Below are 56,840 nucleotides of genomic sequence, written 5' to 3'. Positions count from 1 at the left end.
GCACCGCGCTGACACCAGCCAGCGCATCACGTGCCTTGGCCACACTGTCATCACGCGAGCCCGTGACCACCACGCGTGCGCCCTCCTCAATGAACAGGCGCGCTGCGGCCAGACCAATACCACTCGTGCCACCCGTCACCAGTGCCACCTTGCCTGCAAGTTTCGAAGACATGTTCAACTCCATTCTTGACCGACCGGTCAATATTAAGGTAAAAAAATTGACCGCAAGCCATTTGCGATCAAACCAGCCATGCTCTGGCCGTACTCATCACGCTGCGAACCACCGCCGGGTCGGATCGCAGACGGGCCAGGACGGCCAAACCTTGAGCCAAGGCCAGCAGTGACTGCGCCGCAACCTTGGGCTGCAAGCCAGGGGGCACTTCTCCCGCCTGACGTGCACGCTTGAGCGCACGAACCAGCGCGGCCTCCATCAGTTCAAACTTGCGCTGCAAAACGCCAGCCATGACCTCGTCGCGCCGCCCCATCTCGGCCACACTGTTGCCGATCAGACAACCCGAGAAGTCAGGCGCCAATGACACGGCCTCCCAACTGTCGATCACCTTGTGCACATTGCACAAGCCCGATCCTGGCGCATCCAGCACCGCCACAAAACCAGGTTCGATCACAGTTTTGAAATAGTGATCAACCGCAGCCAGAAACAGGCCTCTCTTGTCGCCGAATGCGGCGTAAAGGCTTTGGCGCCCGAGGCCGGTCGCTGCTTCCAGTTGGGTCAACCCGGTCGCGTCGTAACCGTGACGCCAGAAGACCATCATGGCCTTGCTCAGCACCTCTTCGGGATCAAAACTGCGTGGACGACCGCTCATGGCGTCATCCTATCAAATTATTGACTGAACAGTCAATAATCAACATCCGTGCGTGAGCGAGGACTGAAACGCACGGACATGGCGCCCAGATCACCGAACCGCAGAGACAGGTCATACGCCACTGGCAACGGAAAGGTGCCGGCATACGAACCCGTGATCACAGCCTGCCCAGCCTTCAGCCCGACCCCCTGCTCCCGCAGGTACTCGACCAACCAATAAAGGGGCAGCCTGGGCAGCGGATCAGGGTGCTGGCCGGCACGAGCTTGCTCAGGGCCTTCATCAATGCGCACGCCGATGGGCATCACACGCGTGAGAGCGGCCGCGTCGCCGTCCACCTCCGGGCCGATGAAAAGCCCTTGATTGACCAGGCCATCAGCCAGCTTGTCAGCAAAACTCAGCACGGCCGGATCGTTGTAGCGGCTGTCGATCAACTCCAGGGCCAGGTGCGTGGACGCGATGGCCGCATCCACCTCATCGGGTGAATAGGGTTGTGCTCGCACGGGCAAATCACGCCCAAGGAGGAAGGCCAATTCTGGCTCCACACGCACAGCGCCCTCGCTCGCCCAGACAGGGCATGGCGCCGAGCCCGCCTGACGGTGGATGGTGCTGGCATAGATCGGGGCGACCACCAGCTTGTCGGGCCCAGGCGTGCCGCACTTCCAGCCACCCACGGCATCGCCCATCAAGGGCATGACAGCGCGCTGGATGGCCATGGCTTCTTGCAATGAAGCCGGCCTGAGGCTGTCAGGCAGACAAGGGCCTTGAAGCCCTTGGAGCCGGCGCTGTGCCAGGATGGCCGCAGCCGCTTGCGCGTTGGCAGAAGTGTTGTTCATGAGCAGGACCGTTCAAGGACGATCCGCCATTGTCCACCCATGTGCCCACCTGTGTGGCGATGGGCCGACTCAGTGCAGACCCAGGCGGGAGGTGCTCCACCAGCTGCCGACATCCATGTCGCTCGACACTTGATCTGGCGTAGCGCGTGCCTCGCTGGCCGACGGCACATGCTCAACCAGTACGCGAGGCTTGTCGATCAACCTGGCAATATTGATGCGTGCACCGCTGCGCACGTCGGTGGCTTTGACAATCTTGCTGAGCTTGAACACGCGCTCGGAGCCACTGTTGGAACACCAGGCGGTCATGCGCCGACTGGTGGGGTTGATCTTGAGCACGCGCACCATGGTGAACTGCATGACCCCGTTGTCATCCACATGAACCAGATCCCAGTGGGTGGAGATGGGGTTGACGCCCGGATGTGGTTCAACTGGCCAGAAGATCGCCCAGGCAATGCCGACGAAACCGACTGCCATGGCGACCCACGCGATGGTTTGAGTATCGATGTCCATGCCGCGCTCCCTTTATCAACATGTGGCACTCCACACAATGTAGACAAAGCCCATGCGCCAACAAACCCGCCGAAAGGGGGGACCCCCTCCAAATTTAGGGGGAGGCTATCCCTAGAGTGGGTGTGTTCCCCGCCACGTCTGCGTTATTTCCCTGAAAGGGTTTGCCGCACTTCGCTCAATGTGGCCCGAGCTGCGGGCAACCACCGAGGCTCCGCAATCTGCGCACGCTTCACGGCGCGCTCGGCAGCCGCCAGCGCGGCCTCGCGCTCACCCAGCTTCAGGTGCGCCATAGCCAGGTTGTTCCACGCAGCTGCGCCGTCATGTTCGCGCGCCGCGCTGGCCAGGACTTCAGCGGCACCACGCGCGTCGCCAGATGCCATCAGGGCATTGCCCAAGCCGAGGCTCATGACCAGGTTGTGCGGCCATCGCTGCAAGGCTGTGCGATAGGCTGACACGGCTTGCTGAGGCGTGGCCAGACGCTCGAAGGTCACGCGCCCATCGGTGACGTCCACTTCGCTGGATGCCGCAGGCAGTTGGTCAGGCTGCAACACCACAAAACCCCATTGGCCAGACCGTGCCCAGGTGTATTCGAAGGTGTACAGCGGCAGGCGTTGCAGCTCGGTGGTACCCGAGCGCATCAGCACATCGCCTGATGGCAGGTCGTAGCCGATCACCACCGCGTAATGCCATACCGGGTAGATGGCCAGCCCGAGGTTCAGCAGTACCACAACGGGATGCCCGGCAGCCACCTCGTGCAACAAGGCCGGCAAGCCTGGTTCAATACGCGTGCTGATCAGACCATGACGGCGTGGCGCAGCCAACATGTCGATCTGAAGACTGCCCTTTCGGCCTGGCAGGAACACGCTGCGCGTGAGTTCATCCGGCGTGATGCGCACACCAGCGGACTGCATCACGGTGGCCAGCGCGGCGGGCCCGCATTGCAATTCGGACTGAGGGAAAAAAGGTGTGCCCGACAACACCGCTTGCGATGGAATGTCGACAGGCGGCTGCGCCAGCAGGGCTCGCGTCTGCTCAGCCTGCATGGAGGCGCAGCCGTGCAGCCCGAGCAGGCTGCACGTCAGGGCCAGCGCACCCAGCAGGCGCGATGGACCGCGCATCAATCAGCGGATCGAGCGCGTGAAGGGGAAGACCTTCGTGAAGCCCAGGATGTCGGTGATCAGCAGCAGCACGAAGATGAACACAATGGTGCCCAGGATGTCGGAGGCGCCGGCGGGGGCCTTGTCGAGCTGGTCAGCCAGTTTGGTCACTTCGGCATCAGACAAGGAAGCCACGCGTGCGCGGGCAGCGTCCATGTCCACGCCCTTTTCCATCAGGGCCTGTGCCACGTCGGCACGGTTGAGCGTGTCCATCACATGGGCACGGCGTGCAGCGATCTGGGCATCGGCTGAGGCCACGGCCACGGCATCGGTGGCGATGGTGGCCGCCTGCGCAACTTGCAGCCCAGCGGTGTGGCTCAGGGCGATGGCCACGGTCATGGCAATGGCTTTGCGAGAGAGTTTCATGTAAATGTCCTACAGCGTGTGATGAAACAGGGTAACAGGATACAAGGCGTGTGTTAACGCCCTGTAACCGTCCTTCCATCAGCCTCGATCAGTTCGTGGTCCAGTTCGGCTTGCGCTTTTCCAGGAAAGCATTGACGCCTTCACGCTGGTTGGGGCTGTCAAACAAGTCCACAAACTTCTCACGCTCGATGGACAGTGCCGCGTGACGTGGCACACCCTGGCGCGCGGCATGGATGAGCTGCTTGCTGTAGGCCACGCCTTCGGGGCTGAGCGTGGTCACGCGCTGCGCCATCTCCGTGGCCTTGGCCAGGGCGGCACCGGTGTCCACCACCTCTTCCACCAGGCCGATACGCAGTGCGGTGCCTGCATCCACGCGTTCGTTGGTCAGGATCATGCGCTTGGCCCAGCCTTCGCCCACCAGCCAGGGCAAGGTCTGCGTGCCGCAACCAGCCGGCAACAGGCCCACTGACGGCTCGGGCAAGGCCATCTGGGCGTGCCTTTCAGCGATGCGCACATCGCACGACAAGGCGCATTCCAGCCCCCCCCCCATGGCATAACCATTGATGGCCGCGATCACGACGGCGCGGGCTTCCTGCAGCGTGGCAAAGGCCTCGCCAAAACGTTGGGCCACATCACGTGCCACGGCCTTGTCGCCGTCAGCCATGACGTTGAGATCGGCGCCGGCGCTGAAGAACTTCGGGCCCTGGCCCGTCACGATGATGGCACGCACGCGTTGATCGGCATTGAGCTTTTCCACCGTGCCCTTGAGCTGGCGCAGGCCGTCAAGCGACCAGGCATTGGCGGGGGGGCGGTTGAGCGTGATGGTGGCGATGGCGCCGCTGGCGTCGATATCGAGTTCGATCATGGTGATGTGTTCAGAGAGGGTCGACAGAAAAGGAGTTTCAGGCGGGGATCTCGATGGCCATGGCCGTGGCCTCGCCGCCGCCAATACACAGTGAGGCGACGCCTCGGCGGCCACCCGTGCGGCGCAATGCATGGATCAAGGTGACGATGATGCGGGCACCGGTGGCACCAATCGGATGGCCCAGCGCGCATGCGCCTCCGGCCACGTTGACCTTGGCGTGCGGCAAGCCAAGTTCGCGCATCGCATGCAGGGCCACGATGGCAAAGGCCTCGTTCACTTCGAACAGGTCCACATCGGCTGCCTGCCAGCCAGCCTTGTCCAGCACGCGCTGGATGGCCGGTACAGGCGCCGTGGCGAACTGACCGGGCTCGGCTGCATAGGTGCTGTGGGCCACGATGCGGGCCAGCACCTGCTGGCCGCGATCTTGCGCCACGCTGGATCGTGTCAGCACCAATGCAGCAGCGCCATCAGAAATCGACGCCGAACTCGCTGGGGTCACCGTGCCATCGGGGCGGAAGGCGGGCTTGAGGCGGGTGATCTTGTCGGGCTGACACTTCGAGGGCGTTTCATCCTGGCTGATCACCAGCGGCTCGCCGCGCCCTTTGAGCGTGACCGGCGTGATCTCGGCCGCGAACAAGCCCGCCTCGACGGCCGCGCGCGCGCGCAACACCGAATCGGTGGCATAGGCATCCTGCTGCGCCCTGGTGTAACCCTGTTGCGCGGCCACCTGATCGGCGTAATGGCCCATCAGTTCGCCGCCATAGGCATCCTGCAGGCCATCGAAGAACATGTGGTCGATGGTGCGGCCGTGGCCCAAGCGCTGGCCGGCGCGTTCGGCGGGCAGCAGATAAGGTGCGTTGCTCATGGATTCCATGCCGCCAGCCACAAAGAAATCAGCCACGCCGGCACGCAACTGGTCATGCGCCAGCATCACGGTCTTCATGCCGGAGCCGCACATCTTGCTCAGGGTGGTGGCGCCGACCGAGTTGGGCAAGCCCGCCGCCAGCGAGGCCTGCCGTGCAGGCGCCTGGCCCAGGCCGGCCATCAGGCAGCAGCCCATCAGCACTTCGCCGATCTCGGCGCTGCCAGACAGGCCCGCTTGCGCCAGCGCGCCGGCAATGGCGACACCACCCAAGGTGGTGGCATTTGTGGACTGGAACTGCCCCTGAAAGGCGCCAATCGGGGTGCGCGTGGCACCAACGATGACGATGGGGTCTGCTTGTTGTGCGCTCACCGGGTCTCCTTCAGTGTGATCCTGATCAGACCAAGAGGATGCCACGAAGGATGCCGCCAACGACAGATCTGTCTCATGCAACCCCTTCCCTGTCCGAAAACAGATCTACACCGAAGCGGTTATGCCAAAAGAAAACCGCTTGCGCCACGAAGACTGACGGGCGCTTGACATTCAACGGGTATCCCCCAACAGGTGATATCCGAATCACTTACATCTGTCGTGAAACATAGACTGATTTGACACATCAACCAGCCCTCGGGCCAGCGGCGCCGTCAGAGCACCGTGGAAGACATCTGGAGAAGACATGAGCAAACGTTGGAGCGCCCTGTGGGGTGCGGGGCTTTCCTTGTGCGCCGTCAGCGCCTCGGCCGCCATCACCTGTCAACCCGTCGCACCGGGTGAGGCCTACACCGGCTACCTCACCAGCCCCGGCAAGATCAACCCCGACAACGGCACCTGCTTCGTCAACAAGCTGTCGCTGACCACGCACGACGGCGTCAAGCTCACCGCCAACGTCTTCCTGCCCAAAATCAGCAGCCCGGATCAGAAGTTCCCGACCATCATCATGGTCAACAGCTGGGTCTGCCCGGACTGGGAATACATCGGCCAGGCCTACAAGCTGGCCAAGGACGGCTACATCGTCATCGAATACGCTTCGCGCGGCTGGTGGAAGTCCGAAGGCATCACCAGCGTGGCCTCGCCGGATGACATCAAGGATGTCAGCGACATCGTGGACTGGCTGGGCGCCAACGTGCCGGTGGACCAGGCCAACATCGCGATCAGCGGCATCTCCTACGGCGCCGGCATCTCACTGCTGGGCCTGGCCCGTGAGCCCCGCATCAAGACCGCTGCCGCCTTGTCGGGATGGGCCAGCCTGGAAGAGCAACTCTATGCCCAGGAGACCACCAACAAGTCCAACCTGAACCTGCTGGTGGGTGTGGCCCCGATTGCCGGCAAGCTGGATCCGGAAGTCAAGGTGCTGCAGGCCGACCTGCTCAACCCGGACACCACCCAACAACGTGCCGACGAGATCCGCGCCTGGGCCCGCCCACGCTCGCCTTTGTTCGAGATCGACAAGATCAATGCGCGCCGTGCCCCTGTCTTCCTGAGCAAGAACTACTCGGACGAGATGTTCACGCCCAACTCGACGCTGGACATGTTCAGCCAGTTGCAAGGCCCCAAGAAAATCCTGCTCAACAAGGGCTGGCATGCCACGGCCGAAGCGCTGGGTGCCCTGCTGGGTACGGACAACTACATCTATGACCAGGCACACCGCTGGTTCGACTACTGGCTCAAGGGCAAGGACACTGGCATCATGGCCGAGCCGCAAGTCGACATGGCCGTGGGCAATGGCTCGACACGTGAACGCCTGGCCACCTGGCCGGATGCCACGGTCAAGAACATGACCTACTACATCGCCCCTCGTGGTGACGTGCGCTTCCAGCTGGACTGCTTCTGCACCAAGGGCATCAACGGTGCCCTGCAGACCTCGCCCAGCGGCCTGATCATCAATGACAGGCTCAGCAGCGCTGGCGACACCGTGGCCACCACGGGCATTCCGCTGGTCAGCGAGCTGCTCAGCGGCGCGGGCATCTTCCCCATCGCGGCACCAGCCCTGGTCAACCGTGCCCATGGCGTGGTCTACAACGGCCCGAAGCTGACGAGCACGCTGAAGCTGCGCGGCATCCCCAAGGTGCAGTTGCAGATGCGCCCGGCCCAGGCTCAGGCGCAGGTGATCACCTACCTGTATGACGTCGACGAGTTCGGCATCGGCAAGCTGATCACCCACAGCGCCCGCTCGGTTCACTGGGCCACACCCGGCAAGACCATCAGCTTCCCGATGGACTTCCACATGATGTCGTACGACGTGCCCAAGGGCCACCGCCTGAGCCTGGTGGTCGACACCAAGGACCCGCACTACGCCCCGGCCAACAAGACCGACTTCAAGTTCGATCTGGTCTTCAACGGCAGCACACAGGCCACTTTGACGATCCCGTACATCAACTGAGGATCACGGGGTGCCCGGCCCCCACCCCATGCCGGGCCACTACAATTCCTGAACGGAAGCCCCGATGGCCCACGATTTGCATGAAGGACATGCAGATCCGGGCCATCGGCCTTTCCACTCAGCATGAACCTCCCCGAGCAATTCGACCTCCTGCCTCAGGTCAGCAAATGGTTGCTGCTGGCCACCCTGGTGGCCATCCTGGCCGGCTCGGCCTCGGCCCTGTTCCTGGTCTCGCTGGACTGGGCCACCGCGACACGTGAGGCCAACCGCTGGTTGATCTGGTTGCTGCCCCTGGCTGGCTTTGTGGTCGGCTGGGTCTACCTCAAGTTTGGCCAGAGCGTGGAAGGCGGCAACAACCTGCTGCTCGATGAAATCCATGACCCCAAGCGCACCATCCCGCTGCGCATGGCACCACTGATTCTGCTGGCCACCGTCATCTCGCATCTGTTTGGCGCCTCGGTGGGGCGCGAAGGCACGGCCGTGCAGATGGGCGGGGCGCTGGCTGACCAGCTCACCAAGTTGTTCAAGCTGTCGCCCCACGATCGTCGCCTGCTCCTGATGGCGGGTATCAGCGCGGGCTTTGCCTCCGTGTTCGGCACCCCCCTGGCGGGCGCCGTGTTCGGGCTGGAAGTGCTGATGGTGGGCCGCATGCGCTACGACGCCCTGTGGCCCTGCTTCGTGGCGGCCATCGTGGCCGATCAGGTCACCAGGCTCTGGGGCATCCAGCACGCCCACTACGCCATCGGCGCGGTACCTGGCCTGACGGTCTGGACCCTGATTGCCGTGATGCTGGCCGGCAGCATCTTCGGTCTGATCGGGATGCTGTTTGCGCAATCAGCCCATCTGCTATCAAGCCGCGTGAAGGTCTGGATCAGCCATGCACCGCTGCGCCCTGTCGTCGGTGGCGTGATCCTGGCCGCTGTGGTCTGGTTTGGCGATGGCTGGCGTTACATCGGCCTGGGCCTGGCGCCCGTGGCCGAGTCCTTCCAGCAAGCCGTGCCCGCATGGGATTTCGCGGGCAAGCTGCTCAGCACGGTCTGGTCCCTGGGTTTTGGTTTCAAGGGTGGCGAGGTGACGCCCCTCTTCTTCATTGGCTCGACCCTGGGCAATGCCCTGGCGCCCTTGCTGCATCAGCCCGTCGGCTTCATGGCGGCACTGGGCTTCGTGGCGGTGTTTGCGGGTGCAGCCAACACGCCGCTGGCCTGCACGCTCATGGCCATGGAGCTGTTTGGCGCGCCAATTGGCCTGTTTGCGGCGCTCGCCTGTGTGATCAGCTACCTGTTTTCGGGCCACACGGGCATCTACAAGGCCCAACGTGCCGGGCAGGCCAAGCACGACGCTTCGCTGCACGACAAGTAAGCCCATCACGAGCGTTCTTATCACGGCCGAGCCTTAAGGAAGCCATAAGGCTGGCCCACCATCATGGCCCCCAAGGAGTCGCCATGATGACTACACAACACTTCACCACACTGCTTCGCGGAGCCACCCGTGCCCCCAGGCTGGTTGCCATGCTGATCGTCAGCCTGGGAGGCCCTGGCACGGCCTTCGCCGACACGCCCCAAAAACTACTGGCCGCCTATGCCGCACAGGCCGGGCGCGCTGCAGACGCCCAGCGCGGCCAGCAATTCTTCACAGGCCTGCACGGACGCGAGTGGCGCTGTGCGAGCTGCCATGGCGCCACGCCGACTCAGGCCGGCCAGCACGCCGCCACGGGCAAAGCCATCCGCCCGCTGGCGCCCGCCTTCAACCCTGATCGTTTCACCGAAGCCGCCAAGGCCGAGAAATGGTTCCGCCGCAACTGCAATGACGTGGTCGGGCGCGAATGCACCGCAGCCGAGAAGGCCGATGTCCTGGCCTGGCTGATCACCCTCAAGGAGCGCCCATGAGATCCGCCCCACTGTTGCTGGCCTTTGCGTCGGCCGTCGTACTCGTCAGCGCAGCTCAGGCCGATGATGACAAAGGCCAAGCATCCCGCGTGCCGCTGCATCCCCGCTACCAGCAGGAGTGTGCAGCCTGCCATGTCGCCTATCCACCTCGGCTGCTGCCCGCCGAATCCTGGCAAAGGCTGATGACAAACCTGCCGCGCCACTTCGGCACCGACGCGTCACTCGATGCCACCACCACCCGCCAACTGAGCGATTGGCTGGCCGCCCATGCTGGTGAGCGCCGCGCACCACCTCAAGACCGCATCACCCGCTCATCGTGGTTCCTGCATGAGCACGACGAGGTGGGCGCATCCACCTGGCAGCGCGTCAGCATCAAGAGCCCATCCAACTGTGCGGCCTGCCACACCCGAGCAGACCAAGGAGATTTCAATGAACGATTCATCCGCATCCCCCGCTGAGAAGGTGCTCGTGTGGGACATGCCGGTGCGCCTGTTTCACTGGCTGATGGTGCTGTGCTTCGCCGGCGCCTATCTGACGGCGGAAACAGAGCGCTGGCGACTGGTCCACGTGACGCTGGGCTACACCATGGCCGGCCTGGTGACCTTCCGCCTGATCTGGGGCCTCGTCGGGACGCGCCATGCGCGCTTCGCCAGCTTCGTGCGCGGCCCTGCTGCCGTGCTGCGCTACCTGCGCTCACTCCCTACTGCTCAACCGCAACACCATCTGGGCCACAACCCGGCGGGCGCGCTGGCCATCATGCTGATCCTGGGGCTGACCGCAGCCGTCACCAGCACCGGGTGGGCCAATTTCAACGAGCTGGGCGGCGAGTGGCTGGAAGAAGCGCATGAAGTGCTTGCCAATCTGATGCTGATCATCATCGGGGTCCATGTGGCCGGTGTATGGTTGAGCAGTCGCCTGCACAAGGAAAATCTGGTGCGTGCCATGATCACGGGCTACAAGACTGGCCAAGCGCGGGATGGCATCCGACGCGCCTGGACCAGCCTGGCTACGTTGATGCTCGCAGCGGTGCTCGCCTTCTGGTGGCTGCAATGGCAACAGGCTCCGACGCCAGCAAAGCAAGCCGCTATGCAATCTCAAGATGCGGGCCATCATGGCGATGACGATGATGACGATTGATCCCCACCAACCAAGGACACGGGCACCCCATGCGCATCCTGCTCGCTGAAGACGATCTCCTGCTGGGCGATGGCCTGCAGGCTGGCCTGCGTCAACAGGGCTTCCAGGTGGACTGGGTGTGCGATGGGGAGGCCGCCGACCGTGAACTGCGCACTCAGGCGTACGCGGCCGCCGTGCTGGATCTGGGCCTGCCCAGGCGCGATGGCCTCGACGTGCTGGCCACCGTGCGCCGCGTGGGCATGACGCTGCCCATCCTGATCCTCACGGCGCGCGATGCCGTACCTGATCGCATCAAAGGGCTGGATCTCGGCGCCGATGACTACGTGATCAAGCCCGTGGATCTGGATGAACTATCGGCCCGACTGCGGGCGCTCATTCGACGCGCCCATGGGCAACCACTCGACAAGCTAAGTGCACAAGACATCGAACTGGACCCAGCCGGGCGAACCGTGCAGCAAGGCGGACAGACCGTCACGCTGTCGGGCCGCGAGTTCGATCTCCTGCATGCCCTGCTGCTCAACGCCGGGCGCGTGCTGTCTCGCGAACAGCTGGAACAGCATCTCTACAGCTGGGGGCAGGAAATCGACAGCAATGCCATTGAGGTCCATGTGCACCACCTGCGCCGCAAACTGGGCAACCCCTTGATCCAGACTGTGCGCGGGGTAGGCTACATCCTACCCAAGGACTGAGGCCGTTCAAGCATGCGTGCTCCCCTCTCCATTCAGAGCCGACTGCTGGCGCTGGTGACCACCAGCGTGCTGGCCATCTGGTTCGTGGCCATCGGCCTGACCTGGGTCGACGCCCGTCATGAACTCGATGAGTTGCTGGACAGCCACCTGGCCCAGGCGGCCGCCTTGCTGGTGGCGCAGCAGAGCCACACCCAGGATGATGATGACCATCATCTGGATGCCCCCAGCCTGCACCGCTACGCGCCCAAGGTCGCGTTTCAGGTGTTCCACGAAGGCCGCCTTGCATTGCGTACGAGCAATGCGCCCCAGACCCCCATGGTTGCGATGGCAGGCCGTGACGTCGCCAACGACGACGACGATGACGGCGCACATGTGGATGCCCACGAAGGCTATCGCACGGTCGAGATCAACGGCACGCGCTGGCGCGTATTCGCCACCCGCGGCGCCGAGCGTGATGTGCAGGTTTATGTCGGCGAGCAAATCGACTCTCGGGCCGACATCCTCATGGCGATTCTTCACGGGATGCTGTGGCCCATTCTGGTCGCCCTGCCCTTGTTGATGCTGGCCGTGTGGCTGGCCATTCGGCGCGGCCTGCTGCCCTTGAGGCAGATTCGCCAGACGCTGGAGGCCAGGCCGGCGCATGCGCTGGCCCCCATCGAACTCCACCACACCCCCGCCGACCTGAGCCCCTTGCTGCAAGCCCTCAACGGGCTGTTTGGCCGCATCTCGACGCTGCTGGAATCCGAGCGGCGCTTCACGGCTGATGCAGCACATGAGTTGCGCACGCCCATTGCCGCCATCCGCACACAGGCTCAGGTGGCGCTGGCCGAATCGCAGGAAGTGCCACGCCGCCATGCGCTGCAGGCCACGCTGGCGGGCTGCGATCGCGCCACCCGACTGGTTGAGCAATTGCTGACGCTGTCCAGGCTGGAATCGGGGCAGGCACTGGATCTGCAACCGCTGGACCTGGCTGCCTTGACCCGCCAGGTCATGGCCGACAGCGCAAGCCAATGGCTGGACAAACAACAGCTCGTCGAGCTGGATGCCCCCTCGTCGCCCTGCATGGTGACGGGCAATGCCACGCTGCTGAGCACCTTGATCCGCAACCTGATCGACAACGCCTCACGCTATAGCCCAGCGCACGCCCATATCCACCTGACCCTGGATAGGCAGCCAGGGCATGGGCTCACCTTGATTGTCGAGGACAGTGGACCCGGCATGAACGAGGCTGATGCGGCCAGACTGGGTGAGCGATTCTTCCGGGTGCTCGGCAACGAGATGCCAGGCAGTGGCCTGGGATGGTCCATCGTCAAACGGGTTACTGCAGTTCACCATGCCGAAGTTCGCGTGGCACGCTCTCCCCGCCTGGGCGGCTTGCGCGTCGAGGTGACCTGGATGACACCGGAACCAGGCTTCAAGGCTCGATGAGCAGAAGGCCTCGCATGGCCTGCGCACTGTCATCATGCGTGTTCATCGCCGCCAGCAAATCGGCGGACTTCACCAACCAGGAGCCGAATGCCTGGTTGACATCGAGCACCAGCACCAGATCCTCTGCCTCCAGGAAAGCCGCGATCGGCGAGTGATGACCGCCGCCTTTGCCAAACAAAGGCGTGCGCGAGAAGTTCACGATGTAGCGTCGATCTGGCTCATTGACGCGCCGCAGATGCTGCCGAAACGCGGCCAGATCCAAACCCCGCAGCACCGTCACGCGCGCCCCGCTGAAGCGAAGGCGTGCCACCTGAGCCAGCGCGTCCAGGGTGATGCCTGAAGGCAGATAGCCCGCCAGCGTGCTGATGCCGGATCCCTCCAGTACCGCAGTCTGATCCATGGGTTGACCCATCGAATGGGCCACATTCGCCAGGCTCGTTGGCCCACAAAATGACAGGTTGCGCTGGTACTCGATATGAGACCGATAGCGCGAGGCGACCGGCATGGCCCAGGCTTTGGCCAGCCAGTGGGCATCGCGCAGAACACGGGGTGCCGGGGATGCCTGCGACGCCACCACATGCGGCGCGCTGGCCACCGCGGCCACCTCGGCCTGGGCGGGGCATGCCCACAAGAGGAACAGCGCCAACAGGCCAGCCCACGGCCAGCTGCATGGGCGATGCCCCTTCTGGTCTTGCATGACCAATCAGATCAATAGTGGCTTGCGCCGGCGTCCAGCGTGCAACAACATCAGGACGGCACCGATCCCCATCAAACTGGGTACACCAGGTTCTGGCACAGCTGACGCAAATGCGCGGCCCAGCATCTGATTGGTGAAGGCAGTCGGGTGTTGCCCATCCCAGAACAGATAGGCATCGGGCTGCTGACAGGTCGTGCCGGCACTGATGTTGAAACAGGCAGCCACCGTCTCCACACCCGTCGCTTGCAGCGAAGGGATTTGCGCAGACATGAAACCCGCCGTGTCGAACAAGGTCACATTCATGCCCTCGTACCGCGTCGCCAGACTGCTCATACCCGCCAGCAAGAGGCGGTTGTATTCGTCCGTGCGCAGCGCCGCCGCCGCTTGATAGGCCGCATCAGATTGCTGACCCGCAGGCGTCAGGCTCAAGTCCGGCATCAAGGGAATGTAGAAATGCCGAGCACCAAGGTAGTACAGGCCGTCAACGTTGGCCACCATGTTGCCATAGGCTTTAGTCGAGGTCTTGGCTGACCAGATGTTGCCACCGGTCAAAAAGTCATTGGGGCCGGCCCATACGAAATACAGCGCGTCCGGATCTGAGCTTCGCCCGCGTATCTGCTGGGCGTAGCTCATGATTTGGCCGGTCACACCTGTACCATCGAGAAAGGGCCCGCCCTGGTTATTCATGCCGGTCTGCGCGCCGCCTACGGCGTAGCTGGTCACCGGCACACCCAGGTCAGCAGCCATGGCTTCTACCGCCACAGCCCCATTGGAAAAGCGGCCCTGGTAGTAGGGCTCGCCGGGATACCCACCCAGAAAGGGCAGGGACAATTTGTACAGATTGCCTGTGTCAGACAGGCTGTCTCCAAAGGCGATGATCTGCGAGTAGGCGGCCAGAACCTGCCCTGCGCCCATCATGGCCAGCAGCGCGACCAGCATCCGTTTCGACAATGAATGGCGACTAGACAATTGGCAGGCCCTTCTGAATCAGGGTGACACAAGCCTTCATGATAGCGACTGAGTTGTGGTTAACGCGCCATGCTCACCAGAATGTGACCTAGGTCCTGCCGCTGCCCCAAGTACCTGGCCCCATCCCGAGACAGGTGGCCGGCATCGCGGTAAAGCGGTATGCCGTCCATGACACTCATGCAACGGCCGTTGCGACAGGTCAACTTGTCCAGACGCACCACATTGACGCCCGCGTGTTGCGCCACCGCATCCAGCAACGCGATCACAGGTGCCTGATAACGCTCGTGATCGCTTTGAGCAAACGCACAGCGCTGGTCGGCTTGATGCATGAAGGACACCAGGCCCTGCAGATGCCGCTCGGCGCACAAGCCCAGGTCCAGTTGCGGCCCCACAGAGGCCGGGGGCGACACGATGATCACTTTGCGCCCCATCCGCCTCACCGCCTTGACCGTCTGGCTCAATGCAGCGATCAACTCATCATGTGTCGGCTTGACGATACGCCCCTGGGCGTCCACGACCGGGTCATCGAAGAAATACTGCCAACGTGCGGACAGCACCACGAACTCGATTTGTGGATGCGCACGCAGGTAGGCCAGCACAGAGCGGTTGAAGGCCATGCACCTTGCCCCCCGATCTGCGGGATCCGCGCGAACCTGACGCGCATGGCTCAACAAAGGTGCACAAGAGCTTCGCGTTGCCTGCACCAGGCCACCAAGCGCCGCGGAGGGCGCCAGACCCGGCATGAGGTGCATGGCATAACTGTCGCCCCAGACCAGCGTGCGAGGTCGGCCACCAACCCGACAGGCTGACACGTCCTCGAAGTCGCCCTCGAAGTCACACGTCGCCGACAAGCCATAGTTCGGCTGCCGGACCTTCCGCCAGTCCACGGCCCCGGCGGTCTGCAGGTGATGCCACATCCAGGCCGAGGCCAGCGCCAACCCCAACAGAATCCAGCTCAATCGGCGAACCAGCAAGGCTGGCGTGGCCACGCGCCGGAAAGGTTGTTCGACATACCGATACGACAACTGCGCCAACCCGAACGACACGGGCAACAACACCCACGACAACCAGGCCGGCGCACCTTGCAGCCAGACATTCTTGGCCAGCGCGATCAAGGGCCAGTGCACCAGGTACAAGGAGTAGGACTGGTCGCCAATCCAGTGCAGGGGCCGCATCCAGACGCGCTGCGACTGCAACATGGCCGACGGCATCAGCACCAACCCTGCCGTGCTCAACACCACCAGCAAGGCATCACCCCTGGGGTGCACATCGTCCACGCCAGCTATCAGGCCGAACGCCATCACAGGCAGCCAGACCCAGCCCATGTCCACACGCACCCGCCCCTCAAGGCGCGCCTGCCAACCAGGCAAGGCGCACAAGGACCCCACCAGCAGTTCCCAGGCACGCGTCGGCAAGAGGTAAAACGCGCCAGATGGCTCATGCCGGAGCCCCCATTGGCAGAGGGCGAAACTCGCCAGCGTCAGCACCAGCAGAGCGCTTGCGCGCCAGCGCCGGCCGATCAAGCCAATGAGCCCAAGCAACAAGGGCAGCACGAAGTAGTACTGCTCCTCCAGCGCCAATGACCAAGTGTGCAGCAAAGGTTTGAGCGTCGCCTCGCCATCAAAGTAGCCGCTTTGCTGCCACAGCACGATGTTGGCAACGAAGCCCAGCGCACCGGCCAGTTGCGTGGCGTAGTCGTGCAGCGCACTGATGGTCAAGGCCCAGGGTGCCAGCAAGGTCACGCATGCCAACATGACCCACGCTGCCGGCAGCAGCCGCCGGGCACGCCTGAAGTAAAAGGAGGCCGGGCTGAAGCGCCCTTCGTCCATCTCGTCGACAATGACCCGAGACATCAGGTAGCCGGAGATGACGAAGAAGATGTCGACGCCCAGGAAACCCTTGTTCAGGCCGGGCAGGTCGAAGTGAAAGATCAGGACGGACAGGACCGCGATGGCCCGCAGGACCTGAATGTCCATTCTCAGAGTACGCATCCAGCGAATTATCCGGGTGGCGGGCATGTCCCTATGGGGCATCGCGATCACGGCGCATAGTTCAGCGCCATCAGAGCAACGAAAACCATTCAGGCGAGAAAGACTCCATGCCCCACATTGCCCCATTTCCTTCACGCATGAGCGCGCTGGCCACCACCCTGCTGCTGTCCAGCCTGGTAAGTTGTGCCGCCACGACCGTCGCAACATCACCCCCGAATGCGGATGGCGAGATCATCCCCGCCGGTGAAGCCGCCGCCACGGCCGCACTCGCCGAGGCCATCCGCACCTCCGTGCAAGCCGGGTTCGACCAGAACGGCCATGCTTTCCGGGACGCCCACCGCAAGTCACACGGCTGTGTGCAGGCCACCTTCACCGTGCTGGACAAACTGCCGTCCCATATGGCGCAAGGCTTGTTCGCCACACCCAAGTCTTACAACGCGGTCGTGCGCTTCTCGAATGGTTCGGGCTCATCTCAGGACGACCACAAGAATGACGCGCGAGGCATGGCACTCAAGATCATGGGCGTAGGTGGCCCCAAGCTGCTGGAGGACGAGCAAAGCGCCAGCACGCAGGACTTCCTGATGACCAACCACCCGGTGTTCTTCGTCCGCAACGCCGCAGACTATGTGGCCTTTCAGAAAGCAGCAACAGGAGGCGGATTGGCCCTGACAGGCTGGCTGGCCGCCCACCTCTTCCATGAGACTCCCATCATCCTGGGCTTCACAGGGCACAAGGTGCTCAACCCCTTGAACTCGCGCTACTGGAGCACGACGCCGTCGAAGCTGGGCAGCGAGCAGATGAAGTTCTCGGCCAGGCCTTGTGCGGGCGGCACCTTCGTCGAACAGTCCGACACAGCCAACCGCATGAGCGAGAACCTGACGGCACAACTGGCCACGGGCTCGGCCTGCTTCGACTTCATGGTGCAGACACGCACCGTACCCGCCGAGATGCCGATCGAAGACCCGACGATCGAGTGGAAGGAAGCCAAGTCACCGTTTGTGCCCGTGGCCCGCATCACCATCCCGGCGCAGACGCCTGAAGACGCCCAGACCTGCGAAGTGCGCTCGTTCACGCCATGGCACAGCATCGCCGCACACCGTCCGCTGGGCGGCATCTCGCGTGTACGCAAGGATGTGTATATCGCGGTGTCCAAACTGCGCCATCAACTCAATGGGCAACCCCGCATCGAACCTTGAGGCAAGTCAAGGTTATCCTCTCGGGCTTCCACCAAACCGCAGGGTAGCCGCGCATGTCCGAGCCGATCAGCGTCAGCTTTCGCGAAGCATTTTTCTTCTGGCTCAAGCTGGGCTTCATCAGCTTTGGCGGGCCGGCCGGGCAGATCGCGATCATGCACCAGGAGCTGGTGGAGCGCCGCCGCTGGATTTCCGAGAAACGCTTTCTGCATGCGCTGAACTACTGCATGGTGCTGCCCGGTCCTGAGGCGCAGCAGCTGGCCACCTACATCGGCTGGCTGATGCACCGCACCTGGGGCGGCATCGTGGCAGGCGTCCTGTTCGTGCTGCCTTCGCTGTTCATCCTCATCGCGCTGTCGTGGATCTACATGGCCTTCGGCCACGTGCCGCTGGTGGCCGGGCTGTTCTATGGCATCAAACCGGCGGTTTCGGCCATCGTGGTTCAGGCGGCCCACCGCATTGGCAGCCGCGCCTTGAAGAACAAGGTGCTGTGGGGCATTGCGGCCGCGTCCTTCGTGGCGATCTTTGCCTTGAACCTGCCCTTCCCCTTGATCGTGCTGCTGGCCGCCATCACGGGCTGGATAGGCAGCAAGTGGTCGCCGGCCTCGTTCAAGTCCGGCGGCGGCCATGGTGCGGCAGACAAGTCCTACGGCACCGCCCTGATCGATGACCACACGCCCACACCGGCCCATGCCGTGTTCAGTTGGGCGGGCCTTACCAAGGTGCTGATGATCGGCGCCTTGCTGTGGCTTGTGCCCATGGCTTACCTCAGCACCCGCTTTGGCTGGGACCACGCCTTGACCCAGATGGGCTGGTTCTTCACCAAGGCGGCCATGCTGACCTTCGGGGGCGCCTATGCCGTGCTGCCCTATGTCTACCAAGGTGCCGTGGATCACCACGGCTGGCTGCAACCCGCGCAGATGATCGATGGCCTGGCCCTGGGTGAAACCACACCCGGCCCGCTGATCATGGTGGTGGCGTTTGTGGGCTTTGTGGGCGGCTACGCGAAAGCCCTGTTCGGGCCTGACGCGCTGTTCATGGCGGGCGCCGTGGCCGCCACGGTGGTGACCTGGTTCACCTTCCTGCCTTCCTTCGTGTTCATTCTGGCGGGCGGGCCGCTGGTCGAATCCACGCACGATGACATCCAGTTCACCGCCCCGCTGACCGCCATCACGGCCGCCGTCGTCGGCGTGATCCTGAACCTGGCGCTGTTCTTTGCGTACCACGTGCTTTGGCCGCAGGGCTTCTCGGGCCACTTCGATGTGGCGTCCGCCCTGATCGCCGTTGCGGCGGCCGTGGCCCTGTTTCGCTTCAAGCGCAATGTGATCCACGTGATCGCAGCGTGCGCGTTGATCGGGCTCGTGTTGAAGCTGGCTGGCCTGGTCTGACACCCACAGGGATCCCAGGCTGTGATGGGGGCACCGTGCCACAGCACCAAAGAAAAAGCCCGCCGATTGCATGAACCTGGCGGGCTTTTTTCTCGGGAAACCTGGTCGGGGTGAGAGGATTCGACTCCAGGGAGTCTGGACCTCAAAACACGCCACAACACCGATAGATAAAGGGCTTATCGCGATTTAACCTGCTTCGCAAACCACCCATTGTGGGAAGACTTGCGGGCCTGATTGTGGGAAGAAAACTGAAGGCCGTCAACGGGCAACATCGAGTTACTGCAGTGGCGACCACTCAACCTCTTCTCACGGGAACTACCTACGGCTTCTAAGTGATGCAAGTCAGGTTCGGGCATCGATCCAAGTTTCGAACACACTCAAGTCGTGAGACCAGAACACTTCGACGCCATCATCCAGAAGCCGATGAACGTCTTTCGCAGCTATGACCCCTTGGAGTAGCGCGGCAGTTTTAACGAAGTTTCCCCAGTGATCCTTCCATGCCTTCGCCTTCTTCAACACATCGTTGACCCGCTTAATCGAGTTGGTCGCGTCATTTGATACCTTGCACTCAGTGGCAAGAACGATGGATCCTTCCAAGCCCAAGGCTATGTCAACTTCTTGTGGCGCATTAGATGCCGTTGCGAAGCGGGTCTTATGCATGTAGTGCCGTACCGGAAGGGTCGCTCGTGTGTCTAGCAGACTGGCCTGAAGCCTGGTCCATCCCTTGGAGGCCAACAGGTCAATAACCGCACCTTCTTGCGCACTTGCCGCGCGGTTACGTTGAAGGGTTGCCAATTGCTGGCTTGCCAGCAGGGGGGCTACTGACCAAAGCAGTCGCTTAACCTCTGTCATACGCGGTTTGCGCCCCTCCGTGACCCAAGGCGTGAGCGGGCGGGAGCGCCTAATGTGGAATTGCGCAGCAACGGCGGAAGCCGCAATTGCCTTGAGTGGCCTTGACTCAGGCTTCTCTGAGCCCTTGATCCATTCCGGGCATGCGAGAGAAAATTGATCTTGACTGATTGGCGGAGCAGTCATATGCCTGAAAGCAAGCATGTGAGCCCCTTTTGTCTGAAGGGCTTGGTCAACAGATTGAAGCAAATTGGACGCCCTTAACGCGTCAGCTAACAACGCACGAGCCTCACGTATTGCCAAGTTCCAATCGTTGGCATCGCTATCTGGAGTCCTTGACGCAATATAAATCGCTTTGGCAACTTCCGCCTGTTTTGTGTGATATTCGTAGATGGCATCCACTGTCATTGACCTCATTGCATTGCTGCCACACGGCTCCGTCGTTTGATAGGCGCAACCCGACGCGAGTCACCATTTCTAATTTCCTCCTTGCGGGTGTAGTGAATTGCGGACTGGAGATGTGGACGCAATGGGATTAGTTGAGAGGTCAACGCCGGATCCTTCAGGCGTTTAGCTCCGGCCTCAACACTACGCTTCAACTCGCAGGCAATTGCATACGCCAAGCCTGCGGGGACCGCATTCCCAATAAGTCGATACTGGTCTGAGCGTTTGCCAACGAACTCCCAGTTGCAGGGGAAGGTCTGAATAGCGGCGCACTCTCGTGGAGACAGGCGACGAAGCCCAAGCTTAGGATCCTTTACCCAATCTTGCTGACCGCTGGCAGTCACAGTGCGAGCGGGCAGTGCGAGGTCTGCGACGAATGCTCCTTGCTTGTAGCCCCAATGCCCGCCAGGACGCGTCGTTTCCTTTTTCCCCGGGCTCTTTACACCTGAGCCTGGCTGTAACACAGACAATTGAGCATGCAACGATGGGTTGGCCCGAATTACCTCATCATGGGCAAGGGGCTCCAGGCCGGCTAGGCAGCCCCCCAAAGTGTTCCAGGGCTGCAATTCGCCCCCCACCAAGTCGAGCGATTTTGAGTGCGTGGCCTTCGGGAAGGAAGGCCTATCGCCAGCACGAAAACCTATCAAAATTAACCTAACGCGGCGCTGCGGAACTCCAAAGTCTGCAGCGTTGCACAATTCGACTTCCGTTTGGAAACCCGCGTCTAAAAGTACCTTGCGAATGTGTTCCAAAGCTGACCCTGGTTGTCCATCAGGACCACGCGCAGTAAGCAATCCTCGGACATTCTCAAACACGAGCCAGCGGACACCAGTCTCCGAGGCAATTCTCACGTAGTCCTTGAACAGTTGTCCACGCGGATCCTCGAATCCAAGTTGATTACCTGCACTGCTCCAGGACTGGCAGGGGGGCCCCCCCACAAGCAACGGCACTTCCCCCTTGCGCCGATCTATTTTTCGCAGGATTTCGGAACCGCTAAGCGCGGCCACATCAGCTTGCTCAATCACTGTCTGCCCGAGAACCTGTTGTCCACCGACCCATTTACCCTGGTTGACCTTCAGCGTTTCCACTGCGCATACGTCGATGTCAGAGGCGTAGAGGCACTCCCACCCGGCAGCCTCGAAACCGAGGTCCAAGCCACCGGCACCAGAGAAGAGTGAGATGAATTCAAGTTGGTTAGCCATGCTTGGGACTGTAGCAAACTGAAAACCAAGCCTCGCCACGACGGAGTTCTTTTTATCGAAGGGGCCCACGCCATGTGGAGCGAGTTAACGCATCCAGGCCCGAACTCCATAGCGAACTTTTCCGAGCACGTACCTAAGCATTCCGCCTCCTGAACGCCCCCCATGCCCCATCGGTTTTCACAGCGGGCCTGCCATGTAGCGTCACTTCCCCACCTATAAACGCTCCTCAGTGCTGACCAAGGGGCCGACTGGCATGGTTAATGCCGCTAGTGTCAGTCTGGGGTATACCTCAAGGCCACATATTCACCTGACAGGTGTGTACCCGGAAATATGTCCGATTAGGGTCATAATTCAATTTCTTGACACATTGATATCAATGGTCTAGAGTCCAGCCTGACACATTCAACCGACAGGCAGGCCATGACCAGCAAGACCCCCAGCACCTCCCCGGCCCCACAGCAGACCAAGGGCCAGCGGGTTGGATACCTCCGCGTGTCCACCTTGGACCAGTCCACGGCCCGCCAGCTTGAGGGCCTGGAGCTGGACGAAGTGTTTGAAGACAAGGTGAGCGGGGCCACGGTCGAGCGCCCACAGTTGCAAGCTGCCCTCAAGCATTGCCGCAAGGGGGACACTCTGGTGGTTCACTCGATGGACCGGCTGGCCCGCAACCTGGGGGACCTCAAGGCCATCATCGACAGCCTCACCAAGCGGGGCGCATCGGTGGAGTTCATCAAGGAGCGGCAGACTTTCAGGCCCGAGCAGGACGACCCGATGGCAACCCTCATGCTGCACCTGCTGGGCGCTGTTGCCCAGTTTGAGCGGGACATGATCCGGGAGCGCCAGCGGGAGGGCATCGAGCTGGCCAAGGCCAAGGGCGTCTACAAGGGCCGAGCCCCGAAGCTGACCACGGAGCAAGCGCAGGAGCTGCGGGCCAAGGACAAGGCGGCAAATGGCAAGGGACGCACAGCCCTGGCAGAGGCCTACGGTATCAGCCGGGAGACGCTGTATCAGTACCTCAATGCCCCCCGGGAGGCGTGACGAGGGCCGGTCCAGGGCGCCTTGAAGATGGTCCAAATCTGGAGCATGCGCAGGAGGTCAAATCGCCAGCTAACCCGTTGATTTGCCTAATGGCAGCTACAGACTATCAACAAAATAATATCGATAAACACCAGCTATAGCAGAAGGCACCCCGGCCCCCTGCGCAAACCAACAGGAGAACGCAGCAATGCAGCACCAGCAACCCGAGCGGGAGAAGGTTGTCTTCCGGACAGTCCCCATCCCGGTATCCGCCTTCGACCACATCAAGGACACCCAGCGGGCCACCCAGGCACGCACCAGGCAGGCCGTGACCTTTAACGAGGTCTTCGCCCTCATCGCCCACGAACACAAGCAACACACGCAGAACGCAGACAACGCAGCACATGCCCATGACCAAACCCAGCGCACAAGAACAGCAATCGTCTTCCGCTGAAGCCATCCAGTGGACCGAAGAGTGGCTGGACCGTGAACAGATCCTCCGACTCCAAGCCCTTCAGGTTCGCGCCAAGCTGAACCCAGGCGCCATTCGTCAGTATCGGGACATGACCCGGGCCGGAAAGACTCCCCCGCCCATCAAGGTCGCAGAGGTAGCCGACAAGCAGGGAGCCAGCCGGTTCTATCTGCTTGATGGGTGGCACCGATGGGAAGCCGATGCGCTGGTCATGGAGTGCCTCGGCCCGACAACCTTGGTCCGTGTACTTGTGGCGCCAATGTCCATGGACGATGCAATATGGGTAGCCGCTGAGGCCAACATGGGGCACGGGGTGCAACTCAAGCCAGCAGAACGCCGTAAGGTCTTCGGGGCCTACGTCAAGGCCCGCAAGTATTGGCATGTTGTTAAGGGGACCCGCAAGCGGCAAAGCTATCGAGAGATGGGCGCGGCCTTGGGCATGAATCACAACACCCTGCGCAACTGGATGGAGAAGGACTTCCCCAACATCTTCAAAGCAATGTCCAAGGACGAAGGCAACGAGGCCCCGGGCGGCCTGATGGAGGTCCCCGCTGGCCCATCCCCGCTGGACGAAGTACGGGACAACCTGCGCCGAGTGGTCACACTTGCATTGAGTTTGCCCGCCGATGAGCGGGACACCTTGGCAAGGGAACTGCATGCGCTACTTGTTGACCTCCCCAGTCCCGCCCCACTGGTGAATGTCGATGAGTTCTGACCACAGGGCAGTCACGGGCCCAATCTGGGGTGTACAAAATGGACACCTACAGTCAACAGCACAGGGCTAGAACCCAATATCCATGGGGGATCTGCGGCGTTACATAAGAGAAGGCCGTAACAAGTAAATGGCAACTGGCAGCCCCTGACGGGGTTGTCAGACGCTCAGCGGATGTGCATCCGCGTGCACCTGTCTTTTTTGCCATCAAGGCCAACCAGCCAGCACAGAGCCCCCGGTTCAGGCGGCATCCCGTTCGCGGGGCTTCGTAGTCAGAATGCCATCCACCAGTGGCGGCGGTACCCAACCGGCAGGGGGGAACACGCGGGGTAGCACAAGGCCCTCGTGCTTAACTGCCTCCGCCACGTCCACCAGGTCTGCGGGTTCTGGGTGGCTGTAGGTGGTGTCCGCATCCCCGCCCTTCTGCTTGTGCCCCGTGTACGCATTGATGTTGAAGGGGTAGACCTGCTTACGCTTGAGCATGGTCTCGATGGTGTGCCGGAAGGAGTGGAAGGTGTTCTCAGGCCCCCACCCATGGCGCGCCTTGAGCTTTGAGAACCAAGTAGCGAAGGGCCCACCCGCATTGTTAAGGTCTGAGACCGGCGCCATGGGGAACAGCCGCTCATGCCCCGCCAGCCGCAAGCTGGCTGCGTACTCTGGCAGCCCCAGCCGTATCAGCTCCGGGTGCATCGGGATGACGCGCTTGGAGGAAGTGTTCTTGACGGACTGCCACGCCTGCTCATCTATGATCGAGATGCACCAGAGGCACCCGTCCTGCCGAATGTCGGTGGTCAGGAGCTGCGCTAGCTCAGTCACCCGTGCGCCCGTGTACGCGCCAAGGATGGGAATCCAGTAGGAGGCATCCCGGCCCGCCGTCCGCACCGTGGGTAGGTCATACGCCTGGAACAGCGGGGCAGCGAACAGGGCCGCCAGCTTGTCCGCCTTGATGGGCTTGCGCACCGTTACCCGCTCCCTAGAGCCTTCAATCTTGATGGTTGCCCATGGGTTGACCGTTATGCGCTGCTGCTCCTGCATCTCGAAACGAATCAGGCGGGAGACATAGCCCAGCCGGTCGGCAGCGGTGCGGGGTGACTGGCCTTGGTCGAGGAGCCAATCCCGAAACTTCAGTCCCTGTTGACGGGTCAGCTTCAGTAACGGAGGGTTCCCGAGGACCTCCTCATACTGAGCCACGATGCGCTCGGCGGTGTCGATGGTCTTCAACGTGGGGCGCTTACCCTTGTTGCGCCAAAGCTCCAGCACATCGCGGAGCGTCAGCAAGTGGGCGGGCTTGTCTGCCGGGCCAAAGCGGGCGGCCTCGCTTGCTGAGATTGACTCGGGCATATCGGGCTCCGGAGGCGTATCGAAGACCTCGCCCCTGTCCCGCTGCTTGCGTCCCACCAGTGCCTTGGCAGTAGCCTGAGACCACGCATACAGTGCCCGGCGCTGCTCCCCTTCGTCCGAAGGCAAGTCCAGCCCATGAGCGGCCAGCCAATCCTCTGCCCTGTCCTTGAGCCCGCGCAGGTTCCGTCCGGAGACAGCCTCGGGGACGACCTCTTCCAGCGACCTACCGGGTCCAAACTCTGCGCTGTCACTGCCCGGCCAGGACCACCCTTCTATGCGGTTCTCTTCATCAAGGTGGAGTAGCCGCTGAGCAGCCAGGGCAGCTACAGCCCTGACCTCATCAAGGGTGGCAGGGCGAACCTGTTGCACCACAGTTGGGGCTGGGGCGGGCGGACTCGGGGCCAGTCCAAGGCGGTGGCGCTCGGCCAGGAAACGGGCTTGCCACTGCGCACCGAGATGGGCCGACTGGACTTCGGCTTGAGCCTTGTTCAGGTCTCCCAGGGCCTCGCTGTGCTCCTTCTTGCCGATGGCCTCACGCAGGTCATCTGGGATGCGAATACGGAAGTAGGAACGTCCGCCCTTGAGGACGAGGTAGGGGGTTCTCTTTGGCAACTTCGACACACTCAGATTGTCCCACACAGCCAATTGAGAGGCTTATTTGTGGGAGGGATTGTGGGAAGGTCAAAGGGAGAGAACCCTTTATTGATGGGCCTCCTGGGCATTTGCCTCTGGGAAACCTGGTCGGGGTGAGAGGATTCGAACCTCCGGCCTCTACGTCCCGAACGCAACCAGACATTCAATGCCTGCTTAGCCACTGGTTGATTTCCTCATTTTTTGCGACACTGGTGCGACAGCGGCAACCAAAAATCAGGAGCAACACCTTGGGCAACATCAAAAAAAGAGGCGAGTTGCAGTGGCAAGCGCGGGTGCGCCGCAATGGCTTTCCACAACAGACCAAGACCTTCATGTACCGCGAGGATGCAGAGAAGTGGATGCGAGGCCTGGAGCGCGAGATGGAAACCACCGGCTTCGTGGACCGCAAGGAAGCCGAAGCCAACACCCTCGCCAAGATTTTGCAGCGCTACAAGCAGGAAGTGACGCCCCGCAAGAAGTCGGCTGAGATCGAGGCCGTGAAGATCGACGTGATCCTGCGCGATGCAGCATTGGTGAGCCTGAAGATGACCGCCATCACCAGCAAGGCCGTGGCGGCGTGGCGTGACCGTCGCCTGGCTGTGGTGTCGGGCGCTACCGTCAATCGTGAAATTGACGTGATCTCCACGGTGCTGAACCACGCTCGCCGCGAATGGGGCATCTATGTGGACAACCCGATTCCGTACGTGAAGCGCCCAGAGAAGGCCAAGGCCAGAGATCGACGCTTTTCCCCAGACGAGGAGCGGTATCTGCTGAGCCACCTGGAAAGCGGGGAGCGCCGCACAGATGGGACATTCACCAAGGGAACGCGTAACCCCTGGCTGGCTCCCTTGTTGCGACTGGCCCTGGAAACCGCGATGCGCCGAGGTGAGCTGCTGGCGTTGCGGTGGGAGTTTGTCGATCTCTACAAGCAGACGGCACACTTGCCGGACACCAAGAACGGCGATGCCCGTACGGTGCCGTTGTCCACGCGCGCCGTTGCGATCCTGAAGTCTTTGCCTTATGAGCTTGAAGACGAGCACAGCAGCAACGATGACCCACGGGTGGGTCCGGTGTTCAGCACCACGGCCATGGCTCTGCGCAAGGGCTTCACCCGTGCCGTTGAACGGGCGCGCGAACAATACCTGGCGGACTGCAAGGCTCAAAAGAAGAGGCCCGTGCCAGGATTTTTGGAAGATGTCCACTTCCATGACAGCCGCCACGAGGCAGCGTCAAGGCTGGCCGACAAGCTCTCGAACATGCTGGAGTTGTCAGCCGTGACAGGGCACAAGGACCTGCGGATGCTGAAGAGGTACTACCACCCAAGAGCAGAAGATTTGGCAAAAAAACTAGGTTGACGTGGCCTGCACGTTTCCCAGTTTCTCAAATCCCATTCAGCTCGACTTGAACTGCCTAGGTCGCCGTCGCTTGGTAGCGCACCTCGACACGACCACACATTTCCGCCAGCGACAACTCCAAGGCCCCCGCCAGCCGATGCAGCACGCTGATGGTGGGCTGCTTGCGCCCGCTCTCGATCAGAGTGATGTAAGGCCGATCCAACTCACAGCGCCCCGCCAGGTCTTCCTGCGACAAGCCGAGTTCTAACCTGCGCACCTTGATCTCCACCCCCAAGGCTTCGATCAACGATTGGTTTCGACTCGGTCTCATGGACAGCGAGTCTTCCGAATATGTACACTATTGACACGTGTCTATAGATAACATTCGAGAGGGAAGCAAGATCATGAAAAGTCAGCGACGACTCAACACCACGGGCAGCGTGAAGTCGCGCTGCCATCACAAGGCCTCCAGCCTGCGCCTGATGACATCCATCGGTGTGCTTGCTCTGATGCAGGCCCTATCAGGGTGTGTCACCACACAAGCGCAACCCGACGGGTCAACCAAGGTGCGACTGTCAGTGGGTACCTCAACAAAGCCTGCTCAGGCTGCTGCACCAGACAACTTCGAGCGCCAAGATAGGGCAGCCTTGCCGAGTGTCCGCACGACGCCTCTGGCAGGTGTCTTTAGCAAGCATCCCTACGACGGCACGAATAAGACTCACTTTCCTCGTGTGGCCGTCACGGTGACCGACTGGGTCCGGAACGACTGTTGGTCGGCGACCGCCACGATCTGGTGGAGCATGAGCAAGTCAGAAGCGGTACCCTCCTTCTCAGTTTGCCGGGGGCAATCGCTCGGTTACGCGGTCAACAACGCAGCCAACTTGCATCTGTTCATGCAACAGACCGCCATTGAACACAGCGGCAACGTGCGCACCTCCGGGCCCAAACCGCCGATGCTGGCCATTCCCGACAGGCAACCGATCAGCGAGAGGCAACAACTTGCCTTCCAAGGTTTCATTCAGCAACTAGTGCGCGACACCGGCTGGCAACCTGGCGCGCCGACGAATCTGTGGCTGGTCGGGTATGGCGCCAGCGCAACTGTGCAGCCATGGGGCAGCAAGGCCAAGATCCAGCTTGAACAGGCGCTGTCTTGCGCCTCTATCACCCAACGCTTTGATCAAGCCGAGGCGGCACTCAGGCTATCGGGATGGAGCCCAGACCAAGGCATCACACCGGTGACCTTACCCGAACCCCTCAGGATTCATGGGCTCACCGTGCGAAAGGTCGCCGTCTCTCGCGATGGCGGTGAGCACGTTTATCGCAGCTTCATGCCGGGTGTCAGCTGGCAGGAAGTGGTGAAAGCAGCCGCTTTGAAGTTAGGCAAGGACGGCAAGACCTATGGCCGCTTGACCAAGGTCGGTGTGCTCTCTGCTGACATGGAGGGCGGCGATCCCACGCTGACCTGCACCGTCAACACCGAAGGAGCGGAGGGGTGAACATGTCGATGCAATGTCCTCGTTGCGGCAGCCCCCACATTCAGCTGATGGCCGTGGTGCATGCCGATGGAACACAGCACTTTCAAGCCGAGCACATCGCCTTCACGTCGAATGGCCAGTTTGCGCAGGGAAGCAGCCACGGCTCGCAGGCCACGTTGCTTGCTCAGCATTGCGCACCGCCCTCTCCGCCATCGCCTTTGCCTTTTGTGGTGAGCTATGGACTTGGCGGCGCGGTCACGTACCACGCATCGACGACCTGTGACGTATTTGAGCGGAGCTGCAGGCTGGACATGTCAGCGGTCGCCATGCTTGCCCACAACTGGAAAGAGGCGCTTGCTGGTTTGGGCCTGATCGCATTGGGTTGGCTGCTGATGAAGGCCTGGCACATCCAGGCCAAAGAGTACAGCGCAGCCAAAGATCAATGGCGCAAGACTTGGTTCTGCCATGGGTGTGGTCAGTCGCACCAGCGAGGCTAAACACCAGGTGACTATCGTAATTATCGTAATGACCGTAGTCAGCCCGGTGCCACGAAAAGCACAGCCTCAGCGCGGCGCAGTCAACGACGTGATCGGCACCCACTCTGACTGCGGCTTGCCAAACATCTGGCGCTGAAGCGCACTGTACTGGATCAACGCGAGAGGTGGACGCAGCTCTATGACGATGCCTTCCATGGTCTGGTCGCCTACCTTCGGCGCACTGCGCAGACGGCGAGTCTCTTCGGCCTGACGATCTGAGCGACGCTGGCTTTCTTTGATGATGGCGTCGCTGCGCTCCTTTTCCTTGGCGTTGTAGAAATCCGCGAATTGGGCGGCTTGGTCCGGCGTGTAAAAAGCAATCACCGGAGCTGGCAGTTTGTCCGGCTCATAGCGCGAGTTGCGATAACCGCCATAGGTTCGGACAAACATCACGGCCATCAACTGCGCCTGGCCATCGAAGCAGAACAGCGACGTGCTGCTGTAACGATCTCCACGCAGGACCAGATCCTGGTTCGACCAGGCCGCAGAGGCGACATGGAAAGATTGCGCCACGCCAGTTCCGGGCGACAGCGGCGTATCGGAGGCCTTACCGCCATGGGTTTGGCACCAAGAGCCAAAGCTGGCCTTGGTTTGTGCCAGCCCTGGCGTATTGGCCCGATGCGCACTGCGCTTGAGCGTCGAGGTCTGGTAATCCACGTCGCTGATCACCGAGCCAGGCACGGAAGCGATGAATGCTGCCCAGTCCATTGCAGCCTCCTTCGGCGGAGGCGTTGCGCAGCCCACCATGATCAAGCTCGCCAGCGCGGCCAGTCTTTTGAGATCCATTCCATCACCCTGTGAGTTATCCGATTTGCCGCATATTTTCTATCGATATCCGGGGCGGCCTTTGGGAGGGAGCCTTCTATTGCGTATTCCGATCAAAAGCACCAGATGTTCCATTTCAAACCCACCGGCCATTCCAATTCAAAACCACCACTCCTTCCGCTTCATAGAAGTCCACTGAATCCGATGAAAGCAAGTCCAGCTATTCGAATGAAAGTTTCATTTGGCTACGGAGTTGGTTCGTAAAAACATTGCGTCACCAACACCTTTCCGCTTGTTGGGCTGTCCATTCGATCAAGGCCATCTTGCTCTCGAAACCCACTGCAAAAGGACCGTAGCGCCGATTGAATGGTTCGTAGTTTGAAGCCCTTACTAGTCGGGCTATCCACATGGGATCGCAATGGACTCTAGAGTCTGAATTAGCTCACACCAGCACTCTTGATTGGTAAAGCTGCAGGTGGTGGATGTCGAGAAAATGCACGATGCAAAGCGTTCATGCCATTTGTTTTCGGCACATGCAGTAGATGAACTGCTGATCGCTCCCGAAGGGCGTGTGGTGTATTTGCTCTTCGTGGCTTAGCATGGTGAACGCCTCCCCAAATTCGGCGTGCAGCTCATCCGGTGCGTAGCGCATGACGGGCAGGCCACTGCACTGCGTGGGGCCATGGCTGCCGAAGGTCGCCATGATGACGTGGCCTCCTGGCTTGAGCGCCTGCAAGACCTGTTTGACGTAGGTCTGACGGTCCTCCTGCGCGGTCAGGAAGTGGAACACGGCGCGGTCATGCCAGAGGTCGATGCTGTGGGGATCGAAGGTGGCGCGGGTGATGTCCGCCTCCACCCATTTGACGCAAGCCGCTCGGGCACCCAGACGGTGCTGACTTTCTGCCAAGGCGGCGGCAGACAGGTCCAGCACGGTCACGTTGGTATAGCCGTCGCCCAGCAGGTCATCGACCAGCGTGGAGGCCCCACCGCCAATATCGACGATGGCCGCATCACGACCGAGGCCGCTTGCTCGAATCAAGCGCATGGACATGTCGGCATGCGCTTGAAACCAGCTCACGCTGTCCGGCGCCTTGGTGGTGTAAACCTTTTCCCAGTGATCCTTGTTTTGCATGGTGTGCCTCTTGATCTGTTCAGCCCAGATGGGTGTGTCGCTCTGATTTGGGTTCAGCCTCCATGGCCGCCAGACCCTGCAAGATGCCGCACGACTGCACGGCTTGCACGCTTTGGCATCGCTGGCGCAAGGTGGCCAATTGCTGCTTGAGGTGGGTGAGCTCCCGTATGCGCTCATCGACGTGGGCGATGTGCTGATCGAAAACCTCGTTCACCGCGCCGCAACCTTGCTCCGCCTTGTCTGCCAGACCCAGCAAGGTGTGGATTTCATCGTGGCTCATGTCCAGCGCACGGCAGTTGCGGATGAAGCGCAACCGCTCGACGTGCTCGGGCCCGTACACGCGGAAGTTGCCTGCCGTGCGGCCAGGCGCAGGCAGCAGGCCTTCCTTTTCGTAATAGCGGATGGTCTCGACCGTGCACTGCGCCACCTGGGCCAATTCACCGATTTTCATGAAAACTCCAGAAACCCCTTGACTCTATAGTAGCTTCAGGTTGTGTAATGGGCCAAACGGTTACTCAAATCCCCATGTCCAGCCATCACGAACACCATTCGCACGACGACCATGCCCATGGCGACGAGCCTTGCAGCGCGACATCCCCGGCAGCCATGCCACCTGTTGCGTCATGCGAGACGACTTGCTGCAGCCATGATGTGAAGCCTGTTCCTGTGGCTTTGGGCGAGCCCGTGGCCATGGGGGCAAGTACACAAACTCCCATCCGCATCATGCAGATGGACTGCCCGACGGAAGAAGCTTTGTTGCGCAAGAGGTTGGGCGGCATGGCCGGAGTGTTGGGCATGGAATTCAACCTGATGCAGCGTGTGTTGACCGTGTCACACGAGCCTCAAGCCATTGAACCCATCCTCGATGCGGTCCGATCTCTGGGCTTCACGCCAGAAATCGCCACAGGCACTTCATCCGACGCTGCCCTCGCGCCTGAACCTGCCAAGCCCTGGTGGCCGCTCGCCCTGGCCGGTGCGGCCGCCATCGCTGCTGAGGCCGTGCACTGGCTGGGTTTGCCGACATGGCTGGCCGCCGTGCTAGCGGTCACTGCCGTGCTGGCCTGCGGCATCACGACCTACAAAAAGGGCTGGGTGGCCATCCGAAACGGCAACCTCAACATCAATGCCTTGATGAGCATTGCCGTGACGGGTGCGCTGGTGCTGGGCCAGTGGCCCGAGGCGGCCATGGTGATGGTGCTGTTCACGGTGGCGGAGTTGATCGAGGCCAAGTCACTGGATCGTGCTCGCAACGCCATTCAGGGGTTGATGCAATTGACGCCTGAGCGCGCCACCGTCCTGCAAGCTGACGGCAGTTGGCAAGAGATCGCTGCCAAGTCGGTTGCCGTGGGGGCGCGTGTGCGCGTCAAACCAGGTGAGCGCATCGCGCTGGATGGCACCATCGCCAGCGGGCGCTCGACGGTCAACCAGGCACCCATCACGGGTGAGAGCCTGCCCGTGGACAAGGCCCAGGGCGATGCGGTCTTTGCCGGGACCATCAACGAGTCGGGCTCTTTCGAATACGTCGTGACGGCGGCGGCGGGCGACAGTACCTTGGCGCGCATCATTCATGCCGTGGAAGAGGCGCAAGGTGCCAAGGCGCCGACGCAGCGCTTCGTCGATCAATTCGCACGCGTCTACACGCCCGTCGTTTTTGCCATCGCACTGGCCGTGGCCATCCTGCCGCCTTTGTTGATGGGAGGCGTGTGGTTCGACTGGGTATACAAGGCCCTCGTTCTGCTGGTCATCGCTTGCCCCTGCGCACTGGTGATCTCAACCCCCGTGACCATCGTGAGTGGCCTGGCCGCAGCCGCGCGCCAAGGCATCTTGATCAAGGGCGGGGCCTACCTGGAGGAGGGCCGCAAGCTGGCTTGGTTGGCCCTGGACAAGACCGGCACGATCACGCATGGCAAGCCTGTGCAGACAGACTTCGTCGTATTGAACGGCCATAGTGAGGCAGATGTTCGAAGCTTGGCGGCCAGTCTGGCCAGCCGCTCCGACCACCCGGTGTCACGCGCCTTGGCCGCTGCGGATCAACAAGATGGCATCGCCCTGCACAACGTGGATGCGTTCGAGGCGCTACCTGGGCGTGGGTCCAAGGGACTCATCGGTGGCAAGGCCTACCTCTTGGGCAATCACCGCCTGATCCATGAGCAGGGCCGCTGCTCTGAGGCATTGGAAGCACGTTTGACCGCCTTGGAAGAACAAGGCAAGACGGTCATCTTGCTGACCGACGAAGAAAGCGTTCAGGGCCTGTTTGCCGTGGCCGACACGGTCAAGGACAGCAGCCGCCAGGCCATCGCGGAACTTCACGAACTGGGTATCAAGACGGTCATGCTCACGGGTGACAACGCCCACACGGCCCGCGCCATTGCGGCGCAAGTGGGCATCGACGAAGCCCAAGGCGACATGCTGCCCGAGGACAAACTCAGGGCGATTGAGGGCAAGATCAAGCAAGGTGGTGCAGTGGGCATGGTGGGCGATGGCATCAATGACGCGCCCGCGCTGGCCCGCGCCGACATTGGCTTTGCCATGGGCGCGGCGGGCACGGGCACTGCCATCGAGACGGCCGATGTGGCCTTGATGGATGACGATTTGCGCAAGTTGCCGCGCTTTGTGCGCCTGTCGCGTCGCACCCATGCGCTGCTGGTTCAGAACATCGTGCTGGCCCTGGGCATCAAGGCGGTGTTCCTTGTGCTGACGCTGACGGGCCTGGGCACGATGTGGATGGCCGTGTTCGCAGACGTGGGCGCCAGCTTGCTGGTCGTTGGCAATGGCTTGCGGCTGCTGCGCGTCAATTCGTCACGCTGATCGGGCTCAGATTTTGATTTGCCTGCCGATATACTGGTCGCCATGCGTCGATTGATTGCCATTTTCCTGCTGGTATTGCTGCCGTTCCAAGCCGTTTGGGCTGCCATGGAACCGTACTGCCTGCACGAAAGTGCGCCGAGCCAATCACATCATTTTGGCCACCATGTGCATCACCATCACTCTGATGCGGATGGCGTTCATCATGATGGTGGCGACAAGGAAACCGGCAAGGCGTCGGCAATGCTCGATCACGATCACCATTGCTGCTCCGGTGTTTCCCTGCCGTCTGCCGCTGTGCCGCTGCTTGGGCCATTGCCTGAGGCGGACGGTGTGGCCTCGCCACTGGCGAGTTACGCCTCGTTCGATGCAACCCGCATCGAACGCCCGAATTGGACTGTCTCGCGCTGAATCGGCGAGACGGGTTTACTGCACACATCCTCCTGATGTGATCCTGGCCACGTGAGGCTGGTGGGCCACCACCTTCCTCTCACATGCGCTGTGCGATCAAGGCGCTCAAGCTGAGCCCTTGACCTGTTCGCCGAATGTCCCCTGCTGATTTGCGGAGAATTCGATGCGACGGTTTGATGTTTCCTGGGCGTCACGCATGGCTTTTGCAGCCCTGTGTATCCCTTTCATGTTTCAAGCAGCCTGGGGGCAAAGCCTCAGCCTGGATGCGGCGCTGGCCACGGCGCTTGCACACCACCCAGATTTGCGCGCCTCTATGCTGGAGCGCGATGCCAGTGAAGGTGCCACGCAACAAGCTGGTGCTTGGCAAAACCCCGAGTTGTCCACATTGGTGGAAGACACCCGCCAAGCCACGCGCACCACCACCATCCAGTTGAATCAGCCCATCGAACTGGGCGGCAAACGCTCGGCGCGCATCAGCGCAGCACAGGCCGCCCAAGGCCAGGCTGAACTGGATGTGGCCGCGCGGCGTGCCCAGGTCAGGTCGCAGGTGATGGCGGCGTTTCATGGCGTGGCTATAGCGCAAGAACGCATGAGGCTGTCCAGTGAACTGGCGCGCTTGTCTTCTCAGGCGCGTGAGGCGGCTTCCAAGCGGGTGCTGGCGGGCAAGGTGTCTCCCGTCGAAGAGCTCAAGGCACAGGTGGCTGAGGCGCAGGCGCTGTCGGCGAGCACCGCTGCCCAAGCTGAGTGGCGTGCTGCGGTGGCCCAACTGCGTCAAGCTTTGGGCGATCCAACCGTCCAGTTCGAACGCGTTGAAGCAGACATTGGACGGCTGCCTTCCGCTGAACTGTGGGAGCCCTTGTCTGAGCGCCTGGCGGCGTCACCGGCCATCGCTCGGGCTCAACAGGAAATCTCTCGCCGACAAGCCCTGAGCGATCTGGAGCGCTCGCGCCGCACACCGGATCTGACGGTGTCGCTGGGTGCCAAGCGCGACCAGCAGTTGGGCCGTGATCAACCCATCGTGGGTGTGAGCCTGGTGCTACCACTGTTCGACCGCAACCAGGGCGCCATCTTGGAAGCCAGCCGCCGCGAAGACAAGGCCCGGGCCGAACTCGATGCCTTGCGCGCCAGTGTCCAAGCGCAGGCCGTGCAGGCGCTGTCGCAACTGAGCTCTGCGCTGGCGCAGGCCCAGACCCTGCGCGAAAAGGTCTTGCCCGCCGCGCGCCAAGCCTTTGCTGCCAGCACCAAAGGCTACGAGCTGGGCAAATTCGGCTTCCTCGACGTGCTCGATGCCCAACGCACCCTCTTCGAGGCAGAAACACAGGCGCTGAGCGCCGCCGCCCAGGCCTATCAAGCCGATGCCCGCTTGCAGGAGCTGCTGGGCGAGCCCACCCCGACGAAAGACTGAGACCATGAACAACTCCACTCAACACAAATCCAGGCTGGCCATCGCAGTCGTCGTCGTTTTGGGCGCGCTGCTGGGCTGGGCGATCCTGCAGAAGGACAAGCCCCAGGCCAGCGATGAACATGGCCATGCAGAACATGCTGAGGCCCAAGGGCACGCCGATGACGAGCACCACGGTGGCGGGGCCACCAAGCCTCATGCTGATGCCAAAGAGCACGGTGATGAAGAGCATCATGAAGAAGCTGCGCAGGCCAAACCAGCCAAAGGCCCTCACGGTGGCCGCATCTTCAGTGCTGGCAGTTTTGGTCTGGAAGTCACCATTTTTGAAGACGGCGTTCCGCCAGAGTTTCGGCTCTACCCCACATTGAATGGCAAGCCCTTGCCCCCTGCTCAGGCCTCGGTGAAGCTGACACTGGAGCGCTTGGGCCGTGCGCCTGAGGTGATCCAGTTCAAGCCAAAGGGCGACTTCCTGCGAGGCGATGCCGAGGTGGTCGAGCCACACTCCTTCAAGGTCGCGATCGAGGCCACGCAAGGCGGTCAGACCCACCGCTTTGGCTATGAGCAGGAGGAAGCCCGCGTCACCATGAGCGATGCCCAACTGCAGCAGGCCGGGGTGACGCTGGCCGTGGCGGGCCCTGCGCGCATCAACAGCCAACTGGCTTTGCTGGGCGAAGTTCGCTACAACGGTGACCGCACTGTGCAAGTGGTGCCGCGTCTGGCGGGCCTGGTCGAAGCCGTGCCGGTCAGCGCGGGTGACCGTGTTCGCAAGGGTCAGGTCCTGGCCGTGCTGTCCAGCCCTGCGCTGGCCGATCAACGCGCCGAAGGCGTGGCGGCTCAAAAGCGCTTGGCCTTGGCTCGCTCCACCTTTGAGCGCGAGCAAAAGCTCTGGCAGGACAAGATCTCCGCCGAGCAGGACTACCAACAGGCACGCGCTGCCTTGCAAGAGGCCGAGATCGCCGAGCAGAACATCCGCCAAAAGCTCGCCAACCTGGGCGCCACGGCTACAGGCAGTGGCAACCTGACACGTTTCGAGTTGCGCTCGCCCATTGACGGCATCGTCACCGACAAGCGCATCACGGTGGGGCAGTCGCTGGGTGAGACCGAGCCCGTGTTCACCATCTCTGACTTGTCGTCAGTGTGGGTGGAAGCGCCGGTGGCAACCAAGGACCTGGGCGACATCCGCTCGGGGCTGACGGTGCAGGTCAAGGCCTCAGGCTTTGACACGCAAGCAGCGGGCACGATCACCTATGTCAGTGCCCTGGTGGGCGAGCAGACCCGAAGCGCCACGGCGCGGGTGGTCTTGCCCAATCCCAAGGGCCTGTGGCGCCCGGGCTTGCCGGTGCGTGTGGAAGTCACGTCAGGCGAGGCCGAGGTGCCCGTGGCTGTGCAGGCGGATGCCATCCAAAGCGTGCGGGATTGGCAGGTGGTTTTTGGCCGCTATGGGCAGCAACTGGAGGCGCGTCCCCTGCAATTGGGACGAAGCGACGGCCGTGTCGTGGAGGTGCTCAGTGGTTTGAACGCAGGCGAGCGTTACGCCGCCAAGAACAGCTTTGTGATCAAGGCCGATTTGGGCAAGGCAGGAGCCAGTCATGAGCACTGAAGGCCTGAGCATGTTTGAGCGCATCTTGCGCTTTGCCCTGGAGCAGCGCTGGCTGGTGCTGCTGGCCACGCTGGCCATGGCCGCTGTTGGTGTGTACAGCTATCAGAAGTTGCCCATCGACGCCGTGCCGGATGTCACCAACGTCCAAGTCCAGGTCAACACCGAGGCCTCCGGCTATTCGCCGCTGGAGGCCGAGCAGCGGGTGACCTTTCCCATCGAAACAACGATGGCAGGGCTGCCAGGCCTGAGCGAGGTGCGCTCCTTGTCGCGTTACGGCCTGTCGCAAGTGACTGTTGTCTTCAAGGATGGCACCGACATCTACTTTGCTCGCCAGTTGGTCAATGAGCGCATCCAGGAGGCGCGAGGCAGGCTGCCTGCTGGTTTGAGCCCGGCCATGGGACCGATCACCACGGGCCTGGGTGAGATCTACATGTGGACGGTGGAGGCCAAGCCAGGCGCCCTCAAGGCCGATGGCCAGCCCTATACGCCCATGGACTTGCGAGAGATCCAGGACTGGATCATCAAGCCGCAGTTGCGCAACGTGCCGGGCGTGACCGAGATCAACACCATTGGTGGCTATGCCAAGGAATTCCAGGTCGCACCCGATTCGGCCAAGCTCGTCGCCCATGGCCTGAGCCTGGGTGACGTGGTCACAGCCCTGGAGCGCAACAACGCCAATGTGGGCGCAGGCTACATCGAGCGGCGGGGCGAGCAGTACCTGATCCGCGCACCCGGCCAGGTGCAGGGCATGGCCGACATCGGTAGTATCGTCGTCAAGCAGGCGCAGGGTGTCAGCGTGCGCATCCGCGATGTGGCTGAGGTGGTGCTGGGCAAGGAGCTTCGCACAGGTGCAGCTACCGAAAACGGCCAGGAAGTGGTGCTGGGTACCGTGTTCATGCTGATTGGCGAGAACAGCCGTGAGGTGTCCAAAGCTGTCGATGCGCGGCTTGCGCAAGTCAACAAGACGTTGCCCCCCGGTGTGATCGCCAAAACGGTCTACGACCGCACCGTGCTGGTGGACAAGGCGATCGCCACCGTCAAGAAGAACCTGTTCGAAGGCGCGGTGTTGGTCATCGTGATCCTGTTCGCCTTCCTCGGCAACTTCCGAGCCGCATTGATCACGGCCATGGTGATCCCGCTGGCCATGCTGTTTACCTTCACAGGCATGGTGAGCCAGCAAGTCAGTGCCAACCTGATGAGCCTGGGGGCGCTGGACTTCGGCATCATCATCGATGGGGCCGTGGTGATCGTGGAAAACTGTGTACGGCGTCTTGCCCACGCGCAGGCGCATCACGGGCGGCCTCTGACGCGCACCGAGCGCTTTCACGAGGTGTTTGCCGCCGCACAGGAATCGCGCCGCCCCTTGTTGTTCGGGCAGCTCATCATCATGGTGGTCTACCTGCCCATCTTTGCCTTGACGGGTGTCGAGGGCAAGATGTTCCACCCCATGGCCTTCACGGTGGTAGCGGCCTTGGTTGGCGCCATGATTCTTTCGATGACCTTCGTGCCAGCGGCCGTGGCTTTGCTGCTCAACGGGCCGGTCAACGAAAAGGAAAACCGCCTGATGGCCTGGGCAAAGCGGGTGTATGAACCCCTGCTGGACAAGACCTTGTTGCATCAGCCTTTGGTGCTGACCATCACGGCGGTGTCAGTGGCTCTGGCCGTGCTGATGGCCGTCCGCATGGGCAGCGAGTTCATTCCCAGCCTCGACGAACACGACATTGCCTTGCATGCCTTGCGCATCCCGGGCACCAGTTTGAGCCAGGCCATCGAGATGCAAGCGCAGCTTGAGCGCACGGTCAAGTCATTCCCGGAAGTGGACACCGTGTTTGCCAAGCTGGGCACGGCCGAGATCGCCACCGACCCAATGCCGCCAAGCGTGGCCGACACCTTCGTGATGCTCAAGCCGCGCGACCAATGGCCCGATCCCAAGCGAAGCAAGGATGACCTGATCGCCGCCTTGCAAACAGCCGTGATGAAGGTGCCAGGCAATAACTACGAGTTCACGCAGCCCATCCAGATGCGCTTCAATGAGCTGATCTCGGGCGTACGCAGCGACGTGGCCGTCAAGGTGTTTGGCGATGACATGGACACGCTCAACGAGACGGCCGAGCAGATCTCCAAAGTGCTGGAGGCCGTGCCGGGTGCCGAGGACGTCAAGGTCGAGCAGACCACCGGCCTGCCCATGCTGTCCGTGCAGATCGACCGCGAGAAGGCTGCCCGCCTGGGGCTGAACGTGGGCGAGATCCAGGACACGCTGGCCACGGCGCTCGGTGGCCGCGAGGCCGGTGCCGTGTTCGAGGGCGATAGACGTTTCGACATCCTGGTGCGGCTGCCCGAGGCCTTGCGCAGCGACCTCGATGCCTTGGGGCAATTGCCCATCCGCTTGCCCGCGAACGCGTTGAATGACCACGTCGGCTTTGCCCGCCTGGGCGATGTGGCCACGATGGACTTGACCCCTGGCCCTAACCAGATCAGCCGCGAAGAGGGCAAGCGCCTGGTGGTGGTCACGGCCAACGTGCGAGGGCGAGACATCGGCAGCTTCGTGGGTGAAGCCCGCACCAAAATCGAGGCCAAGGTCAAGGTACCCGCCGGGTACTGGACCACCTGGGGTGGCACTTTCGAACAACTTGAATCGGCCTCGCAGCGCCTGGCCATCGTGGTGCCCGTGGCCCTGCTGCTGGTGTTTGTGCTGCTCTTTGCCATGTTTGGCGATGTCAAGGATGGCCTGCTGGTGTTCACCGGCGTGCCCTTTGCACTGACGGGTGGTGTGGCCGCACTTTGGCTGCGCGACATCCCTCTGTCCATCTCGGCGGGCGTGGGCTTCATCGCCTTGTCGGGCGTGGCGGTGCTCAACGGCCTGGTGATGATTTCGTTCATCCGCAGCCTGCGAGACAAGGGCATGGCGCTTGAGCCCGCGATTCGTGAAGGTGCATTGACGCGTTTGCGCCCGGTGCTCATGACGGCCTTGGTGGCCAGCCTGGGTTTTGTGCCCATGGCCGTGGCCATCGGAACAGGCGCCGAGGTACAGCGACCGCTGGCCTCTGTCGTCATCGGCGGCATCTTGTCATCAACCGTGTTGACCCTGTTCGTGCTGCCGCTGCTCTACCGATGGGCGCATCGCTCGGACGATTTTTTCCCCGTGAACTGACTTTCTCAACCTGAAGGAGCAAATCATGCTGAAGATGAAATTGACCCTGGCTACTGTCATTGCAACCTTGGCGACAGCTTGTGCGATCAAACAAGATCCGACCGATACCTACGCTCAAGGTTGGCGGCGGGCCCAGATTCTTGAGGTGGGAAAGGACCAACTGGTGGTGCACTCAGACAAACAAGACTGTCGGAAGGCGTTGACAGCCAACGCCGGGTATACCAAGTTTGCCGTGGCCACTTACAGCTATGGCGGGAACCCTAGCCTCAAGGACAAGCGGATTGTGGCGGTCCCCAACGAAGTCGAAGTCGGCGTGGGCGAATGGGTCTTTGTCAATGTGAGCGACTGCAAGCTCGCGCTCAGAAAGGTTGGCTTGCGCAACGAGCGCCCTTGAAGTGAGCAAGGTTTCTCTAATATTGCACCCCATGTTGCTAAGCCCTTGCCATATTCAGTCGATATGAATGCTTGGTTATCAGGTGAATTTTCAATTGCATCACTGCGCTGACGAAGGGGTTGCCATGAAACAAAGACCGTCGTTTCTTTCCGGGTGCCTTCTTGCATCCTTTGCTGCTTCAACTGTTTTCAGCGCACACGCGCAAGAGTCGAAGAAGATTGAAGACAACTCCTTCCTGATAGAAGAGGCGTACAACCAGGAAGACGGCGTCATTCAATACATCCAGACGTTTCAATATTCCCATAAGAGCAAAGAATGGCTCTATACGTTTACCAACGAACTGCCCTTCCACGGTCAGCAGCATCAGCTGTCCTACACCGTACCGTTGGCGCGTGTTGGTGGCGACGATGCATTCCACTCTGGGATTGGTGATGTAGCCCTGAACTATCGTTATCAGCTGTTGGCCAATGACAAATTGGCGGTCGCCCCGAGGTTGTCGCTGATATTGCCGACTGGCGACTACAAAAAGGGACTAGGCCAGGGCGCCATGGGGTATCAGGTCAATCTGCCGATCAGTTGGGAGCTGACTGATAAGTGGATCAGTCATTGGAATGCTGGTGCGACATACACACCCAAGGCGCGCGAGGCATCCGGCCTCAAGGCTGATCTGCGCGGCTACAACTACGGGGCCAGCATCATCCATTTGCAGTCTGAAACTTTCAACTTCATGCTGGAAGGCGTCAAGACAGCCTCGCAGGGATTGTCTGCAGATGGTTCGAAAGCCTGGGATTCAGCCGCATTCATCATTCCAGGGTTTCGCGCAGCGATCAACCACGCATCAGGGTGGCAAGTTGTTTACGGCGTTGGCCTTCCCATTGGAATTGGCTCATCTAGGGGAGACAACGGGGTGTTCCTGTATCTGTCCTTTGAGAAGTGATCGGAATCATTGTTGTCGAGGCGCGCGGGGCGTGCCATGAGCATGTAGGCTGTTGGTTGCCATCCTTCTTGTTTGAACCAGCTTACCCATGATTCAAAAACTGCTCTCTCATCGACATATCGGCGTCATGGCCGCGCTGGTGGCCGCGTTGCTATTCGGGGTGAGCGCGCCGCTTGCCAAGGTTCTGCTTGGCCAGACAAGTCCCTGGCTACTGGCCGCACTGTTGTACCTGGGTTCCGGGATGGGGTTGTGGCTTGTGCGTCGCCTCCAGCGTGTGCCGCCGGTGACGCTGGCCTGGCGCGATTGGGGATGGTTGGCTGGAGCAATAGCGACAGGCGGCGTCGTAGCACCCGTGTTGTTGATGACAGGGCTTGCAGGTATGTCTGCGTCCCAATCGTCCTTGTTGCTCAATGCAGAGAGCGTGTTAACGGCCGTGCTGGCCTGGGTTGTGTTCAAGGAAAACGTGGACCGACGCATCGTCTTGGGCATGGCCGCCATCGTGGCCGGTGCCCTGGTGCTGAGTTGGCCTGCTTCAGCCGTTGAGCACGCAGCCAGGTCAACGCTGTGGCCCTCTTTGGCGGTGCTAGGTGCATGCCTGGGCTGGGCGGTGGACAACAACCTGACGCGCAAAGTGGCCTTGAACGACGCGGGTTTCATCGCCATGGCCAAAGGTTTGAGTGCTGGCGGCACCAATCTGGTATTGGCCCTGGCGTTGGGCGCTGGCTGGCCCGGTTGGGATACCACCTTGTCAGCGGGTTTGCTCGGGTTTCTCAGCTATGGCGCGAGCCTGACCCTGTTCGTCCTGGCGCTGCGCCATCTGGGTGCATCGCGCACTGGGGCCTATTTCTCCGTGGCCCCATTCTTCGGCGCGCTGGTGTCTGTGCTGTTCCTCCATGAGCCCGTCACGGTTCAGTTGCTGGTGGCTGCAGCCTTGATGGGATGGGGTGTCTGGCTGCACTTGTCGGAGGACCACGCCCATGAGCATGCTCATGAGGACATGGAACACGCGCATGAACATGTTCACGATGCGCACCATCAGCATGTGCATGAGGGCCCTGTGGTGCCCGGCGTGCCGCACAAGCATATGCATCGCCATCTGCCCATGAGGCACACCCACGCGCATTTCCCCGATGCGCACCATCGGCACGGTCACTGAGAAGTTAGGCCCGGGGTTCGAGTTGAGCGCGCTCTACCACACCAACTTGCTTGAGTAAACGCCAAGGAGTGATGTGTACTTTGCTCACGAACCAGATAGAGCCAAGCCAGCAAACTCCGACCAAAAGCGAGCCAAGCCATTGTTTCCAACTGGGTGACGCATCTGATTGGATAGTTAAAAAGCAGACCGCACAAACGAAGCTAAAAATGATCGCGTAGACCCAGCCAATAGTGGCCATGAATGGAGATGGGGCCAGAGAGGTGGTCCCGGTTGTTTGAACACTCAAACGGCGCAGATAAGTGCAGTCCGGTTGGGTTAACTGCGCTGCCAGCTTGAGAGCAGGCAGTGATTCAAAGTAAGCCATCTCTGGCGTGCTGGCCGCGTGAGTCGAGTGCGGCCGGTTGCAATTGTAGAAGTTCATGTAGATGGCCAGGTTTTGTCGAGCCTCGGTCACGCTGGCGTAGGCCTTGAGATACACCTCTTCGAACTTGACTGAGCGCCACAGGCGCTCGACGAACACGTTGTCCCTCCAGCAGCCTTTGCCGTCCATCGAGATTGCGATCTCATGGTCCTTGAGCATTGTGGTGAAGGCTTGGCTGGTGAATTGGCTGCCCTGGTCGGTGTTGAAGATATCTGGCTTGCCCCAGCGAGCAATCGCCTCTTCAACCGCTTCAATGCAAAAATCCACGTCCATCGATATGGACAAGCGCCAGCTCAACACCTTGCGGCTGCACCAGTCCAGCACCACCGTCAGGTACACCCCCCCTTGGCCATCGGGATGTAGGTAATGTCCATGGCCCAGACCTGGTTGGCACGCTCGTTCTTGAGCTCGCGCAGCAAGTAGGGGTAGACCTTGTGCTCAGGATGAAGCTCTTCGGCATGGCCCATGCATTTGACGAACAATTGTCCAGCCCTTCAATGTCACATCTTAGCTTTGAGGAACGCCTCGGCTTGGTGGTGGATCAAGAATTGACCTTCAGAGACAATCGGCGCTTGCAGCGCCTTCTCAAGGCAGCAAAGTTGCGCGAGTCAGCCGCCTGCATGGAGGACATCGAGTACCGTGCTGATCGGGGACTTGATCGCGCTGAGATGGCCTCGCTAGGTTGGTGCACCAGGGTCAAGCGCGGCATGAACCTGATCGTCACTGGAGCCACAGGCAATGGCAAGACCTGGCTGGCCTGCGCACTGGGCAATCAGGCGTGTCGCCATGGCCTCTCAGTTAGCTTCCAGCGCATATCTTTGCTGCTCGAAGAATTGGCGATCTCCCATGCGGATGGTACCTTCCGAAAGCTCCTGGATAGGTTGGCCAAAGTTGATTTGTTAATCCTAGATGACTTTGGCATCAACACTCTCAGCGCGGTTGGCCGCAGCGATTTACTGGAAGTAATTGAGCAACGAACCGGAAGTCGGGCGACCCTTGTGACCAGCCAGTTGCCCGTGGACCGTTGGCACGAATATCTTGGCAGTAGCAATCCCACCGTAGCCGATGCGATTCTGGATCGCCTGGCCACTGGGGCTGAGCGGATCGTGATCAAAGGGACAACCTCAATGAGGGCGAATCGCAAGAGCAAGAAGTAATCCGTTCCCGCGAACAACCCGCCCAAAGTGGCGGGTTTGAATCGGAATGCGTGGCTGGTTTGGTCCGGAATACGCATTCTATGTTGCGATGAACCCAATTCCGCGTACAGCTGGCCCCATGGCGGGAGGCAAGTCCTGAATGGTGATGTGATCGCGCTCATCGCGAGCGGCCCGACCGAGGGCTCTGCGCAACGCTTGGCTCAGTTGACGAGGTGGCAACCCTCTTAGCTGGTCTAGCACTGCGTCATCCAGCTTCGATGCAAAGGTTTCGCCCCAACAAGCCTCAGCGCGCATGCGGACATAGATCGCCTGCGCAATGCGCGCGACTTGGTCGGGCGTGGGCGCCTGCACATGCAACACAGCCATCCTCGACAACAGTGGCGCCGGAATGTTGTCCGCACAGTTGGCCGTGGCAATCCAATTGACATGGCTGGCGTCGATGGTGAAGTCTCGGATGGACAGGTCCATGAAACTACGCGCGCTGCGGGACTCCAGCAGGGTGTAAAGCGGCGCCATGGGGTCATATGGCTTCTGCTGATCGACCTTGTCCAGCTCATCCAGAAGCATGATCGGGTTGGCTTTGGGTTGATAGGCCAAGAGCTCAAACAACATGCCTGGCTCTGAATTGCTCCAGAAGGATTCAGACCCCGCCAAAGGAGAGCCTGACTGCGCACTGGCCATGTCGAGCACGCGGAATGGCAATGACAGCTTTTCTGCCAACCATCTGGCCGCTTCGGTCTTGCCGATACCTGCTGAGCCGACCAGCAATACGGGAGGCCAGGCCACCCTTTGATCGCCCAATGCCGACAAGGCAAAGTGGTCACGCAGCAGATCAGCCAGTTCGAAGAAGTTCGGGAAGGCTTGGATGAACTCGTCCAGCACGGCGGGCCAGTCACAAGGGAGAACTCCCAACTTTCGGCGCTCACTTCCTGCCGTGTTGATGCGTTCAACCATCGCCTGAGCACGCCTCAACTTGTCATCACCTTTCGGACGATGGCGATCAACGAAGCGCTTGAGCCCTGCTAACTCCAGCAGCGTCACCGTGGGCTCTGTCGGACAGGGTTCTGCTGCGTCTGAGGGTGATGCCGAGCTCAACAACAAACTGACAGCGGCTTGTTGCTCGTCTTCGCCGGACTCGGTCTTCGGCAGCAGCACCATGACTTCATCACCACGGTGGCCAACGGTGAGACTCGTCCGCTGCGCACCGCGTTGTCGCGCCATTTGCCTGTGGCGCCGGACATCTTCGGCGAAAAGCCCGCCCACACCTGCGTGCTCCATGCATCGCTGCCCTTGTGCTGCATGCACGTCGCTGACCATGGAGGGGGCCCCGCAGACAGGACAGCTCAATTGAGCAGCATCGCGCGCCTGCTCAGTGATGTCTTGGATGGCTCGCTCACGCTGCATGCTCGCATTGGTCAACTCGCATCGCAGAAGCATCTTGTCGCGTACCGTGGTCACACACAGCATCAACGGGTTCTGATGTCCCGTTTCACCCATCAACAACTCGCATTGAGCCAAGAAGTGCGCAAGCACCCGCAAATGCCCTGGAGGGGGCTCCACGATCTGCTGCGCCAGCCAAGGGTGGCGTTGCCTCAACTGATCAATCGCGAGCCGGTACTCTTTGCGGCGCAAGGAGCGGCAGCCTTTTGAGATCATCATCACCCCTGTTATTACTATAATTCACTATAACACCAATGATGCAGAAGGACTTGATATAGTCATTTACAGTTAAACCCAAATGGCGGACATGCCCAAGCTGACCAACGATCAAGTGCCTATCGTGGCCGCGGCCCTGATACGCCTGCGGGGGGACACGTTGAGTGCCATTGCTGCGGCAACAGACATACGCGCCGCCAACCTTTCTGTATGGCTGCGCGGCAAGGCGCAAGTGATCTCAGCCAAGCGGGTTGCAGGGTTGCTGTACCACCTGGGCATAGAAGGTGGCCAACTACGTAGCGACATCCTGCATCAGTGGCAAGACTCTGGCCTGCTGAGCGACACAAGAACTGTGCTGGATGCCCTGCTGACCAATGAGGGCACCAAATGGCTGTTTCAAGACTTGCAGCCAGCGCTGACAAAGACGCGGTTCATGCAAGTGAACGACGCCTGGCTTCGCCTTGAAATCACTGCCAGCGCAACCGTCGCTGCAGACTTGGGCCAAGCCATTCATGCCCATCGGGTGCTCACATTCCGAACACCTCTGTCCGACGTGCCAACTGACTCGTTGTCTAGCGCGCGAGATGCGTTGCTGGCCATGGCCGAGCAAATGGCCGTCGATGTCGGCGATCAGGAACTACTGGAGGGGTTGATGGCCCGACTGGCTGATCTGTCCGCTGGGGATCTGGTGTTCAACACAGTATCTGCGTCTGAGTGGGCCCGGCTAGAGGGTGCGCTTAGCCGCGCCCTTCGATTGGGCGTATCGCCCAGCGCCATCGCCAAGCTGATTGACGATGGCGCAAAGGGAGCGCATCTGTCAGATGCGACTCACTGACACTTGCCTGCGGCTTTGAGCAAAGCGTTGCACGAAGCCGCACCGCCGCCGCCAGCCGACGCAGCAGGCTTGGCTGATGCCTTGCCTTGTTGTGCCTGGCAAATGGCATCAGAGACAACGCGGCCCGTGATGCCCACAGCGCCGGTCACGTAGCAACTGTATTGCTTGCCAGCGTTGGTCTTGACCACGTAGGTGGACTTCACCCCGTCATCCACTCGGTCCGAGATGGTGAAGCTGCCCTTGGGCAAGCCGAGGGTAAAGGCAGTATTTTGCTCAATAGCCTCGTTGCTGACGGCAACAGATGCACAGCCTGTTGCGGATGCGATCAGAGAGAGGATTGCGAGGCGCGTAAAAATAGATTTTTTCATAAAGTTTTCCAAGGTCCACGAGTAAAGAGACATTTGTGGTGCCTATGCGTGAAATAGGTCTTTCAACTTGATGACGGCTGTTCAAAAAGGCCCTCTTGATCGCAAAACACAATGCCAGGACCAAAGAATATGGGTAGAAACAAAGCACCGACTACTTGCCCTACCATCGACATGAAGAGTACATAGACAAGAAATGTCGCAATAATCCACACAATAGAGTGACTGAGCTGATCAAGCCAAGGCCAGACAGCGACCGCAGCTACTACTACAGTGATCAAATAGGCGCGAGTTGCAAACCTCGGAAGGCTGGCTCGCTCCCAACTGTAAGGATCAATTTCTAGATCTACGAATACGCTCGCTGATACCCGAACCTGCCCGGGCGCATTCCGTATTAACTGGAGCAACGCTGCACGACTCACTTCCCATGAATTTTCATGCGCGGAAACCAAAATAGGTTCCCTAATTTTTGGAAGCGGAAGGCGTTGACGAACAACACAAGCCCCTACTTTAGTGTAAAGCACTAGCAGCTTGGGGGCAGATTTCAATCCTTCGTACTCAGTGTTGACTTCATGAGCGAAGTCAATAGACCGTTCTATATCCCTCCACTTAATGGATGTAGCGAGCCTGCTCGGCGGTGAAATAGTCAATCCTCCCGAGTCCACTCTGTAGAACGGGATCGACCCTTTCAGGAAATCAGGGATCCAAGCTGCAACCCGGCTCTCTATGCACTCCGGTTCATTTGGGAGGCGCGAGAAATAGATGCACCTCAAACTCGCGCCAGACAGGACTGAGCACAAGTTTTCAGGAAGCACTTTCCAACCGCCTTGAGCAGTCCACTTGTCATTTTTCCGCCGAATATTCATGCAACGCAGAACCTTCCCCCAGATCGACCCAGCATCACCTCTACCTCCCCCTCTTACTCTTCTTTCTAGAAGGAGTTGGTTCACGTTCCGGATTGTCTTGTTTGATCGACGTAGTGGTTGAAGATTTAAATATCTTAACCTTGTCGCCTCTGATGTCGCCTTGAATGGCGTAAGGATCGCCAGGCAACACCAAGCACTCAGCATCAATATCTTCAGACCAAACGGGGGTCTTGCTAGTTCGCATCGCAAATGCTCTGAAAGGCGACACAAGCAGAATAAGTGGGCTCAGCGCCAGGATGGCAACCTTCGGCGCCCCCGACAAATTAGCAAACAACCGCTCAAGACCGAACCTGTATGTTTCCCTGTGCTCCGAGATAGGAATACAAAATTTGACGCGATGATGAAGATCTTGCGGCCCATCCTCCATATAGCGACGAATAAACTCCCAATGCCCGCGCAGGCAGTCTTCTTGGCGAAAAACCGTGTTGTTGTGCGTATAGGCTGGATTCAGGTCTTGAGGCATCAACGTCTCTGTTGCGGGCAAAGTAAATGATGCTACGACCGTCTTCTTGTCAGCACCCATTACGTGGGCTATTAAGGTCCACTCATCCCAAATGGGTGTGCGAAACAGTGTGAAGAATAAGTCATCCCAGTTACCCACGAGGTGTAGTCCATTGGGGCGAAAAACGTAGAATTTTCTTGCCTTACGATTGAAACGAATTGGATAGTGCGTATAAGAAAACGATTCCAGTCGCAAAGGTATTGAGAATATCCACGCAACCAACAAAGCAAAAACAACCTCAAGAGCAACTGACCACAAAGGCGTTTTAGCGACCTCGACACTCAACCCTGTCGCCCCGAGGAAATGTTCAATAGCTCCGTATCCAATGCCACCACCAAGAATTGCAATGGCGAAAGCACAAAACCACGTAATCACCCCCCTCCAGTTGTAACCACTGTCAGTCAACTCCAGAAAAGTTGAATTGAGTTTTACAACGGACAACTGTGGGCGCGGTTCAAGGTTAAGTCGTTGCGTCTGCCTGAGTTGAAGTGACTCTTCGAGTTCCGTCAATGGTCGATCCGCAGGATGGCGAAACATGCGGTTATGTAACTTCACGGATTCAAGCCTTCAAAGCGAGACGAAGTTCTTTTTGCTCAGTCTCATAGTCTGGGTAACGTTGCTGAGGCAAGATACCCCAAATAGATCTCTCCAACCAGTTCTGAATTGCATTATCTTTGACAAATTCGATCCAGAGAGATATGCCAATCAGTAGCGCGACGAGGATTGCAACCAATGGAACGAGCGCTGCCCCGAGAATGGCAGAAACAGCAGGAAATGTTGCAGCCAAAAGTACAAGTGAAAGCGATGTGCCAACGAATGCGGTTGAGTAATAGAGCCACATCAGCCCAGTTTGGCCTTCTTGTGCCGACTCTTTCCCTTTTAGAACGTCAAGTCCCGCCACGACAAGGCCCACAGCCGCCCCGCCAAGCCGACCAACGATCTTCAGCACCGATCCACTGAAAGATGCCAGCCCTGAGCCGAGCCTCATGCCCTGAAGTGCCCTGGCCTGAACCACATGTCCGATTACATCCGCAGTCGTAACACCCAATGCAGCGATGGCTGCGTATGAACGCCGACTGGAATCTGTTTTGTCGTTTGCCATCGCTTGGGCATCATCTTCCAAAGCCTTGGTCAAGCTATAGAACTGAAACAGGCCCGCTACAACGCCAAACCGTACGTTTTGGCTAATGACCTGTCGCCAACGTCCGAGATTCAATGCTTCGACATCGTCCATGGTGCGAATACTCTTTGCAAGCCACTCCGCTCGTTGCTGTGGCTCAAGTCCAGGCGGCATGCGTTTGATCGCTTCAGCGTCTGCAAGCACCACCCACTTGCGCTTGACTGAACCATCTACTTTGGTGCCGAGTATTTTCAGTCTGCGCAGTTCCGCTGAGACCGCCCGCTGCATCTGATGTTGATTCTTGATTTGCCCACCGGATGCAAGCAATTGCTTGATGACGGCAGCACGCATGGTCTTCCTGCTACCCTCTACCGAGCAGATAACCACGGGATGTTGCGCTACCAAGCCCAGGGCCATCACTGCAGCGCGCCCTCCGGCCCAGCCGTCCGCAGCTTTGTCCAGCACGCGAGCAAGCGGGCCCAAGGCCTGAGTCACCAACTGAGCCACGGCATCGGAGGCAGCAGCAGACAACCTCTGCGTTGCGTTTGCGTAAATAGCGAAAATGTTGTCCCACGGGATCTGGCGAGGATCGATGCTGACTTTCGCCGCGTCGTCGACCTTCTTGGCGACTTCGTCCAGGTTGAACAACATGGCACGCAAAAGCAGGTTCTGTCTTTTGCTGGCGTCCTGCGTAAGCCACTCCTCATAGAGCTTGCTACATGCCGCCTTGTCCTGGGTAGCAGCAATGCACAGCCCCATGACGCCTGCGTATACAGCCCCAGATTCCGCACTCTGGCCGTCATAGTTGCATTCGAAGTAATGCGCCATGATCACGCTCTTCATCCACGATGCGTGGGCCCGCGCTAGTGGGGCTACATCTATCTCATCGTGAACTTTGAGCTCGCGCTCAAATGTCTTGCGCCATGCGTCCCGCGTCTTGCCGTCAAATTTGCATGTGTATTTGCCCCAGCCATTGTCTGAGGCACGCTGGAGTTCCCCAGCTGTGACATCCCGCGTGCGCTCAATGGATTGCCGAACGCTAGAAAACACGAGCCCGACGCCAGCGTTGGCCATTTGCTGGTTTGCGAGTGATTCGGCTGCATCCAGCTCGTCTCTTTGCGCTTGTGTCCGGATTGCCTCTTCCATGCCATCAATCATGGAGCTGACAGCCACTTCCCGCTTGCGGGTAGGGTGGCTCACGAATCTGTCTGTAGCCTGCTTCATGAGCAAAGCTATGTCAGTAGCCACCCCTGCCGGGTCGGGCATAGACAGCACCAAACCACCAGCAGGAGAGATGGCCGGGATGCGGTCCTTCAAGGCTTGACTGGTTGAAGCTTTCGACTTGAAGCCACCAGCAGTGAACGCCAGGGACTTGCCTTGCGCATCGCTCAACGCGTACTCAGCCACCACTTTCTCAACCTGGCTGATGTCGGCAGCACCCTTGTGATGCTTGCTGCCCAACCATGCCTGTACATCCAGGCAGACCATGTGTTTGGCGCGGTAGGCCGCGTCCTTGTGTCGCTCAATGACGGCAGGCGTCCACTGCACGTCGCTAAAGCCGAACCAAACCTTGGTGGCGCGTTTGACGTCCGGAATGGTCACGCAACTGGCCACCGTCCCGCATTTGTCAGGCGCGCAGGTAAAGGCCAGCTTCGCTGGCGCAGTTTCACCTGGGTCCAGCTTGTACAGGTAGCCGCCCTCGGTCACCACGTAGGCATGCAGCCACTTTCTTGCTTCGTCGTAGGTGTAGAGATAACCTGGCCGGAGATGGCGCAAGGTGTAGTCAGCGGGGGCCACAGGAATGCTGTCCGCACAGGACAGCATGGCGGCGTTGCCCTTTGGAGCGTGGCCGCCTGCAGGAGCAATGGCTGGCCGAACGGGTAGTACAGCCAAGCCCTTCTTGTCGCAGAACTCGCAGTTGTTCATGACGGTGTGTTCCCTGATCTTTGTTTGTTCATACCGTGGAGGCCAGCGCCTCTGAAACGGCAGGCCAGAAAGCATCGTCTTGCGATGAGACGGCTTCGGCGTAAGTGGCGTCACTGGTAGCGACGGCAGTCATGATGCTTCTAAAGGGCGCCGCCTGCCAAAATCCTGGCCCCCACTTCAGTTGATGGGTGGCGAAGGCCACGCGGCTGGGCATGTCCCACATCGTCATGCCGTGCGCCTCAGTGTCTGCCGCAACGATCTGCCGGGCTATCTTCGGCAAGTCCGCCAGTGCGGGGGTGCCCGTCTGGCTGAACACGCGGTTGATCACACCGATAGCCTGGATCGCTTGCCACTGCTCATGACACCACCCTACTCTTGTAGTCGGGCTGCTCGTCGTAGGGATCGTCGTCTGGTGCCACTGCCCCAACCAATACCAACCAACGGAATGAGCTGGTCGCACCAGTGCCGCCAACTGCTCTGGCCTGGCAATCCAAAGAAGGTGCGCCCAGACGCGCACGTCGTGCCATCGCAACCAGTGCCGACTACCATCCGGGGCTTTGGTGACCTGCGTGAGTGCCCAGCGGCCCAAGTCAGCACCGGCCTGGATGTTACCCAAGAGCAGTGGCGGAAATGCTAGGTTCGTGCTGTCGCCATCCAACGCCTCCAACAATTGGATGGCGTGCTCCTGCGACACATCGTTCAGATCCAGCAGGCGCGGCAGATACTCAGCATCGTCAGTCAGCGCCTCGCAGGCCAGAGCCCAGGTGTCATCTGGATTGATCGCGGGATAATTAGGCAGTGCCTGAGCGTCAAACACCAGGATCGGATGCGCGCGCAACAGACGGTGCAGCAGGACAACGGACTCTGTTTGCATGGCACTCACCGGATCGGGACGGTGGCATCGCCCGCACCACTGGCCTTCGATGCGCTCATCTTGCACAGAGCCCCAGCCTTGGTCAGGCTCAGCCCACTCGCGCTGGCGTTGGCACCGCCTGTGAGAATCTTCATCGACGCCTTGAACGAGGCAGTGCCGGATGTGCCTATCGTGATGTTCCCGCCGTTGATTTCGATGAAGCCTCCGCCGGCATTCAAAAGAATCTTTTGTGGCGCAGAGATCTCCACGCTGGCAGAAGTGCTCTGTACATCGACCGACTTCAGTGCCGTCAACGTGAAGCCGTCTTGCTGCGCTTGGACACTCACGTTGCCACTGGCTGCGTGCAGCTTGATGCCCACGTCTTGCACGGCACGATCAGGGTTCGTGCTTTCACCGCGCGTGAAAAAAGAGAGCCCGCCTTGCACCGCCCAGGCCTGGTGCCGTTGCGCCAATAGGTTGGTGACCTGCCCTGTGGTGATCGTGGTGTGGCGCCCAATCGCCATCACCGAATTGACCGGCGTGAGTTGGGCAATGTCACCAGCGGCAGACAGAACAATGTCTGGCTGCCCGAGGACGGGAATGGTGCCATGGCCCCCATCAATGGGCGGCATGGGCTCGCGCTCTGAGCGATCTGATGAACTCACGTCTGACTTCCCCGAACCTGATTTTTGTTGCTGCGGAGGATACCGCCGCGACCGGTGGAAAGCAGCCATCCAGCAACCGTTTTAACAACCAATTACAGATTCGGGCCAGGTAATGCTGCTCTGACATTACCCAGGCTGGCTTCCAAAACAGTCAAGTCTGGTGCGATGCCAGTTTGGATGGCCTGCGCACAAAGATCATCAAGCATGGATTGACAAACCCGCCACCGATCCACCATGTCATTGGACTCGAATGCAGCGCAGGTGCGTGGTGTTGCCATGGCTGATCCAAAACCGTTTGCTGACATTCGCCCATGTGTACTCGCCAATCGGACCATGAAATGATCGACGATTGCTTCGGAGGGTGAAGTCAACACGTCATGCCAGGCTGAGCGCAGCAAGTGGACTTCCAGATCAGCGACAAAGCCTTGCCAATGAGAATGCTTGTCTGCAAAGAACTCGTGCCAAGCTTGGTTCGTGCTCCCTCGCACAGCTTTTGGCAGGATGGGTTGAAACAGCCCATCTGGGTAGTATTGCAAAGTCAAGGCGTGCACATGAGCCAACTCATGCCAGACCGTGGTGAGACCGTACTGCCGTTCCATTTCATTGTCGGGGGCCAGCGCACATCGCATCACCTCAAACGGAACAATGACGACCAGCCCTTGCTCACACGGGAAGGCAAATGCGCTGGTCTTGGTCAGGTGAATGGCAACCGATTGCCCGATGGATTCCAACAATACCGCGTTGGCACGCACCGCTGTTGCTCGGTCCGCCGCCACGATGAAGCGAAACAGTTTGTCGAACCGCATCCAGGGATGCCGAATCAGTTGAGCACTGGCCAATAACTGGATTTGCGTAGCCACTTGCTCTTGCAAGACAGGACTGCCTAACCCAACAGACACGCACCCCTGCAAGGGGGCGACGAACGGCACCGGCGTGGCTCGCGCCCCACTCGACATCGTCAACGCGGGCGGTGGCAGAGTTTTACATGTGAGAGCACACAGGCTCGGATCGCGCGCTGTCATTCCCTGGATTCGTACTTTTGTTCGTTGCCACAATGATGGCGTCATCACAGTCAATGCGACCTTGGCATGTGAGGGAGGCGCAGCTTACGCTGTGACTCACATGGTCAAAGATTTGACGAGACTCTCCATTCGTTCGGCCATCGGAATCAGTTTAGGCATCCCTATCACCACACCGACAAGCAGTAATCCCAGCCCCCTCGACCGCGCTGAGGCATTGTCGTCGTCCGACAGCACAAACATCATCCGGAGCACAGACCAGACAACTGCTGCGTGCATCGCAGCCAAAATCAGCACGAGCAAAAATCCCAAGGCACTGCGCCAGTGGCCTGTGACCACTGCCAGCGAGGCGAATGAGGCCGATACCGTCGCGACAAACATGAGTCCGCCCTGGAGGGTGACGTAGCAGCCAGTAATGACCCTGGTCAGGGTGTCACTGGGCGTACGGTCCAGCCCTCCGTTCTTGATGCGACTGACGCCAACCAAGAAGGTCAAAATCAGGAGTGCTGCCATCCATATCGTCGGACTGAGCAACTCACCAATGAATGCTTCGAGCGTCTTGCTTGCCGAGCTCTTCCCGAATACCGACAACATCACAGTGACCAGAGCAGGCAGTGCCTGTTTGTGCTCTTGGTATGACAGCGTTCCGCCTCCCACACCGATGGCCACCCCCATCAGCCTCGCTGCGGCCGTCCGATGCCAGACAAATTCAGGCGTAATCAGATCAGGTCGCCCCAATCCAAACTCACGCATGCTCCAGCTCACCAGCTTACGTGAGCGCTTGAACATCAGCTTGTTCATCTGAAACCTCCATGGACTGCAGACAACCCCTCTCAGGCCAACATGACCCTGTTGCAGGCAAATCTGCAATGCGTAGGCATCTTAGGTTTGCGAATCTGCGGGCGCAACGACGCAGGTCACACGCAGTCATGGTCCTATGTAACGAACAGTTATCGTTGCCGCAGTGATGGCGGCATCTCGGCCTGTGGCCGCAATAGGGATCCAATCAAACCCATCATTGTTGGACGCAAACTTTTCATGATGTCCCCAACTGGCCGATGGCCGCGATTCCTGGCGAAATCGCAACCAACGGCCACATTCTTTGTGCTCTGGCAAGCCAGCACAAAGAATGTTCTGCAAGCTGGGGACAAGCCAACATCACTACATGCGTCCACCAGAAACTGTGGTGATAGCCAAGGAAACAATGTGCCGACATGGTGCCAGCTATGTGCCGGAAAATGAGTCAACAGTGTGCCAACAGTGTGCCAACAGTGTGCCAACAGTGTGTGGACATGATGTCAGTAAGAGGCTGTGCTGCATGCACAGCTCAAATACGCCTCAATGGTTTTTTTTCCGCTCTTCCATGATCTCTCGATACAACGGAGGGTAATAAATCCAGTCTGAACTTCCGGCTGGATACCAAGCGGCCTTGACTGCTGCAAAGGCAAACAGGCCGCCGACAGTACCAATTAACTCACCGTATTCTCCAAGCGTCGTGGCTGCACTTTGCAAAAGAGTGGCCCCTTGCATCCCAAAGCAATCAGCAAAGTAGTTCGCAGCGGACAGCACAACAACAGAAAAAATTGCTTGGGCTGTAGCCAATTTCGCAGCGTTTCCCTCTGCCTGCTTTTGGTTGTGCATCGTATATATGTCAAGTAACAGCTTGTCCGATTTTTCAAGCGCGTGACGATGCAGTTCGTCAGGGTAGACCTTGCCGGACGGACGCTGATAATCTCGAGTCGTGCGCATCCAGTCAGGCCACGGCACATGAATAATTAGTTGCCACCCTATTTGCCTACATAGCTCTGCGCTCAGAGGCATGACGATAGACATCAACACCCCAAACATCAGCAAAGACGTGACCAAAAAGCCAGAGTTGGACAAAAGCTGATCCGCGCTTGTTGACCAATGCGAAATGTTCTGCCCTGTGTAATGGACCAACACAAGATCAGCGAACAAAACTCCAACGGATAGTTGCAATGTCCACCGCAGTTCTTGGGCCTTCTCAATAAGGCTAAGCCCTGCAGGCAATGATGGCTTTGGGGGGGGCGTGTTGGTGTCCATCTTGCGTCATCCAATCATGGGTATGCGGGGCAAGGCAGCCGACCGGGTTGGCATGGCCAGCCTTGCATCGTTCAGCATACACACAGAGGAAGGCGCTATCGCAATAGCGCTGATCAGATCCAAGCGCCAGGATGTTGTGAAAAGCACGTGTAATTGAAGTACGCTGGCTCGGTGTTTGACATACATGGCCACCGTGCAACTACCAGTTTGTAGTCTTGTCAGGGGCCTGATCTATCTGGGCCGGACCACGACTGAGGGCCTACGCATTGCCGAGAATTTATGTGTACTGCCTATTCATGACTGTGGCGCCTTTAATAAGCTCATGGCTCATGGTCCGGCAAAGGACGCCGCCCAGTGAGGTAAGCCAATGTGGCCGCGCTTCTAACGG

At 60.1% G+C, this 56,840-nt stretch carries 54 protein-coding genes and 1 pseudogene (2 of these 55 running past the window's edge); 26 read left to right on the top strand and 29 right to left on the bottom strand.

From position 1 onward, the window contains the following. From HY836_RS13030 to HY836_RS12995, 8 genes are all read right to left on the bottom strand, one after another. Positions 1-172, bottom strand: partial view of an SDR family oxidoreductase gene (locus HY836_RS13030; RefSeq protein WP_290676580.1) — the start only. 581 nt of this gene lie to the left of the window's left edge; only the first 172 of its 753 coding nucleotides appear in the window; it begins with the start codon at positions 170-172; the stop codon falls past the left edge of the window. 67 nt (positions 173-239) lie between these two features. Next, positions 240-824 carry a TetR/AcrR family transcriptional regulator gene (locus HY836_RS13025; protein WP_290676579.1) on the bottom strand — a complete coding sequence of 195 codons (585 nt, stop codon included), beginning with the start codon at positions 822-824 and terminating at the stop codon, positions 240-242. 32 nt (positions 825-856) lie between these two features. Next, positions 857-1,657: a hypothetical protein gene (locus HY836_RS13020; RefSeq protein ID WP_290676578.1), complete on the bottom strand. Its 801-nt coding sequence runs from the start codon at positions 1,655-1,657 to the stop codon at positions 857-859. A gap of 69 nt (positions 1,658-1,726) precedes the next feature. Continuing rightward, the gene (locus HY836_RS13015) at positions 1,727-2,167 is read right to left on the bottom strand and encodes a hypothetical protein (protein WP_290676577.1); all 441 of its coding nucleotides are present in this window, start codon (positions 2,165-2,167) and stop codon (positions 1,727-1,729) included. Between the two features lie 143 nt (positions 2,168-2,310). After that, positions 2,311-3,285 carry a PA2778 family cysteine peptidase gene (locus HY836_RS13010; RefSeq protein ID WP_290676576.1) on the bottom strand — a complete coding sequence of 325 codons (975 nt, stop codon included), beginning with the start codon at positions 3,283-3,285 and terminating at the stop codon, positions 2,311-2,313. Positions 3,286-3,288: 3 nt separating this feature from the next. Then, positions 3,289-3,690, bottom strand: a complete 402-nt coding sequence (locus HY836_RS13005) for a PA2779 family protein (RefSeq protein ID WP_290676575.1) — start codon at positions 3,688-3,690, stop codon at positions 3,289-3,291. Positions 3,691-3,778: 88 nt separating this feature from the next. After that, the gene (locus HY836_RS13000) at positions 3,779-4,555 is read right to left on the bottom strand and encodes an enoyl-CoA hydratase (protein WP_290676574.1); all 777 of its coding nucleotides are present in this window, start codon (positions 4,553-4,555) and stop codon (positions 3,779-3,781) included. 37 nt (positions 4,556-4,592) lie between these two features. Beyond that, positions 4,593-5,789 (bottom strand): acetyl-CoA C-acyltransferase, encoded by a 1,197-nt coding sequence (locus tag HY836_RS12995; RefSeq protein ID WP_290676573.1) that lies wholly within the window; start codon positions 5,787-5,789, stop codon positions 4,593-4,595. Between the two features lie 304 nt (positions 5,790-6,093). Here HY836_RS12995 and HY836_RS12990 point away from each other — a divergent pair, with 304 nt between their 5' ends. From HY836_RS12990 to HY836_RS12960, 7 genes are all read left to right on the top strand, one after another. Then, complete coding sequence (locus HY836_RS12990; RefSeq protein WP_290676572.1) at positions 6,094-7,797, top strand: CocE/NonD family hydrolase; 1,704 nt, start codon at positions 6,094-6,096, stop codon at positions 7,795-7,797. A gap of 123 nt (positions 7,798-7,920) precedes the next feature. Beyond that, the gene (locus HY836_RS12985; protein ID WP_290676571.1) at positions 7,921-9,156 is read left to right on the top strand and encodes a voltage-gated chloride channel family protein; all 1,236 of its coding nucleotides are present in this window, start codon (positions 7,921-7,923) and stop codon (positions 9,154-9,156) included. A 149-nt stretch (positions 9,157-9,305) separates the two neighbouring features. After that, positions 9,306-9,683, top strand: a complete 378-nt coding sequence (locus HY836_RS12980) for a DUF1924 domain-containing protein (protein ID WP_290676632.1) — start codon at positions 9,306-9,308, stop codon at positions 9,681-9,683. Continuing rightward, positions 9,680-10,141: a diheme cytochrome c gene (locus HY836_RS12975; RefSeq protein ID WP_290676570.1), complete on the top strand. Its 462-nt coding sequence runs from the start codon at positions 9,680-9,682 to the stop codon at positions 10,139-10,141. The genes HY836_RS12980 and HY836_RS12975 overlap by 4 nt, the downstream gene beginning before the upstream one ends. Further along, the gene (locus HY836_RS12970) at positions 10,113-10,820 is read left to right on the top strand and encodes a cytochrome b/b6 domain-containing protein (RefSeq protein WP_290676569.1); all 708 of its coding nucleotides are present in this window, start codon (positions 10,113-10,115) and stop codon (positions 10,818-10,820) included. The genes HY836_RS12975 and HY836_RS12970 overlap by 29 nt, the downstream gene beginning before the upstream one ends. 29 nt (positions 10,821-10,849) lie before the next feature. Then, on the top strand, positions 10,850-11,509 hold the full coding sequence (locus tag HY836_RS12965) for a response regulator transcription factor (protein ID WP_290676568.1): 660 nt from the start codon (positions 10,850-10,852) through the stop codon (positions 11,507-11,509). Positions 11,510-11,521: 12 nt separating this feature from the next. Next, entirely contained in the window at positions 11,522-12,937 is a 1,416-nt protein-coding gene (locus HY836_RS12960) for an ATP-binding protein (RefSeq protein ID WP_290676567.1), read from the top strand. On the opposite strand, the gene HY836_RS12955 is transcribed toward HY836_RS12960, so the two are convergent. From HY836_RS12955 to HY836_RS12945, 3 genes are all read right to left on the bottom strand, one after another. Then, positions 12,924-13,634: a phytochelatin synthase family protein gene (locus tag HY836_RS12955; RefSeq protein ID WP_290676566.1), complete on the bottom strand. Its 711-nt coding sequence runs from the start codon at positions 13,632-13,634 to the stop codon at positions 12,924-12,926. The genes HY836_RS12960 and HY836_RS12955 overlap by 14 nt on opposite strands. Positions 13,635-13,640: 6 nt before the next feature. Next, the gene (locus HY836_RS12950) at positions 13,641-14,573 is read right to left on the bottom strand and encodes an SGNH/GDSL hydrolase family protein (RefSeq protein ID WP_290676565.1); all 933 of its coding nucleotides are present in this window, start codon (positions 14,571-14,573) and stop codon (positions 13,641-13,643) included. 89 nt (positions 14,574-14,662) lie between these two features. Next, complete coding sequence (locus HY836_RS12945) at positions 14,663-16,579, bottom strand: acyltransferase family protein (protein ID WP_290676564.1); 1,917 nt, start codon at positions 16,577-16,579, stop codon at positions 14,663-14,665. Between the two features lie 122 nt (positions 16,580-16,701). Here HY836_RS12945 and HY836_RS12940 point away from each other — a divergent pair, with 122 nt between their 5' ends. Continuing rightward, positions 16,702-17,790, top strand: coding sequence for a catalase family protein (locus HY836_RS12940; protein ID WP_290676563.1), 1,089 nt, complete (start codon positions 16,702-16,704; stop codon positions 17,788-17,790). A 53-nt stretch (positions 17,791-17,843) separates the two neighbouring features. Continuing rightward, on the top strand, positions 17,844-19,175 hold the full coding sequence (gene chrA / locus HY836_RS12935; RefSeq protein WP_290676562.1) for a chromate efflux transporter: 1,332 nt from the start codon (positions 17,844-17,846) through the stop codon (positions 19,173-19,175). Between the two features lie 342 nt (positions 19,176-19,517). On the opposite strand, the gene HY836_RS12930 is transcribed toward chrA, so the two are convergent. After that, positions 19,518-20,432: a XamI family restriction endonuclease gene (locus HY836_RS12930; protein ID WP_290676561.1), complete on the bottom strand. Its 915-nt coding sequence runs from the start codon at positions 20,430-20,432 to the stop codon at positions 19,518-19,520. Between the two features lie 5 nt (positions 20,433-20,437). Then, a complete protein-coding gene (locus HY836_RS12925; protein ID WP_290676560.1) occupies positions 20,438-21,670 on the bottom strand; it encodes a DNA cytosine methyltransferase in 1,233 nt (410 codons plus the stop codon). Between the two features lie 420 nt (positions 21,671-22,090). Between HY836_RS12925 and HY836_RS12920 the strand changes: the two genes are divergently transcribed. From HY836_RS12920 to HY836_RS12910, 3 genes are all read left to right on the top strand, one after another. Then, positions 22,091-22,708: a recombinase family protein gene (locus HY836_RS12920; RefSeq protein WP_290676559.1), complete on the top strand. Its 618-nt coding sequence runs from the start codon at positions 22,091-22,093 to the stop codon at positions 22,706-22,708. A 187-nt stretch (positions 22,709-22,895) separates the two neighbouring features. Continuing rightward, complete coding sequence (locus HY836_RS12915) at positions 22,896-23,141, top strand: hypothetical protein (RefSeq protein ID WP_290676558.1); 246 nt, start codon at positions 22,896-22,898, stop codon at positions 23,139-23,141. After that, positions 23,098-23,874 carry a hypothetical protein gene (locus HY836_RS12910; protein ID WP_290676557.1) on the top strand — a complete coding sequence of 259 codons (777 nt, stop codon included), beginning with the start codon at positions 23,098-23,100 and terminating at the stop codon, positions 23,872-23,874. Before HY836_RS12915 ends, HY836_RS12910 begins: the two co-directional genes overlap by 44 nt. Before the next feature lie 237 nt (positions 23,875-24,111). Here the strand turns inward: HY836_RS12910 and HY836_RS12905 are convergent, their stop codons facing one another. Then, entirely contained in the window at positions 24,112-25,833 is a 1,722-nt protein-coding gene (locus HY836_RS12905; protein ID WP_290676556.1) for a DUF6538 domain-containing protein, read from the bottom strand. A 260-nt stretch (positions 25,834-26,093) separates the two neighbouring features. On the opposite strand from HY836_RS12905, the gene HY836_RS12900 reads away from it, so the two are divergent. Then, on the top strand, positions 26,094-27,200 hold the full coding sequence (locus HY836_RS12900) for a site-specific integrase (protein WP_290676555.1): 1,107 nt from the start codon (positions 26,094-26,096) through the stop codon (positions 27,198-27,200). A gap of 55 nt (positions 27,201-27,255) precedes the next feature. Here the strand turns inward: HY836_RS12900 and HY836_RS12895 are convergent, their stop codons facing one another. Then, a complete protein-coding gene (locus HY836_RS12895) occupies positions 27,256-27,510 on the bottom strand; it encodes a helix-turn-helix transcriptional regulator (RefSeq protein ID WP_290676554.1) in 255 nt (84 codons plus the stop codon). A 469-nt stretch (positions 27,511-27,979) separates the two neighbouring features. Between HY836_RS12895 and HY836_RS12890 the strand changes: the two genes are divergently transcribed. Together HY836_RS12890 and HY836_RS12885 are read left to right on the top strand one after the other, a co-directional pair. After that, entirely contained in the window at positions 27,980-28,675 is a 696-nt protein-coding gene (locus tag HY836_RS12890) for a hypothetical protein (protein WP_290676553.1), read from the top strand. A gap of 47 nt (positions 28,676-28,722) precedes the next feature. Next, positions 28,723-29,151, top strand: coding sequence for a hypothetical protein (locus HY836_RS12885; protein ID WP_290676552.1), 429 nt, complete (start codon positions 28,723-28,725; stop codon positions 29,149-29,151). A 66-nt stretch (positions 29,152-29,217) separates the two neighbouring features. On the opposite strand, the gene HY836_RS12880 is transcribed toward HY836_RS12885, so the two are convergent. The 3 genes from HY836_RS12880 to cadR all read right to left on the bottom strand — a co-directional run bounded on the left by HY836_RS12880 (position 29,218) and on the right by cadR (position 31,538). Then, complete coding sequence (locus HY836_RS12880; protein ID WP_290676551.1) at positions 29,218-29,943, bottom strand: hypothetical protein; 726 nt, start codon at positions 29,941-29,943, stop codon at positions 29,218-29,220. Positions 29,944-30,466: 523 nt separating this feature from the next. Beyond that, positions 30,467-31,087: a class I SAM-dependent methyltransferase gene (locus HY836_RS12875; RefSeq protein WP_290676550.1), complete on the bottom strand. Its 621-nt coding sequence runs from the start codon at positions 31,085-31,087 to the stop codon at positions 30,467-30,469. 19 nt (positions 31,088-31,106) lie between these two features. Then, a complete protein-coding gene (cadR, locus tag HY836_RS12870) occupies positions 31,107-31,538 on the bottom strand; it encodes a Cd(II)/Pb(II)-responsive transcriptional regulator (protein ID WP_290676549.1) in 432 nt (143 codons plus the stop codon). A gap of 239 nt (positions 31,539-31,777) precedes the next feature. On the opposite strand from cadR, the gene HY836_RS12865 reads away from it, so the two are divergent. From HY836_RS12865 to HY836_RS12830, 8 genes are all read left to right on the top strand, one after another. Further along, positions 31,778-33,895 carry a heavy metal translocating P-type ATPase gene (locus HY836_RS12865; RefSeq protein ID WP_290676631.1) on the top strand — a complete coding sequence of 706 codons (2,118 nt, stop codon included), beginning with the start codon at positions 31,778-31,780 and terminating at the stop codon, positions 33,893-33,895. A gap of 42 nt (positions 33,896-33,937) precedes the next feature. Continuing rightward, the gene (locus HY836_RS12860; RefSeq protein WP_290676548.1) at positions 33,938-34,303 is read left to right on the top strand and encodes a hypothetical protein; all 366 of its coding nucleotides are present in this window, start codon (positions 33,938-33,940) and stop codon (positions 34,301-34,303) included. Positions 34,304-34,529: 226 nt separating this feature from the next. Beyond that, positions 34,530-35,708 carry a TolC family protein gene (locus HY836_RS12855; RefSeq protein ID WP_290676547.1) on the top strand — a complete coding sequence of 393 codons (1,179 nt, stop codon included), beginning with the start codon at positions 34,530-34,532 and terminating at the stop codon, positions 35,706-35,708. A gap of 4 nt (positions 35,709-35,712) precedes the next feature. Then, positions 35,713-37,305 carry an efflux RND transporter periplasmic adaptor subunit gene (locus HY836_RS12850; RefSeq protein ID WP_290676546.1) on the top strand — a complete coding sequence of 531 codons (1,593 nt, stop codon included), beginning with the start codon at positions 35,713-35,715 and terminating at the stop codon, positions 37,303-37,305. 10 nt (positions 37,306-37,315) lie between these two features. Next, a complete protein-coding gene (locus HY836_RS12845) occupies positions 37,316-40,456 on the top strand; it encodes a CusA/CzcA family heavy metal efflux RND transporter (RefSeq protein ID WP_290676630.1) in 3,141 nt (1,046 codons plus the stop codon). A gap of 25 nt (positions 40,457-40,481) precedes the next feature. Continuing rightward, positions 40,482-40,850 (top strand): hypothetical protein, encoded by a 369-nt coding sequence (locus HY836_RS12840; protein ID WP_290676545.1) that lies wholly within the window; start codon positions 40,482-40,484, stop codon positions 40,848-40,850. Between the two features lie 67 nt (positions 40,851-40,917). Then, positions 40,918-41,787, top strand: a complete 870-nt coding sequence (locus HY836_RS12835; RefSeq protein ID WP_290676544.1) for a hypothetical protein — start codon at positions 40,918-40,920, stop codon at positions 41,785-41,787. Between the two features lie 88 nt (positions 41,788-41,875). Next, positions 41,876-42,943: a DMT family transporter gene (locus tag HY836_RS12830; protein ID WP_290676543.1), complete on the top strand. Its 1,068-nt coding sequence runs from the start codon at positions 41,876-41,878 to the stop codon at positions 42,941-42,943. 343 nt (positions 42,944-43,286) lie between these two features. On the opposite strand, the pseudogene HY836_RS12825 reads toward HY836_RS12830, so the two are convergent. Then, positions 43,287-43,807, bottom strand: a pseudogene (locus HY836_RS12825) (IS3 family transposase); the annotation flags it as partial. 15 nt (positions 43,808-43,822) lie between these two features. Here HY836_RS12825 and istB point away from each other — a divergent pair. Next, a complete protein-coding gene (gene istB / locus HY836_RS12820; RefSeq protein ID WP_290676629.1) occupies positions 43,823-44,521 on the top strand; it encodes an IS21-like element helper ATPase IstB in 699 nt (232 codons plus the stop codon). A gap of 78 nt (positions 44,522-44,599) precedes the next feature. Here the strand turns inward: istB and HY836_RS12815 are convergent, their stop codons facing one another. Further along, positions 44,600-45,433: an AAA family ATPase gene (locus HY836_RS12815; protein WP_290676542.1), complete on the bottom strand. Its 834-nt coding sequence runs from the start codon at positions 45,431-45,433 to the stop codon at positions 44,600-44,602. A gap of 201 nt (positions 45,434-45,634) precedes the next feature. Between HY836_RS12815 and HY836_RS12810 the strand changes: the two genes are divergently transcribed. Together HY836_RS12810 and HY836_RS12805 are read left to right on the top strand one after the other, a co-directional pair. Beyond that, a complete protein-coding gene (locus HY836_RS12810; protein WP_290676541.1) occupies positions 45,635-46,171 on the top strand; it encodes a hypothetical protein in 537 nt (178 codons plus the stop codon). An 88-nt stretch (positions 46,172-46,259) separates the two neighbouring features. After that, positions 46,260-47,012 carry a hypothetical protein gene (locus HY836_RS12805; RefSeq protein WP_290676540.1) on the top strand — a complete coding sequence of 251 codons (753 nt, stop codon included), beginning with the start codon at positions 46,260-46,262 and terminating at the stop codon, positions 47,010-47,012. Here the strand turns inward: HY836_RS12805 and HY836_RS12800 are convergent. From HY836_RS12800 to HY836_RS12760, 9 genes are all read right to left on the bottom strand, one after another. Then, positions 47,006-47,413, bottom strand: coding sequence for a hypothetical protein (locus HY836_RS12800; RefSeq protein ID WP_290676539.1), 408 nt, complete (start codon positions 47,411-47,413; stop codon positions 47,006-47,008). The genes HY836_RS12805 and HY836_RS12800 overlap by 7 nt on opposite strands. A gap of 870 nt (positions 47,414-48,283) precedes the next feature. After that, positions 48,284-49,360 (bottom strand): DUF6708 domain-containing protein, encoded by a 1,077-nt coding sequence (locus tag HY836_RS12795; RefSeq protein WP_290676538.1) that lies wholly within the window; start codon positions 49,358-49,360, stop codon positions 48,284-48,286. Between the two features lie 4 nt (positions 49,361-49,364). Continuing rightward, positions 49,365-51,851 (bottom strand): T6SS effector BTH_I2691 family protein, encoded by a 2,487-nt coding sequence (locus tag HY836_RS12790; RefSeq protein ID WP_290676537.1) that lies wholly within the window; start codon positions 51,849-51,851, stop codon positions 49,365-49,367. 28 nt (positions 51,852-51,879) lie between these two features. Next, entirely contained in the window at positions 51,880-52,725 is an 846-nt protein-coding gene (locus tag HY836_RS12785; RefSeq protein WP_290676536.1) for a hypothetical protein, read from the bottom strand. A 5-nt stretch (positions 52,726-52,730) separates the two neighbouring features. Further along, positions 52,731-53,369: a DUF2345 domain-containing protein gene (locus HY836_RS12780; RefSeq protein WP_290676535.1), complete on the bottom strand. Its 639-nt coding sequence runs from the start codon at positions 53,367-53,369 to the stop codon at positions 52,731-52,733. Positions 53,370-53,461: 92 nt separating this feature from the next. Continuing rightward, positions 53,462-54,241: a hypothetical protein gene (locus tag HY836_RS12775; protein ID WP_290676534.1), complete on the bottom strand. Its 780-nt coding sequence runs from the start codon at positions 54,239-54,241 to the stop codon at positions 53,462-53,464. Positions 54,242-54,487: 246 nt separating this feature from the next. Then, positions 54,488-55,189 carry a hypothetical protein gene (locus HY836_RS12770; protein WP_290676533.1) on the bottom strand — a complete coding sequence of 234 codons (702 nt, stop codon included), beginning with the start codon at positions 55,187-55,189 and terminating at the stop codon, positions 54,488-54,490. Between the two features lie 537 nt (positions 55,190-55,726). Then, the gene (locus HY836_RS12765; RefSeq protein ID WP_290676532.1) at positions 55,727-56,452 is read right to left on the bottom strand and encodes a hypothetical protein; all 726 of its coding nucleotides are present in this window, start codon (positions 56,450-56,452) and stop codon (positions 55,727-55,729) included. A gap of 320 nt (positions 56,453-56,772) precedes the next feature. Next, positions 56,773-56,840: the final stretch of a hypothetical protein gene (locus HY836_RS12760; RefSeq protein WP_290676531.1), read on the bottom strand. Its footprint extends 988 nt past the window's final position; only the last 68 of its 1,056 coding nucleotides appear in the window; its start codon lies beyond the right edge, outside the window; the stop codon is at positions 56,773-56,775.

Origin of the sequence: Aquabacterium sp., from assembly GCF_016234775.1 — a bacterium.
Lineage (GTDB): Bacteria > Pseudomonadota > Gammaproteobacteria > Burkholderiales > Burkholderiaceae_C > Aquabacterium.
Note: the sequence above shows the minus strand (reverse complement) of the source record. Positions and strands in the feature narration are given on the sequence as shown.

Excerpts from the sequence above, each read along its gene's own strand:
- HY836_RS13025 (WP_290676579.1), bottom strand. The coding sequence starts at position 824 with ATGAGCGGTCGTCCACGCAGTTTTGATCCCGAAGAGGTGCTGAGCAAG.
- HY836_RS13020 (WP_290676578.1), bottom strand. The coding sequence starts at position 1,657 with ATGAACAACACTTCTGCCAACGCGCAAGCGGCTGCGGCCATCCTGGCA.
- HY836_RS13015 (WP_290676577.1), bottom strand. The coding sequence starts at position 2,167 with ATGGACATCGATACTCAAACCATCGCGTGGGTCGCCATGGCAGTCGGT.
- HY836_RS13010 (WP_290676576.1), bottom strand. The coding sequence starts at position 3,285 with ATGCGCGGTCCATCGCGCCTGCTGGGTGCGCTGGCCCTGACGTGCAGC.
- HY836_RS13005 (WP_290676575.1), bottom strand. The coding sequence starts at position 3,690 with ATGAAACTCTCTCGCAAAGCCATTGCCATGACCGTGGCCATCGCCCTG.
- HY836_RS13000 (WP_290676574.1), bottom strand. The coding sequence starts at position 4,555 with ATGATCGAACTCGATATCGACGCCAGCGGCGCCATCGCCACCATCACG.
- HY836_RS12990 (WP_290676572.1), top strand. The coding sequence starts at position 6,094 with ATGAGCAAACGTTGGAGCGCCCTGTGGGGTGCGGGGCTTTCCTTGTGC.
- HY836_RS12985 (WP_290676571.1), top strand. The coding sequence starts at position 7,921 with ATGAACCTCCCCGAGCAATTCGACCTCCTGCCTCAGGTCAGCAAATGG.
- HY836_RS12980 (WP_290676632.1), top strand. The coding sequence starts at position 9,306 with ATGCTGATCGTCAGCCTGGGAGGCCCTGGCACGGCCTTCGCCGACACG.
- HY836_RS12975 (WP_290676570.1), top strand. The coding sequence starts at position 9,680 with ATGAGATCCGCCCCACTGTTGCTGGCCTTTGCGTCGGCCGTCGTACTC.
- HY836_RS12970 (WP_290676569.1), top strand. The coding sequence starts at position 10,113 with ATGAACGATTCATCCGCATCCCCCGCTGAGAAGGTGCTCGTGTGGGAC.
- HY836_RS12965 (WP_290676568.1), top strand. The coding sequence starts at position 10,850 with ATGCGCATCCTGCTCGCTGAAGACGATCTCCTGCTGGGCGATGGCCTG.
- HY836_RS12960 (WP_290676567.1), top strand. The coding sequence starts at position 11,522 with ATGCGTGCTCCCCTCTCCATTCAGAGCCGACTGCTGGCGCTGGTGACC.
- HY836_RS12955 (WP_290676566.1), bottom strand. The coding sequence starts at position 13,634 with ATGCAAGACCAGAAGGGGCATCGCCCATGCAGCTGGCCGTGGGCTGGC.
- HY836_RS12950 (WP_290676565.1), bottom strand. The coding sequence starts at position 14,573 with ATGCTGGTCGCGCTGCTGGCCATGATGGGCGCAGGGCAGGTTCTGGCC.
- HY836_RS12945 (WP_290676564.1), bottom strand. The coding sequence starts at position 16,579 with ATGGACATTCAGGTCCTGCGGGCCATCGCGGTCCTGTCCGTCCTGATC.
- HY836_RS12940 (WP_290676563.1), top strand. The coding sequence starts at position 16,702 with ATGCCCCACATTGCCCCATTTCCTTCACGCATGAGCGCGCTGGCCACC.
- chrA (WP_290676562.1), top strand. The coding sequence starts at position 17,844 with ATGTCCGAGCCGATCAGCGTCAGCTTTCGCGAAGCATTTTTCTTCTGG.
- HY836_RS12930 (WP_290676561.1), bottom strand. The coding sequence starts at position 20,432 with ATGACAGTGGATGCCATCTACGAATATCACACAAAACAGGCGGAAGTT.
- HY836_RS12925 (WP_290676560.1), bottom strand. The coding sequence starts at position 21,670 with ATGGCTAACCAACTTGAATTCATCTCACTCTTCTCTGGTGCCGGTGGC.
- HY836_RS12920 (WP_290676559.1), top strand. The coding sequence starts at position 22,091 with ATGACCAGCAAGACCCCCAGCACCTCCCCGGCCCCACAGCAGACCAAG.
- HY836_RS12915 (WP_290676558.1), top strand. The coding sequence starts at position 22,896 with ATGCAGCACCAGCAACCCGAGCGGGAGAAGGTTGTCTTCCGGACAGTC.
- HY836_RS12910 (WP_290676557.1), top strand. The coding sequence starts at position 23,098 with ATGACCAAACCCAGCGCACAAGAACAGCAATCGTCTTCCGCTGAAGCC.
- HY836_RS12895 (WP_290676554.1), bottom strand. The coding sequence starts at position 27,510 with ATGAGACCGAGTCGAAACCAATCGTTGATCGAAGCCTTGGGGGTGGAG.
- HY836_RS12890 (WP_290676553.1), top strand. The coding sequence starts at position 27,980 with ATGAGCAAGTCAGAAGCGGTACCCTCCTTCTCAGTTTGCCGGGGGCAA.
- HY836_RS12885 (WP_290676552.1), top strand. The coding sequence starts at position 28,723 with ATGGCCGTGGTGCATGCCGATGGAACACAGCACTTTCAAGCCGAGCAC.
- HY836_RS12875 (WP_290676550.1), bottom strand. The coding sequence starts at position 31,087 with ATGCAAAACAAGGATCACTGGGAAAAGGTTTACACCACCAAGGCGCCG.
- cadR (WP_290676549.1), bottom strand. The coding sequence starts at position 31,538 with ATGAAAATCGGTGAATTGGCCCAGGTGGCGCAGTGCACGGTCGAGACC.
- HY836_RS12865 (WP_290676631.1), top strand. The coding sequence starts at position 31,778 with ATGGGGGCAAGTACACAAACTCCCATCCGCATCATGCAGATGGACTGC.
- HY836_RS12860 (WP_290676548.1), top strand. The coding sequence starts at position 33,938 with ATGCGTCGATTGATTGCCATTTTCCTGCTGGTATTGCTGCCGTTCCAA.
- HY836_RS12855 (WP_290676547.1), top strand. The coding sequence starts at position 34,530 with ATGTTTCAAGCAGCCTGGGGGCAAAGCCTCAGCCTGGATGCGGCGCTG.
- HY836_RS12850 (WP_290676546.1), top strand. The coding sequence starts at position 35,713 with ATGAACAACTCCACTCAACACAAATCCAGGCTGGCCATCGCAGTCGTC.
- HY836_RS12845 (WP_290676630.1), top strand. The coding sequence starts at position 37,316 with ATGTTTGAGCGCATCTTGCGCTTTGCCCTGGAGCAGCGCTGGCTGGTG.
- HY836_RS12840 (WP_290676545.1), top strand. The coding sequence starts at position 40,482 with ATGCTGAAGATGAAATTGACCCTGGCTACTGTCATTGCAACCTTGGCG.
- HY836_RS12835 (WP_290676544.1), top strand. The coding sequence starts at position 40,918 with ATGCTTGGTTATCAGGTGAATTTTCAATTGCATCACTGCGCTGACGAA.
- HY836_RS12830 (WP_290676543.1), top strand. The coding sequence starts at position 41,876 with ATGATTCAAAAACTGCTCTCTCATCGACATATCGGCGTCATGGCCGCG.
- istB (WP_290676629.1), top strand. The coding sequence starts at position 43,823 with ATGGCCCATGCATTTGACGAACAATTGTCCAGCCCTTCAATGTCACAT.
- HY836_RS12805 (WP_290676540.1), top strand. The coding sequence starts at position 46,260 with ATGGCGGACATGCCCAAGCTGACCAACGATCAAGTGCCTATCGTGGCC.
- HY836_RS12800 (WP_290676539.1), bottom strand. The coding sequence starts at position 47,413 with ATGTCTCTTTACTCGTGGACCTTGGAAAACTTTATGAAAAAATCTATT.
- HY836_RS12790 (WP_290676537.1), bottom strand. The coding sequence starts at position 51,851 with ATGAACAACTGCGAGTTCTGCGACAAGAAGGGCTTGGCTGTACTACCC.
- HY836_RS12785 (WP_290676536.1), bottom strand. The coding sequence starts at position 52,725 with ATGCAAACAGAGTCCGTTGTCCTGCTGCACCGTCTGTTGCGCGCGCAT.
- HY836_RS12770 (WP_290676533.1), bottom strand. The coding sequence starts at position 55,189 with ATGAACAAGCTGATGTTCAAGCGCTCACGTAAGCTGGTGAGCTGGAGC.
- HY836_RS12765 (WP_290676532.1), bottom strand. The coding sequence starts at position 56,452 with ATGGACACCAACACGCCCCCCCCAAAGCCATCATTGCCTGCAGGGCTT.